A 57671-nucleotide genomic window follows, 5' to 3' on the forward strand; every position below is an offset into this window, starting at 1 on the left:
GAACTTGTAAAAGAAATGCGATAATGCCAGGGCTGGTTAAGGGCTTCATCACTGCTTACCTCTAATACCGATATTGCTGAGCCTAGTGCTTCAATTGTTAATGTGTAACGATTATGGCTAACATCTGATAACATGTTGTTAATGCCAGCTTTTTCACCTAATGTGCTAATTAGGTTGCTGAGCGCCTTAGGCATAGTTATTTCCTTCTTATTCCTAACAATCTTTTTTTTAATAATTTATTTTTTTATTAATTGTAAACGCTTTAAAACAAGGACAGTACATATTTAATCATAACAGATTATCTAAGTAGCATATATTAAATTGGCAAAATAGTCTTTAGTTACTACATAGTCAAAATTATTTGGAAGGCAGATCGCTAAATTCGCTCAAAATCAATTACAGAACTTAGTAACTTGATTAATGTAATTATAATTTTAATAGACTACTTTAATTATTATGAAAAAAACTACACTGTCTGTGATTGCCAAACAGGCAAATTTATCGATTGCGTCGGTATCTAGGGTGCTTAAAAAACCTCATTTAACCTCTGTTACAACGCAATCTAAAGTTTACCGAGCGATTGAAGAGTTAAAGATTGATATAAGTTGTAATTTAAAGCCTCATAGCCATTTTAATAAATCTAATCGCATTTTAGTTTTGGATAATCAATTTACACCATATACATTAATTAACTATGGACTGGAGCAGGCGTTAAGACAAGCAGGTTTTACAGTATTTTATTTTCGCTTTCCATGCCAATCGAAAACTGATATTCATCATTTAATTCAATTTATTAACCAAAACACCTTTGCCGGAATTTTAGTGATTAATGATGCACCTTACTTAAGTGAGCTTGAACAATTTAAAAAAGCATTGCCACCAATTGTTTTAATAAATCATTTTTCGCGTAATTTTAGCTGTGTTTATTTTGATCATTTGATGATCGGTTACCAAATAACGCAATATTTATTAGAAAACGCACATCAAAAAATCGCAATTTTGATGAATGATAATAATAAAATTTGTTCCACACTTTTTTTGCAAGGGTATCAACAAGCGTTACTCAGAGCAAATATAGAATTTAATCCTCACTATCTTGTTGAGCATTGCATTAGTTATGAACATGGCAGAGCTGCCGTAAAAAAACTAATCAATAGCAATAATCCACCTTCAGCGGTTATTTGTGGTGATAATAGTAGTTTGAGCTATCCAGAAAAGAATTATCATAATTTGCAATGTCATCTTTCCGATTATCATGTTGTTTTAGGTGCATTACATCAAGCCCATGAAAGTCAAGCTCAGCTAGTTCGTCCGCTTACTATAACCTATGTGGGCCATGCAAGTGCAAGGCAATATAACGAATTAGATAAATTAAGTCGAATAAATAAACCATTGTATAAAATGGGCCAAGATTCCGCTAATTTACTTTGTCAACATATTGATAATGCTATAAAAAACGTTAAAAGCTATCACATTATAGAAGCAGAACCTCGTTTTTATTAATGATTAACATCCACTTTAACTTTACCCGATATTACGAGCAATAAATAGCATAAATTATCTAGGTAACGATGTTCTATAATCAAACTGATATCAGGCGTTTTGGTGATAGTTGATTAAATTTTTGTATACCAATACCGATAAACTGTTGTTCTTGATAAATTCGAACTAATGTTTCGCTCGATACTGATGTATCAAGTACAATATTTCGGCCTAACAATATGTCTTTTCCTTGAATATCAGTTAAAGTAATTTTTGGATAATCTTGCACAGGACTATCCACTGGCATAAGTAAAGCTTGTTTATCGGTAATGTGTTGTAATTCATCCAAGCTGATCATTTTATCAATCGGATAATTTGATACTTGCAAACGTCTTAAATAAATAACATGCGCGCCACAGCCAAGTAGTTCGCCCAAATCATCAATAATGGTTCGAATATAAGTGCCCTTCGAGCAATGTATTTCTAATGTTAATTGGTTATCATCTGGATTAAATTGAATAAATTGATTTTGGTAGACAGTAATAGGCCTTGCTTCACGTTCAATCACAATACCTTGACGGGCATACTCATATAGGGGTTTACCTTGATATTTTAATGCTGAAAACATGGTCGGTACTTGTAAAATATCGCCACGAAAATGCGTTAATGCTTCATCAATTTGTGATTGAGAAATATTAACAACTTTAGAACAAATAATTTGACCATCTGCATCTGAAGTATCAGTTCGTTCGCCTAACTGGGCAACCACGCGATAGCGTTTGTCTGAATCTAACAGGTATTGCGAAAATTTGGTCGCCTCACCAAAACAAATTGGTAACATGCCTGTTGCTAAAGGATCAAGTGCACCTGTGTGCCCTGCTTTTTTTGCATTGAACAGCCTTTTTACTTTTTGAAGTGCATCATTAGAAGTCATACCTTGCGGTTTATCTAACAATAAAACGCCGTGAATGTCACGGCGAATTTTTTTTGTATTCATCATTGGTGCTTTATATTCAAGGTTTAAGTTTTTTTAATAATTATTTGCTAAGTATAATTTTAACTTTTTAGTTAATCTTTATGCCGTTCATTGTCTTGTCTAATCACATCAGACACTAAATTAGACATTTGCATTCCTTTAACCAGTGACTCATCATAAAAGAATTTGATTTCAGGAATAATGCGTAAACGCATCGCTTTACCAATTAAGGTTCGGATATATCCTTTTGCATCATTAAGCACAGTTAGTCCCTGCTCAATAACTTGTGGATCATCATCATTAAGAAAAGTTACAAATACTTTGGCATAGGAAAGATCGCGCGAAATATCTACGCCAGAAACAGTGACCATTCCTAATCGTGGATCTTTGATTTCTCGTTGTAAGATGATCGCAATCTCTTTTTGTAATTCATGCCCAACTCGTGATGAGCGGCTAAATGTTTTTGCCATATCTATTTTCCTTAAAATATGAATAAGCAAGGCTTAAACCTTGCTTATAACATGTTTGGTAATGATTAAATGGTACGCTTGATTTCGATAGTTTCGAACACTTCGATACTGTCACCAACACGAACATCATTGTAGTTACGTACACCAATACCACATTCCATACCATTACGTACTTCATTAACATCATCTTTGAAGCGTCGTAGGGATTCAAGTTCACCTTCATAGATAACAACGTTATCACGAAGTACCCGAATTGGATTATGGCGTTTGACCACACCTTCTGTCACCATACAACCAGCAATCGCACCAAATTTTGGTGATTTAAATACATCACGCACTTCAGCAAGACCAATAATTTCTTGTTTGTATTCTGGTGCAAGCATACCGCTCATGGCTTGTTTAACTTCGTCAATTAAGTCATAAATAACAGAATAGTAACGAAGATCTAAGTTTTCAGACTCAATAACCTTACGTGCCGATGCATCAGCACGAACATTAAAGCCTAAAATTATCGCATTTGAAGCCGCTGCTAATGAAGCATCAGTTTCGGTAATTCCACCAACACCTGAACCAATAATTTTCACTTTCACTTCATCAGTTGAAAGTTTAAGCAATGAATCACAGATCGCCTCAACCGAACCTTGAACGTCAGCTTTTAACACGATGTTAAGTTCAGATACATCACCCTCAGTCATGTTGGTAAACATGTTTTCAAGTTTCGCTTTTTGTTGACGCGCAAGTTTCACATCACGGAATTTACCTTGTCGATAGAGCGCAACTTCACGCGCTTTCTTTTCATCACGAACAACAGTGGCTTCATCACCTGCTGACGGTACGCCAGAAAGACCTAAAATTTCAACCGGAATTGAAGGGCCCGCTTCGGTAACTTCTTTACCTAATTCGTTGCGCATTGCACGAATACGACCATATTCAAAACCACACAGAACGATATCGCCTTTTCGTAAAGTACCTGATTGAACTAGCACTGTTGCAACTGAACCACGACCTTTATCTAAGAATGATTCAATTACCACTCCGCTCGCCATACCAGATTCATACGCAGTAAGCTCAAGGACTTCGGCTTGTAATAAGATTGCTTCAAGTAATTGGTCGATGCCGGTACCTGCTTTAGCCGAAACATGAACAAACTGAGTATCACCACCCCAATCTTCTGACATAACGCCATATTGGGCCAGTTCACCTTTTACGCGCTCAGGATCGGCTTCTGGTTTGTCGATTTTATTCACTGCAACAACGATTGGTACATTTGCCGCTTTCGCATGTTGAATAGCTTCAATAGTTTGTGGCATCACACCATCATCAGCCGCTACAACTAATACCACGATATCGGTTGCTTTAGCACCACGCGCACGCATTGACGTAAATGCAGCATGGCCTGGTGTATCTAAAAAGGTAATTTCGCCATTTGGTGTTTTTACATGGTAGGCACCGATGTGCTGAGTAATACCACCGGCTTCACCCGATGCCACTTTCGCTTTACGGATGTAGTCAAGTAATGAAGTTTTACCATGATCAACATGTCCCATGATAGTGACGACAGGCGCTCGAGCAACTTTTTCAGCGCCGGTATCACGGTCGCTCATGAGCGATTCTTCTAGTTCGTTTTCACGACGAAGTACCACTTTGTGTCCCATTTCTTCGGCAACAAGTTGTGCCGTTTCCTGATCGATAACCTGATTAATGGTTGCCATCGCCCCCATCTTCATCATAGTTTTGATAACTTCAGAACCTTTAACAGCCATTTTATTAGCAAGTTCAGCAACAGTTATCGTTTCACCAATGACTACATCACGGTTAACGGCTTGAACAGGTTTAGTAAAGCTTTGTTGCAATGCACTTTTACCTTTCTTTTTGTGACCACTACGCGTAACTGCACGGGCTTCTTCTCGTTCAGCTTTACCTTCAGATAATTTACTAGCTTTTTTCTGTTTAGTTTGTTTACCGCCACGACCTCGGCCTCGACCACCTTCGACTTCTCGGTCGGTATCATCTTCAGCAGCGCGTGCATATTTAGATGTGGTGACATGATAATCATCATCTTCACTATTGTCGTTATCATCAGTATCACTATATTGCTCGGCTAGTTTGCGAGCTTCTTCGGCCATACGTTTAGCATCTTCTTCTAATTTTCGACGATTTTCTTCTTCAGCTTTACGTTTTATTTCGTTGGCCTCTGCTTCTAAACGCGCTTTTTCTTCTTGTGCTTTTTTTACTTTAGGATCCGTTGTCGGCTCTTGCACAGGTTTAGCGGCTTGCTGTTTAGCTTTCTCTTCTTGAGCACGTTTTTTAGCCTCTTCTTCGCGTTTTTTAGCTTCTTGCTCTGCAGCTAACTTCGCTTTCTCTTCAGCTTCTTTACGCGCTTGTAATTCTGCTAATTCTGCTTCTTGTTTAGCTTTTTCAGCTTCTAGACGTGCTTTTTCTTGCTCGGCAGCAATTTCAGCCGGATCGCGTTTTACAAAAGTACGTTTTTTACGGACTTCGACTTTAATTTCTTTGCTTTTGCCACCCGCACTTGACACATTCAACGTTGAATGAGTTTTACGTTGTAGTGTTAATTTTGTTGGACCTTGCTGAGGATTTAAATGCGCAAGCAAAGCTTCTTTTTCCTTTTGTGTAACAGTGTCAGACGCGGTTTTTTTCATCCCAGCATCGGCAAACTGTTGCAAAAGTGTTTGCACTGGAGTATTTATCTCTTGAGCCAGTGTTTCGATTGATACTTTGGTCATGTATTACTTTCCCTCAATTATTCATTTGCAAACCAACAAATATTACGTGCAGCCATAATAAAATCGCCAGCTTGTTTACTTGTTAAACCTTCAATATCCACGAGATCATCGGTACCTTGTTCTGCTAAATCTTCCAAGGTAATAACGTCATGTTGGGCTAATTGGTAGGCTAATTCTTGTGTCATACCCGGTAAATCTAATAAATCTTGCGCCGGTCTTTTATCGCCACTATGAGCAAGCGCTAAGGTTGTTAAAGCATCTTTTGCGCGATTTCTTAATGCTTCAACCAGTTCTTCATCAAGTTCTTCAATTTCAAGTAATTCATCAACCGGTACATAAGCAAGTTCTTCTAGCGAAGTAAAACCTTCTTCAACTAATAGTTGTGCCAGATCTTCTTCAATGTCTAAATGCTTCATTAAGTTACTGATTGCAGCAAATGATTCGGCATGATGTTTTTCTTGTAAATCTTCGGTACTCATTACATTTAACGTCCAACCCGTAAGTTGTGATGCTAAACGGATATTTTGCCCATTTCGACCAATAGCCTGTGGTAAAGTATCAGCATTAACAGCCACATCCATTGTATGTTTATCTTCATCAACAACAATTGACACAACATCAGCAGGTGCCATAGCATTAATCACGTACTGTGCAGGGTTATCATCCCACAATACGATATCAATACGTTCACCACCAAATTCATTCGAAACTGCTTGGACTCGAGCGCCTCGCATACCAACACATGCACCAACTGGATCGATACGACGGTCGTTACTGCTAACAGCAATTTTAGCGCGAGAACCCGGATCACGAGCAACACCTTTAATGTCGATCATCTCTTCACCAATTTCAGGGACTTCAATACGGAATAGCTCTTCCATCATCTCTGGGTTAGACCGGCTAATGCATAACTGCGCAGGTTTATTGTCTTGTTCAACCAAATATAAAATACCGCGTACACGATCGCCAATACGGAAGTTTTCGCGTGGCAGCATATCATGACGTGACATCATTGCATCGGCATTATTACCTAAATCTAAAATCACGCTATCGCGATTGGTTTTTTTGACGATACCCGTTACGATTTCACCAATTCGGTTTCTAAACATATCAATCACCATTGCACGCTCAGCTTCGCGTACTTTTTGTACAATAACTTGTTTCGCCGTTTGTGTTGTAATTCGGTCAAAAGCAACAGATTCAATTTGTTCTTGAACATAGTCACCAATTTTTAATGTTGGATCTTCATATTGCGCTGCTTCTAGGGTTATTTCTTTAGTTGGTTGTGTAACTTCATTGACCACCAACCAACGGCGAAATGTATCATAATCGCCAGTTTTATGATCAATTTTTACCACAACATCAATATCAACATTATGTTTCTTTTTAGTGGCTGTTGCTAATGCGGTTTCTAACGCTTCAAAAATTTTGTCACGCGTTAGTGCTTTTTCATTTGATACTGCTTCAACAACAGCTAAAATTTCTTTATTCATCCTTTACACCCGTACTCTATTTAAGGTTAAAATTAGGTACTATATTTGCTTTTTGAATATTGCTAAAAGCAAACACTTCATCGTTATTATCCACCGTTAGTGTAATCATCTCATTATCAATGGATTTTATCTGTCCTTTCCATTTGCGACGATTAGCAACAGGAATACGCAGACTAATTGTGACTTCTTCACCAACAAAACGTTGATAGTGTTCTAACGTAAACAGTGGCCTGTCCATACCTGGTGATGAAACTTCAAGGTTATAAGCATCTTTGATAGGATCTTCCACATCAAGCACAGCGCTAATTTGTCGGCTAACATCAGCACAATCATCAACAGTTATACCGTTTTCACTATCTATATAAACTCGTAACACTGGGTAACGGCCACGAATGTATTCAACGCCAACTAACTCAAAACCAAGGGCATTCACAGGTTCTTGTATGATATCCGTCAATTGCTGTTCTATATTAGCCAAACAAACCTCCACTGCAAAAAATAAAAAAAGGGCATATAGCCCAACATTCCTTTTAAACTTACGCTTAAATCAAAACACGAAAAAAAACCTCGACATGCGAGGCTACATTTAAAACTAACTATAATGAAGCCACTTGATTCGAACTTTCACGCAATAAAAAGGGTAAATTGATTTATGAATGAAAATCTAAGTGGTTGCGGGGGCTGGATTTGAACCAACGACCTTCGGGTTATGAGCCCGACGAGCTACCAAGCTGCTCCACCCCGCGATAGATGGTTGAAGATTATACCTTATTTTAAATAAAGTGCAACGTGTAATAATGTTAATTTTAGCAAATATAGCTGAAGTAATTGATTAATCTAACAGAATAAATTTCAGTCTTTTTTACAAAACAAATGTAAAATAAGTAAGCAAAATGGCATAACCAAATCTATAAAAAAATAAAATATTCCGCTGAATTCTCAGCGGAAAAAAATTATTTAGACGTCGCTAATTTCATCTTTTTAACAAACTCGGTCATTTCATTGAGCATTTTTTCAGGTTCATCTAAATTTTTCTCGATAATTTTGACTGTCGCAGATCCGGCGATCGCACCAGCTGCTCCTGATTTAATTGCTTCACTCACTTGTGAGGGTTCTGAGATACCAAATCCTTGAATCGCTGGCGGCGCGCCGTACTGAGTCAATTTTTGGATTAAATGCGTTAAAGGTTTATTGGCGCGATTTTCAGTACCGGTTACACCAGCACGTGACACAAGATAGGTGTAACCTTTACCCAATTCAGCTATTTTTTTAATAACTTCGTCATCAGCATTTGGTGGGCAAATAAAGATTGGCGCAATCTTATATTTTTCTGCATGTTTGGTAAATTCTTGTGCATACTCAACCGGTAAATCAGCAATTAATACTGAATCTACGCCTGCTTTTGCACATTTCGCATAGAAGTTATCAATACCATTTTTAAAAACTAAATTAGCATAGATGAGTAAGCCAATAGGAATATCAGTATGATAGCTTCTGATTTGAGTTAATATTTCAAAACATTTTTCAACACTAATACCACCTTTAAAAGCGCGAATATTCGCATTTTGAATGGTTGGTCCATCGGCCATAGGGTCAGAAAACGGAATACCCAGCTCTAATGCATCCGCACCAGCATCAATTAAAGTTTGTATTATTTGTAAAGAGAGTTCTGGATTAGGATCCCCAACAGGAACAAAAGGAACAAATGCGCCCCGCTTTTCTTGATTTAATTTATCAAATAATTTTTGATAACGGTTCATTCAATTTCTCCTTTTGCTTTTAAAATATCATAAACAGTAAAGATATCTTTATCTCCGCGGCCCGATAGATTGACAATCAACAGCTGCTCTTTATTAGGATTTTCTTTGATCATCTTTAGTGCATAAGCTAAAGCATGCGATGATTCTAACGCAGGAATAATACCCTCATGACGCGACAACGCTTTAAAGGCATCTAACGCTTCATCATCGGTAATCGAAACATATTGCGCACGGCCGATACTATCTAAATAAGCATGTTGAGGTCCAACCGATGGAAAATCAAGGCCCGCTGATATCGAATACGACTCTTCAATTTGTCCTTCATCAGTTTGCATCATTGGCGATTTCATACCAAAGTAGATACCCAATTTACCATGTTTTAATGATGCACCATGTTCACCGCTTTCAATGCCGTGTCCACCCGGTTCAACACCAATTAAGCGTACTGATTTTTCTTCAATAAAATTTGCAAACATACCAATTGCATTAGATCCACCGCCAACACAAGCAATCACGGCATCAGGCAAACGTCCTTCTTTTTCCATAATTTGTTGTTTGGCTTCGCGGCTAATCATCTGCTGAAATTCACGTACAATAGTCGGGAAAGGATGCGGACCTGCTGCGGTACCTAGCATATAGTGAGCTTTTTCATAACTTCCTGACCAGTCACGCAACGCTTCGTTACAGGCATCTTTCAAGGTAGCTGAACCTGTTTCAACTGGAATCACAGTCGCCCCCATTAAACGCATTCTAAACACATTAGGCGCTTGCCGTTTAACATCTTTTGCGCCCATATAAATACGGCATTTTAAGCCAAGTAACGCACAGGCCAGTGCTGATGCAACGCCATGCTGCCCTGCACCGGTTTCGGCAATAATTTCGGTTTTGCCCATACGTTTGGCAAGTAACGCTTGCCCTAATACTTGATTGGTCTTGTGCGCACCGCCATGTACAAGATCTTCACGTTTTAAATAGAGTTTAGTTTTAGTGCCTGCTGTTAAGTTTTTACATAAAGTAAGCGCAGTAGGTCGACCGGCATAATTGACTAATAAATCATTAAACTCTTTTTGAAAACTTGGATCATGAATCGCTGATAAAAAAGCATCCTCAAGTTGCTCAAGCACAGGCATCAATATTTGAGGGACATACTGCCCACCAAACTCACCAAAATAAGGATTTAATTTTGACATAACTATTCCTTTTAACATTAATTAAATTTGTTCAAATACAGCTTGAATTTTGTGTTTATCTTTAATACCCGGCGAAATTTCGACACCAGAATTTAAATCCACCCCAATCACATTTGTAGCTAAAGCATTTTTTATATTTTGCGGATTAATGCCGCCGGCTAAAATCACATTAGTTAAATCTTGCCCAGCTAGTAGTGACCAATCAAAGCTTTTACCCGTTCCCCCGGCGCCATGATCAAATATATAACGACTGACTAACGGATTATTGTGTTCGGGGATGGTATTGCTGATACTTAATGCTTTCCAAATCTGACAATTTTTAGGTAATTTTTCACGTAATAATTGGATATATTGGTTATCTTCATCACCATGCAATTGAACAGCATAAAGTGAGAGTTGTTCGGCTATTTGACAAACTTGATCTATCGTTTCATTTTTAAACACACCTACCCAATTTAGCGGCGCAGCTGAAATGACTATTCGGGCATTTATTGGCGAGATATAACGAGGTGATTTTGGTGCAAATATCAATCCACCATATACCGCACCGGCTTGGTAAGCTGCTATCGCATCTTCAGCGCGAGTTAAACCACAAACTTTATTTTCACCCAGCATGACTTTACGAATCGCTAAGGTTAAATTAGGTTCTGACATCAGCGCGCTACCAATTAAAAAACCACTAGCAAACTGACTTAATTCTTTAACCTGATTATGTGTGTAAATCCCCGATTCGCTGATAATAATGCGATCATCAGGAATCGTTTTCGATAGATTTTTAACGCGATTTAAATCGACACTCAAATCACGCAAATTACGATTATTAATGCCTATCACTTTAGCACCAAGTGCAATTGCTCGTTCCACTTCGGCTTGCGTGCTTGCTTCGGTTAATATGCCCATATTGAGTTGATGAGCGATACGGCTTAAGTGACGATACTCATCGTCATTGACGACTGATAGCATTAATAAAATGGCATCGGCCTGATAATAACGCGCTAAGTAAATTTGATATTCATCAATAATAAAGTCTTTGCAAAGAACAGGCTGAGTTACCTCATTACGTACGATAGGCAAAAACTCAAAACGTCCTTGAAAGTATTTTTCGTCGGTCAACACCGAAATAGCCGAAGCATAATCTTTATACACTTTGGCAATAGTTGCAGGATCAAAATCATCCCGAATTAACCCTTTTGACGGTGAGGCTTTTTTGCATTCTAAAATAAATGCTGTTTTAGTTTGATTTAATGATTGATAAAAATCACGATCACTAGGCTTCACATCCATTTTAAATGTTTCAAGCGGTTTTGATGCTTGCTGTGAGACTAACCAACTTTGTTTATCTTCGATGATTTTTTTCAATACGGTTGCCATTTCAACATTTTCCGTTAATGCTGCAATTGCCATATTTTTCTCCACTGTTATCTTGCCGCTAATTGCTGTAATAGTTGATAAGCTTTACCACTACGCATCATTTCAATCGCTTGTTTAGCATTTTGTTTTAAATCGGACTGACCAAACAAACTCATTAACATCGCAACGTTAGCGGCGATCGCTGCTTCATGAGCCTGTTTGCCATGTCCTTGTAAAATCGCAATTAACATATCACGATTCATCTCTGGCGTGCCACCTTCAATATCTTTTAATGTATATTGCTGTAAGCCAAAATCTTGCGGTGTTAACGTAAAGTAACGAATTTTGCCATTATGCACTTCAGCCACTTGCGTTTCACCATGAATCGCAACTTCATCCATTCCTGAACCATGTACCACATAGGCATGGGTATAACCTAACATAGTTAACGTTTCAGCAATCGGTTTGATTAAATCTGGGTGATATACCCCTAATAAAATTCGTTTAGGACGAGACGGATTAATGAGCGGCCCTAGTACATTAAAAATCGTTCGAGTCTTCAATTGCTGACGAACCGGCGCGGCATGACGAAAACCTGAATGATATTGCTGAGCAAATAAAAAACATACACCAAGCTCATCTAACGCCTTACGCGAATCTTCGGCCGGCATATTTAATTTAATGCCTAAAGCAGACAACACGTCTGATGAACCTGATTTACTCGACACCCCACGGTTACCATGTTTAGCCACCTTGTAACCTAACGCAGCAGCCACAAAGGCACTGGCGGTTGAAATATTAATACTGTTGGTGCCATCACCACCTGTTCCGACAATGTCGGTAAACGCATAATCTGGAATAGCAAAACTATCGGCATTTTCAAGCAACGCTTGCGCAGCTCCTGCGATTTCATCTGGCTTTTCACCGCGAACTTTCATACTAATTATTGCTGTTGCCAATACCGTCGGTTCGATTTTACCTTGAATAATTAAGTTGAACAGTATTTTACTTTCTTGTTGGCTTAATACCTGTCCTAAATATAACTTATTGAGAATAGGTTGAATATTATACTCTTGCTTATCAATAATGGCTTCTTGTTTTGGTTGCGCTGTTTTTTGTGATGGATTAAGCGCCCACTCAATGGTTTGCTCAAGCAGTTTTACGCCTTGAATAGTTAAAATTGATTCGGGATGAAACTGAAAACCACACACCCGATCCTCATCATTACGCACCGCCATCACAATATTGTTACACAAGGCATTAATGGTTAGGGTTTTAGGAATATTTTCGCCTTTTAATGAATGATACCGCGCGACCGGTAATGGATTAGGTAAGCCTTTAAACATGGCTTGTTCATCGTGTTCAATAAGTGAAGCTTTGCCATGTAAAATATCACCCGCTGGTACAATGCTTCCACCATAAGACTCAACAATCGCCTGATGACCAAGGCAGATACCTATAATCGGTAATTTACCTTTTAGGCGTTTAAGTAATTCTGGCATACAACCTGCTTCACTTGGTGCGCCGGGTCCTGGCGATAACATCAAAATCGGATTTTGCATTTGTGAGAGTTTTTCAACTATCACATCAGCCGGGATCGTATTACGATAAATCGTCACATTATGTTGGCTATTACGTAGTTGATCGACGAGGTTATAAGTAAAAGAATCAATATTATCAATAAATAAAATATTAGCCATTAGAATATACCTTCTACATTATGTGCTGCCATAATTGCTCTAACCACAGCGCGCGCTTTATTACGTGATTCGTCGGATTCAAATTGTGGTTCAGAATCTAAAACCACGCCGCCACCAGCTTGAACAGTCGCTATGCCGTTTTCAACATAAGCACTACGAATCACAATACACGTATCAAGGTCACCATTGGCAGTAAAATACCCTACTGCCCCACCATAGCTACCCCGTTTAACTTTTTCTGATTCGGCAATCAATTGCATTGCACGAATTTTGGGCGCACCGGTTAATGTCCCCATATTCATGGTCGCTTGATAAGCATGAAGTGCATCTAAATCTTCACGTAATTGACCAATGACTTTTGACACCAAATGCATCACAAACGAATAGCGATCAACTTTGAGTAAATCTTTAGTATATCGTGTACCCGGCTGACAAATACGTGCTAAATCATTACGAGCTAAATCGACTAACATTAAATGTTCTGCTAGTTCTTTCTTGTCGGTACGCATATCTAACTCTAAACGACTATCTAAATCATAATCAATGTCGCCATTGGCGGTTAAGCCTCGAGGACGCGTTCCGGCAATAGGATAGATTTCAACTTGATTGGTAGCTTTACTATATTTAAGCGCGCTTTCAGGTGAAGCACCAAATAACACAAAATCCTTATCTTGCATATAAAACATATAAGGGCTTGGATTATTAGTTTTAAGAAGTTGATAGGCAGACAAAGGCTTAGGACAAGGCAATGTAAAACGACGAGATGGCACTGCTTGAAATATTTCGCCTTGTTGAATCGCATCTTGCATCTTTTTAACTGTGGTATTAAAGTCATCATCACTTTTATTACAATCAACCGTAATATTGGCAAGGGATTGAGTAGGAATTGGCTTTATCGGTTGGTTTAACAAAGTTTGCAGCTCATCAATACGTTTAGTTAAACGTTCCACTTCGTTTGGATCAGCCGTGAAAGCGGTCGCTTTTAATATTGAAACGTGATTTTGATGATTAATTTCTAATAACGTTTCGGCTAAATAAAAACAAAAATCTTGGCAGCGCATATCAGTAGGGAGTTTAGGTAAATTTTCAAAACCAGCCACCAAATCATAACTAAATAGCCCGCCAACAAAAATCGCATCATGGCTTGCTTGTTTCGAATAATTCACAAGACTAAGTAGCGTTCTTAGCGCATCAAAAACGGATAGCGATTTTAATCGAGAATCCTCATCTTGCATGGCATCAACTTGAGGAAACACCAATGTCAACTTTGACGTTTCAGCTTCAACTTTCACAGTACTTGCTGAAAATGCATCGGCAAGTAAAGGTAACAACGTTTGCCCATTTGAAGTTAAAGCTTCAAATATCACCTGCTGATCGATTGCCGAAATGCGTAATGCACTATCCACAATCATCACACTTTTTATGCCTTGCTTGTTATCGATTTCGGCTGATTCAAGCAGCAATGTAGCTGGCCTGTCATGACATAATTGATAAAATACCTGAGTCGGATCTTGATAATAACCAATGGTTTTGGTTATCTGCGTTAATGTTGGCTTATTCATTGTTGACTCTCTATTTTTAAATTTTTATTTAAACTATGCATTTGATTATTAGAAACTAAAAACCCGCGCTAAGCGGGTTTTATAAACAAAGACAATGCTTTATCAAATCACCCGCCCAAAGTGATACGCCACCAACCAAAATTAGCGAATTTGCAAGCAATCAAATAAAAGTATTGTGATTTCATGATTATTATTAATGTAAAATGAATGTTGTACTATTAAACTAGTTCATTGATGCAATGTCAAGTGAATATTTTGTGTGCAAAAATAAAATTTATTTTAGTATATCAATAGCAAGTTTAACCAAAGGATGCTATTTGTTATAAAGCATCCTTTGTAAAAATTAGCGCAACGGCATTTCGGATTGAATCACTTTAACCAACTTAGATCTTGGTTTTGACGAAATACGAAAGTGGTTAGTAATCCATAATTTATGATGTGCTTCACATTGCGGACCTAAATAAATCTTCTCAATATAATCTTCCACCGTTTTGTAATTAATAAATAAACTGCTGGCTTGAACATAATCTGTCGGCGCTTGAATTTTTTCATCGGCAATATTTGTGATATAAATCATTCGACATTCATCTTCATCTTCAAATGCAGCATGCTTGATTAAGCACGAGATAGGCATGACGGCTAAGGTAATTAATTGATCGAGAATAGAAAGATTTTTTACCTGTCCGTTTGCCTTTAATTTTTTTATTTTTTGTTTTATTTGATTTAATATCTTTCTAATTGTTTTAATTTTATGCTTTTCATCTAATTGTTTTAGGTAGTCATTCCATTTTTTTTCAATCTCAGCTGCAGAACTTTCTCGGTGCTCCAGATAAAAAGAAAATTTATTACGTTTGGCAAGACTAATATATTCATTACTTGGATCAAAATACAAACAACGGAACAAAGGTAGATCATGAAAGGAGGATTGTGTTAACGGTTCGTTCTTCTCATTAGCATCAGTTTTATTATCAATAAAATCTTGTTTTGCCATTTTAACTGATGTGAATTTATTTAAATGATTAATACCATCAGGATTGATGCTTTGCTGAACATCGTCGCCAAAAAAATTTTGATTAAATACGACACTGACACTCGAGCCGACAATATTGTTTTCATTGCCATATAAACGAAATTGATTTAACGAATTGTGATTAAATGAAAAACTGGCTAAAAAGCTTTTAATTTCACTATCCCTATCGGTTTTAATATCGAGCCAATTAGTCAGGATCTGATTTTCAGTGGGATCGTTCATAAAATCAACCACATTTAAACGGAAATCGCTAGGCTCATTTTTTAAAAGACTAAATAACACGCCCGGTCTAGTATAATGCGCAACCTGCCGTTCATATTGTTTCTCTTCACTTTTTAAGTTTTCATTTAATTTAAATGTAACCAGTAACTGCTTCTGAATATTTTCTGCTAATGTTCTGATATCACAAATGTACTGAGTAACTGATTGCTCGCGTTTATTGGCATCGGCAAATAGTGAAGAAGCTTCATTATTATTATCAATGACTGATAACATGATTTGAGCAATAATATAATGTTTAAATAAATCATTGGAATAAGACACTTTCAGATAATATTCTTCTGCTTTTTTTAAACTCCCTTCTGTTTTTTTAAAATAGATATTATCCCCTAAATAAAAATTCGCTATATTGGAAACAACAGGATTAATGCTATCACAACATTGTAAGAAACACTGACTGGCTTCGTTATAAAGCTGTTTTTCAGTTTGATAGATAAGACCTAAATGATATTGTGCGCTAACATAAGCATCGGCATTATCCTCCCTATGTACCTGTAAATAATGGCGTTCTGCCTGCTTGATATCCTGTTTTTTAAATTGGTAAATAAACGCTAAACAATATTGAGCCCTAGCATAAGCATCGGCATTATCCTCCCTATGTACCTGTAAATAATGGTATTCTGCCTGCTCGATATCCTGTTTTTTTAATTGGTAAATAAGTGCTAAATTACATTGTGCCCTCGCATAAGCATCGGCATTATCCTCCCTTTGTACCTGTAAATAATGGTATTCTGCCTGCGCTATGTTATTTTCTTCATCTTGATATATCAGGGCTAAATTGAACTGAGCTTCGGCATATAAATTAGGATCAACACTCTTTTCAATCTGTAAATAATGGTATTTTACTTGTTCAATGTTATTTTCATGTTGATATATCTGAGCTAAATTAAACTGAGCTGTAGCATATAATGTCGAATTACCTAGCTTTTCAACCTTTAATAAATGTTTAATTGCGGCTTCACTATTTTTTTTAGCCAAAAAATAAATTTTGGCTAACTCAAATTGAGCCTCTGAATATGCTTGATCACCATCGTTTTTGGTGATTTTTTTTAAATCTGCAATTTTCTGCTCGATCGTTTGTTGTTTAATATTTTGTTCAACTGTTTGCTCTGCCATTATTATTCCTATTCTGTTTTTCTTATCATATTTAATCGTAGTAAACAATTAAACGACAGCCAGTATGTGCTCGGCTGGAATGATTCTTGTTGGTTAATATTAGCGCGTCGTTTAAATTAATAGACACAGTTTAGCGTTAAGTTAAAAAATCACCAAAAATTTAACAAGAAATAGAGCAAAAATATGACTAAAAATAAATTAGCTTCATAAAATCAATAATAAATAACATAAAGATTATTTATTAATAACTGGTCAAAAAATCTCATAGCCATTAGAATGCTTATACCGTCGAAATTCATATTACTAAGAGAAATTAATCTATGCCTATATTTTATATTTTTATCGGTATCATCGTGTTACTCGCACTAATCACCGTTTTAAAATGTATTACCATTGTTCCGCAAGGTTATCAATACACCATTGAGCGTTTTGGTAAATACACCCACACACTTGAACCGGGATTGAATATCATTATTCCTTTTATGGATGGGATTGGTCGTAAAATTAATATGATGGAACAAGTGCTTGATATTCCATCACAAGAAGTTATATCAAAAGATAATGCCAACGTACAAATTGATGCCGTTTGCTTTATTCAAGTGCAAGACGCAGCTAGAGCCGCTTATCAAGTCAATCAACTTGAACGTGCTGTAATTAATTTAATGATGACCAATATTCGTACGGTACTCGGCAGCATGGAACTTGATGAAATGCTATCACAACGTGATCATATCAACTCAAAATTACTTAGCATTGTTGATGATGCAACAAACCCTTGGGGCATTAAAATCACCCGTATTGAAATTCGAGATGTTCGCCCGCCGGCAGAACTTATTGCCGCGATGAATGCACAAATGAAAGCAGAACGTAATAAACGTGCGGAAATTCTGGAAGCTGAAGGTGTTCGTCAGGCAGCAATACTACGTTCAGAGGGTGAAAAACAGTCCGAAATATTAAAGGCCGAAGGTGAGCGACAAGCTGCATTTTTACAAGCCGAAGCCCGTGAACGTGCGGCCGAAGCCGAAGCAAAAGCCACACAAATGGTGTCTGATGCAATTGCAGCAGGTAATATCAATGCAGTTAATTACTTTGTTGCACAAAAATATACTGAAGCGCTACAACAAATCGGATCGGCAGATAACAGTAAAGTCATTATGATGCCTTTAGATGCATCAAGTTTAATGGGCAGTATTGGTGGCATTGCGGAGCTCATTAAAAACTCTAAATGATGTCACAAGGTAGTTTCCGAACTGGTTGTATATATTTTCCAAGGTACTTTAAGTACAAGTTATTTTGGAATTAAATAAATACTTTTGCAATTTCAATTATGTAATTAGGTAAATTAAACGATGACTGATATTTTAACCGTTATTTATAATTCCCCTCATTGGGTATTTTTTATTTTAGGGGGAACATTATTAATTGCAGAATTGCTTGGTACTGGTGGCTACTCACTTTGGAGCGGCATCGCTGCAATTGTTGTGGGTCTTATTGCTTGGATTTTGCCTCTGTCTTGGCCTGTTTTATGGATTTTATTTGCTATATTTACCTTGGTTTCAGCATATTTATGGTGGCTATGGCTTAAAAAGTCTGGGCAAAGCAAACCGAATAGCAACGAAATTAATCAACCCCAACAAGATTTAATTGGTATTAAAACCCTTGTTACCGACGCCATTATCAATGGCTCAGGCCGAGTCAAAATCAAAGACGGCACTTGGCCAGCACAATGTAATATTAATTTACCGGTTGGTCATGCTGTTGAAGTTATCGCGGTTAATGGTCTAGTTTTAACGGTACAACCAATAAAAAACTAGTTACATTTTGCTTTTTACCAATAAAAGAACGCGCCTAAGGCGCGTTTTTTTTAGATTGATAATAGTTGAAAAGCAATAATAAAAAACTGTTGTTCGTTAGGGTAAATATCACTAATGATTTTTTTCAGTTCAGTTAAGCTCATATTTTCTTGCTTAGCCTGTTCTTCAGTCAATTGATTGAGTGTTACAGGCGTCACATTAGTAATTTTTATACTACAAAAATATGCATCCGTTTCAAAAACGCCCACTCGCAACGTATCACCAACCTTAAAATGTGATTCACTTTTATCACGAATAGTAATAGTTTTTAAACCTGCCAAAATATCCGATTTAAAACGTTGGTAAAACGTTATATCATTTTTCACAACGATCATCCTTTTTATTAAACGAGCGGTTAAGGTTTGATACCGTTCACTTGCCAGTTATGGTTAGATTCATCAGTAATTTTACCTTTTTTGACGTCTGTAATATATTTTATCGTCATATTACGGATAGTGCCTTGTTCATCACCGAAAGCGGTTCGCGAGTCCCAAGTTGGTTCAACACGTCTTCCTTCTAATGGCCCACCTTTTTTGACTAACATTTCGTAACGATAAGCGTTCATACCTAATTTCAGCTTCATATCCGCAGTGATAGCCTGACCATTAAGCAATGTTAAATTTTTAATTCGCTCACCAACCGGTTGAGTTAAATCAATAGTATATTTGACCCCACCAAACATATCGTAAGTCATATATTTTGACGCGCCACGAATGGGATCATATTGATAATTTTTATCACCCGGTTGTACTTGGGCAAAATAAGCAGCAGACCATTCCATATAGTCTTTAAGGTCTTGACCGGTAACTTCGAATATACTGGTTTCACCAGCGGTATATTGATAATTATTGGCGATATCTTTACGCGTAATTGGACCTTTATTCAGGATTGCTTTTTTATTATCAACCAACACAGAAGTCACATCCGCACCGCTATAATATAATTGAACAGCGTTGAGTAAATGGGTTAGCCCTGTTTCTTCAAGGTAAATCGCAGGAATACCATGAATCATTTGCTGGGGAACCAAATCACGATCGGTTTCACCAATAACCTGATTGGCTATTTCTCTTAATTGTTGATGATAAGGCGCATAAATTTTTTCAATTGCCGGATCGGCAGCATACGATTTAACTGGCTGTGTTTCGGCTTTTTTATTAACTAAAGAGGTTTTGTTTTTTTCAAGATCAAAGGTTAAATCAACCACCGAAACCACGGTACCATAACGATGCGGTTCAGTAATCAAAACATTATTGATCACTTTTTCACTTATATTTTGATGATTATGCCCGGCTATAATCACATCGATATCGGGCACTTGGTTAGCCACATCAGCAACGCCGGTTCCTGGTTTATTGTTTTCATTATCCACCCCCATATGGGTAACTAAAACAATAGCATCAACATGTTGTTGTTTTAACTTTTCAACTTGTTTTTGTATTTCTGGAATTGGCATAGTGAATTCCATTTGTTTTACATAACCTGTTTTATCTTCATATTCAGGTACAAATGGTGTCGTTGCCCCAATAAAACCAATTTTTACGCCATCTTTTTCAATAATGGATGTAGCGGGTAAATAGGCTTTACCTGAGTCTTTATAAAAGATGTTCGCTGCTAATGTTTTACCTTTAAATTCAGCAACGATTTTATCAACAACTGGCATGCCAAAATTAAATTCATGGTTACCTAATACCATAATGTCATATTTCATAGTATTAAGAGCCTCAATAGCTGGATGATTTTTCACATCGTGAAAACGTTCAATTTGGTTATCTTGAATAATATCACCCGCATCAACCAAAATGACATTAGGGTGATGCTCACGAAACTGATTAACAAAGGTAGATATTTGTGCGTAAGAACCGGATAAATCAGCCTTATCTGTACCATAATCCCAAGGTAACATTCGTCCATGAACATCGGAAGTTGCTAAAATAGCGACATTTACCTGTTTAGCCAACAGTGGCAAGGGACTGGATAAAGCCACAATCGTGAATAATGATAACAATCTTTTATTGAGTAACATTTTAAGCTCCTTTAAAACTCGACAAACAAATAATCTTCCCTATACGAAAATAAAATAACTAATACGTTAAAAGCATCGTTCATTTATAATCACAACTCGCAATAAGATAATATTAAATGATATAAAAATACCCAACAATATAACAATATTATTGGGTATGAGATAGATAACCATCAATATTTTTTGACAACTTGATAATGTAACGTCATCAATAATACAGACTTAATGTGACATTGAAGTTTTTACACCGCCTTCAGGAATTGGCACATAAGCTGTCTCTTTATCTGTTCTTTGTTTATTATTACGTACTTTTAATGCAGTTTTAATACCAAAGAAAATAATACTGTAAACAACCACTAAAAATAGAATACTTAAACCCGCATTAGTATAATTGTTAATAACGATATGATGCATATTATCAATTTGTTGTGCGGTTAATTCACTACCTTCAGCAATGCGACGTTTATACTCATTGGCTAAATAGAAGAAACCTTCTAATTGCGGATCATTACTGAATAATTTCAATGCTAATGCCCATGTTGTACAAATGAGTAACCATATTGCTGGAATAATTGTCACCCAAATATATTGAGCACGTTTCATTTTAATTAATACAACTGTCGCTAACACTAACGCAACCGCCGCTAACATTTGATTTGAGATACCAAATAATGGCCATAAGCTCTTAACACCACCTAATGGATCAACAACGCCTTGATAGAGTAAATAGCCCCACAAACCAACACAACCCACTGTACCAATAAAACCGGCAATGAGTGAATCGGTTTTTTTCAAGAATGGGACAAAGTTACCTAAAAGGTCTTGTAGCATAAAACGACCAGAACGGGTACCAGCATCAAGTGCAGTTAAGATAAATAACGCTTCAAATAAAATACCAAAGTGATACCAAAAGCCCATATTGGCACCAGGAATAATTTGATGGAACACGTGTGCAATACCTACCGCTAGCGTTGGCGCACCACCGGCACGATTAAGCACTGACGGTTCACCAATATCTTTGGCTGTTTGTAAAATTTCGTCAGGTGAAATGACAAATCCCCACGAACTAACCGTTGCAGCAGCATGGGCTGTCACATCTTTAAGTTGCTCCATTATCATTGGCGCTTGATCAGTACCTAATTTATGCAAATCAGGCATAGTAATCCCTAAAGCTGCCGGTGGAGTATTCATAGCGAAATAAAGACCTGGCTCAATAATTGAAGCAGCGACTAATGCCATCATGGCAACGAATGACTCCATTAACATTGCACCATAACCGATGAAGCGAGCATCCGTTTCGTTAGCAAGTAATTTTGGCGTTGTACCTGATGAAATTAATGCATGGAAGCCAGAAACAGCACCACAAGCAATCGTGATAAATAAGAATGGGAAAAGTGAGCCTTTCCAAACTGGACCGGTACCATCAACATATTGGGTCACATCTGGCATTTTTAAATCAGGATTTAAGATAACAATACCAATAGCTAAACCAACAATTACACCGATTTTTAAAAATGTTGCTAAATAATCACGAGGTGCTAGGATTAACCAAACAGGTAACATTGCTGAAACTAAAGCATAGCCCACTAATACATAAGTAATAGTCGTTGCTTTGAAAGTTAAAGCCGGTCCCCAATATGCATCATGCGCAATTACACCACCAAACCATATTGATAACACTAATAACACAATACCAATAACAGATACTTCTAACACCCGTCCTGGTCTTAAAAATCGCATATAAATACCCATAAATAAGGCAATAGGTACTGTTGAACAAACAGTAAATACCCCCCAAGGGCTTTCAGCTAGCGCTTTAACCACAATCAATGCTAAAACCGCAAGTATTATAAGCATGATAAGGAAGCAACCAAATAGAGCTATGGTGCCAGGAATCGCCCCCATCTCTTCTTTAATCATTTCGCCCAAAGATGAGCCATTACGTCTAGAAGATAAAAATAGAACCATAAAGTCTTGTACCGCACCGGCAAACACGACACCTGCAAGTAACCAAAGTGTACCTGGTAAGTACCCTACTTGAGCGGCAAGTACCGGCCCAACCAAAGGCCCTGCGCCGGCAATGGCAGCAAAATGGTGACCAAATAATACATATTTATTAGTCGGTACAAAGTTTAAACCATCATTATTAATGACAGCAGGGGTTGCACGCGTCGGGTCTAATTGCATGACCTTTTTGGCGATATACAAACTGTAATATCGGTACGCGACAAGATAAATTGAAACAGCAGCAGCAACAATCCATAGTGCGCTGACATGCTCACCTCGCCGTAATGCAATTACGGCTAAACAACATGCACCAATAAAGGCTAAGATCAGCCATGGAATATGCTTAAAGACTTTATTATTCATAATAACTCTCTTCATGGGTTTTAAATTTAATTAGTTCGAAATTTAACACCATTTAAAACAGATATAGACTTACTATGTTTTGATATTAAAAAAACCATTATTTTTAATTTCATTAAAATAGCTTGTCTGTATTGTTATAGCCTAAAATAACGACTAAAAGTTCCTTTACATCCAAGCCTATAGTAATTTTTTAATGGTTATAGAGGTATCGATATTTAAGTTATAGGTTAAATAGAAAAGATGAGTGGTTAAATTTAGCGGATGAGTGGTTTTTGCGGATAACAACAAAAAACTATAATCCCAACATCTCTTTGAGCTGTTTTAAATAACGACGGCTAACTGGAACTGATATATCATTATTTAAAATAATATCAACGCCATTTGTATCATTGAAACGAATTTCTTTAAGCTTTTTTAAATTAACCAAATATTGACGATGACAGCGGATCAATGGTGTTTTATCTTCTAGAGTCTTTAAGGTTAATTCGGTAAAGTATTCTTGATTGGCTTGATTAAAAACATAAATGCCGCTAATTTTAGACGACACATAATAGACGTCCTCAATATTCAACAGATAAATACGATTATGCCCAACACAGGGAATATACTCAAAATCCTGCTTGATTCCTTTTAATTGGCAAATATCACAAGGAATACAGTGATGATGCAATCGATTTAGCGTTTTATGTAAGCGCTCTGATTCAACAGGTTTCAATAAGTAATCAAAAGCTTGCTCTTCAAAGGCTTTGACTGCAAACTCACTATAAGCAGTTAAAAACACAATATGTGGCATGGTTTTAGGATCTAACATAGATAACATTTCAATACCATTGATTTTCGGCATTTGAATATCTAAAAAAACCACATCAGGTTGCAAACGATGAATTTCACGAATCGCCTCCATTGCATTATTACATTCAGCAACAATATTTATTTCAAGATCACTTTCAAGCAAGCAACGTAAATTTTCACGGGCAAGCAGTTCATCATCTACAATAATTACATCTAACATTGAATACAGCTTTCCTTTTGTAAAGGCAATGTTAATACTACTTTAGTATAAGTATCAGGTTCACATTCTATTTTTATTCCGTATTGCTCACCATAACGAATATTAATTCGTTTATCAACCAAATTTAGACCTAATCCTTTTGTGTCTTTTTTATTTTCGCAGTAGTTACCAGCGTTATCCATAACCTCTAAAACTAATGTTTGATTTTGTTCATAGGCATAAATCGCCACTTTTCCTTTACCAATTAATTGCGAAGTACCATGTTTAATCGCATTTTCCACTATCGGTTGTAGTGAGAAAGCAGGTAACTGAGCCGATTCTAAATGTGGGGGAATAGCTATTTCGACGGTCAATTGTTCCATAAAGCGCATTTTTTCAATTTGTAAATAAGCATTAACATGCTCAATTTCGTCTTTCAGCGTAACAATTTCATCTGTTCGCTTAAGATTTTTGCGAAAAAAAGTCGAAAGATTCTGCACTAATTGTGATGCTTGTTGTTTATCGCGACGAATAACGGCCAATAGCGTATTGAGCGCATTAAATAAAAAATGAGGATTAACTTGAGCGTGCAATAATTTAATCTCAGTTTTAGATAATAATTGTTTGTAGTGCTCATTTTGCCCAGCTAAAATTTGTGCGGACAGTAAACTGGCGATGCCTTCACCAAGCGTACGATTGATCGAACTAAATAATGTATTTTTAGCTTCATACAATTTAATTGTACCAACAACAGTATTGTTTTCACCTCTCAGCGGAATAACTAACGTTGAACCTAAGCGGCAATATTTATTAATTGAACATTGATAAGGTTGATGAACGCCATCAAGATATTTAACATCATTTTGTTCAATTGCTTCTAAAGTAATATTAGAGGTAATTGGTGTGCCGGGTAGATGATGATCATCACCAACACCAATAAATGCTAAGATCTTTTCTCTATCAGTAATCGAAACTGCACCAATATCTAACTCTTGATAAATAATTTGTGCAACTTTAGTACTATTACTTTGATTAAAACCATCACGAAGTAAACCTTCGGTACTTGCGGCAATCTTAAGTGCCTTTGCGGAAAAGGCTGACGTATATCGTTCAAAAATAGCGCGCCTATCGAGTAAAATTCGCATAAACATAGCAGCGCCAATGCTATTAGCCACGATCATTGGCGCAGCAATACTTTTAACTGCATGTAAAACCACGTCAAAAGGGCGTGAAATTAGTAACACCATTATCATTTCAAGCGATTCAACTAATAAGCCTAAAACCCCGACTAACAACGGATTATAGATAAGATCAACTCGACCTTTTTTCATTAAGCCATAATGCAATAGACCACTAATCAATCCTGTTAAAATAGTCGAAAGCATACAACTTTCAGCGGTAATTCCACCTAACGTATAACGATGAATTCCTCCAGTTATCCCTACTAATAGCCCGACCATAGGACCGCCAAGCAAACCGCCTAAAATAGCACCAATGGCTCGAGTGTTGGCTATTGTGTCTTCAATGTGTAAACCAAAATAACTGCCCATGATACAAAATAGAGAAAAGATACAATAGCAGACTAACTTATGAGGTAGATGCACAGTCACTTGCATTAATGGAATAACAATAGGTGTTTTACTTAGTAGATAAGCGATAACTAAATAAATACACATTTGTTGAAGAAGTTGTAAAACAAGATCAAATTCAAACATAATTTTGACCACATAATAAAACCGTCGACAGATGTCGACGGTTAATATAATTAATTTATTTATCTAATAAGGTAAAGGTCTGTTTATCTTGCGTTGTCGAATCAGAGCCAACGTAGATATTGAATTTACCTGGTTCTGCAACATATTGCATTTTGTCATTCCAAAATTTTAGCATATCTGGTTTGATCACTAATTTCACTTCACCTTTTTCATGAGGTTTTAAAGTAATATTTTCAAAACCTATCAACTGTTTAACGGGTCGACTGACCGAAGCTGTGATATCTTGAAGGTAAAACTGTACCGTTTGGCTACCTTCTTTCTCGCCAATATTCTCAACATTTGCAGTCACCACAATTTCACCATTTTGCGGCATCTCAGTACTTGATAAGGCAAAATCTATCGTAAAATGGGTATAACTTAAACCAAATCCAAACGGGAATAGCGGTTCATTAGGACTATCAAAGTACGATGTTGTATATTTCCCCATATTTTCAGTACCATGAGGCCGACCAGTGTTTAAATGACTGTAATAGACGGGAATTTGCCCAACATTATCAGGAAATGACATTGGTAATTTAGCCGATGGGTTATAATCACCAAATAAAACATCAGCGATAGCATTGCCCCCTTCTGTGCCTAAAAACCAAGTTTCGAGCATAGCATCAGCTTGTTCATACTCTTCTTTTACAGTTAATGGACGACCATTCATTAATGCTATAACTAAAGGTTTGCCTGTTGCCTTTAAAGCTTTGATTAACCGTTTTTGGCTTGCTTGCAATGAAAGATCGGTGCGACTAGATGACTCATGCGCCATTCCCTCAGCTTCCCCTACAAACAACACAACAACATCGGCTTTTTTAGCTTTAGCAACTGCTTCGGCAATCATTTTATCAGCAGGACGAGGATCAAATTTGGTGGTTTCTTCATATAAATTTAAAAATTTATATAAATTAGAATCATCGGAAAGATTAGCACCAAATGCGTAACTAATTGTTTTAGGATCTTTTACTGCATTTTTGATTCCTTCTAAAGGTGTGACAGCTAGATTAGCGCGTCCGGCACCTGACCAACTACCTAAAATATCGCGCTTAGAATCGGCAAGTGGTCCAATCACGGCTATTTTCTTGTTTTTGGCTAAAGGTAAAATGCTATTTTTATTTTTCAACAACACAATACTTCGACGCGCTACATCTCTGGCTTCTTCTCGATGTAGACGGTTGTCGGCAAACATCGTATCGATATCTAATTTAGGATCTAAATTACGATGAGGGTCATTAAACAGCCCCATGTCATATTTGAGTTCTAATACATGTCGACAAGCTTTGTTAATATCCTCTTCTGTGAGGACACCTTCATTAACAAGTTCAGGTAAAAATTGAAGAAAATATTCATCATTCATACTGATATCAATACCTGCTTTTATCGCCACGCGAACAGCATCTTTAGCATCGCTTGCCACACCATGATTAATCAATTCACGAATCGCACCATGATCACTCACAACCACACCATTAAAATGCCATTGGTCACGTAATACTTCAGTCAGTAGCCAATGATTAGCTGTCGCTGGAATACCGTTAACACTGACTAAAGACACCATTACAGCACGACTACCGGCATCAATGGCTGCTTTATAAGGTACAAGATACTCTTGGAACATTTTACGTTCACTCATATCGGTGCTGTTATATTCGCGACCCGCTTCGACCGCACCATATAGCGCAAAATGCTTAACGGTTGTCACTAACGATTTTTTATCATCAAGAGACTGTTTTTGCATTTTTTCGACAAAAATACGTCCTGCTTCAGATGTTAAATAGGGATCTTCACCAAAGCCTTCAGAAACGCGTCCCCATCTAGGATCTCGGGTAATATCAACCATTGGAGCCCAAGTAATATTTAATCCATCTGAGGTCGCTTCGTCGGCAGAAACTTCAGCAACTTTACCTATAACATTACGATCCCAACTCGATGCAACACCTAAATTAATTGGGAATACCGTACGATGGCCATGAATAATATCAAATCCAAAAAATAGAGGAATTTTATTCGGGGACTTTAAAGCGCGGTCTTGCATATTTGTCAAATCTGGCTCAACAACAGTATTAAAAATACCACCAATTTCTCCAGCCTCGATTTGGTCTAATACTTTTGGTAAAGTGAGATCGCCACCTACACTAATTAATCTTAACTGACCCACTTTTTCTTTTATGGTCATTTTTGATAATAAATTATCAATAAAAGCTTTTTTTTCTTCGTTATTAGAATCTTGTGCGAACAAAGAGCCTGAAAACAGAAAAAAAACCAAAACAACTATTAATTTTTTCATCATGATAAATATTGTTATAATTTAAAGGATAGACATGAAGATAGCATAACTTATTCGCGCATAAAAATCTCGTTATTTACATTGTTTTCATTTATGTTTAAAACAAGATCGCATTTATTATATAAAAAAATTGACGTGAATATTATTTAACCTCAAACTTTTTTACATAATAAATGCGGGCTAATCGTTTAGCGTGAGTGATTGCCAGACGACGTTCATGAAGATTACACTAATTAGTCTCTAAAATTAGTAAATTGAAACGGTTGCCCTAATTCTCCGTTTTTAACTAATGCCATCGTTGCTTGTAAATCATCACGTGATTTACCCGTAACGCGAACTTGTTCCCCTTGTACTTGGGCTTGCACTTTAAGTTTACTGTCTTTAATCAACTTAACTATTTTTTTAGCTAACTCTTTATCAATACCTTGTTTTAGTTTTACTGTAATACTGTATAGTTTTCCACTATGTTCCATCTCTTCCGGAATTTCGAGTGCCCCACCATCAATACCACGCTTGGCTAACTTATCACGTAAAATATCCAATAGCTGTTGTACTTGGAAGTCAGATTGGCTGGTCGCTTTGATCGTTTCATTTTTTTCATTAAGCTCAAATGAGGCTTCCACATTTTTAAAATCCCAACGCGTAGTTAGTTCACGGGTCGCGTTTTCAACACCATTTTTCACTTCTGGCATTTGAATTTCAGAAACAATATCAAAAGAAGGCATAAATTCTCCTTTGCGAATAATTAAAAATAAAATTAACTTGATGAATGTTATGAGAATATATTGACTGTCCCTATATCAAAAGCAAAGACAGTCAATTAATTTATGGTAATTGATTGCGATTAATCGATGGTACGAAGTAATTCGTTAATTCCTACTTTACCTAACGTTTTAGCATCGACTTTTTTTACAATTACTGCACAATAAAGGCTATATTTGCCATCTTTAGTTGGTAAGTTACCTGATACCACAACTGAACCAGCTGGCACGCGACCGTAATGGATTTCACCTGTTGCGCGATCATAAATTTTAGTACTTTGACCGATGAAAACACCCATTGAGATCACACTGCCTTCTTCAACAATCACACCTTCAACGATTTCACTACGTGCACCAATAAAGCAGTTATCTTCAATAATCGTTGGATTTGCTTGCAACGGTTCTAATACGCCACCGATACCAACACCACCTGATAAATGAACATTTTTACCAATTTGCGCACAAGAACCAACAGTTACCCAAGTGTCAACCATTGTACCTTCATCAACATAAGCACCAATATTTACATAAGATGGCATTAATACGGTATTACGAGCCACATACGCACCTTTACGTGCAATTGCTGATGGAACGACACGGAAGCCTTCTTGTTGGAAGCGTGCTTCATCATAATCAGCAAATTTTAATGGCACTTTATCATAATAATTTGTTGCGCCACCATCAATAAGTTGGTTCTCATTAATACGGAAAGAGAGCAACACTGCTTTTTTTAACCATTGATGAGTCACCCAATCGCCATTAATCTTTTCCGCGACACGCATTTTACCGCTGTCTAATAGAGCGATACATTGATTAATTGCATCACGCGTTACTGTATCAACATTTGAAGGCGTGATTTCAGCACGACGTTCAAATGCTGCCTCAATAATAGTTTGTAATTGTTGCATTTCTCGTTTCCTTTAACTTTAAGTCCGTTAGCAAATTTAAATAGATGCACAGTATAATATAATATGTCACGCTTTTTAAGCGGTTTGTCGTATCAAACTAGCTTTCTTAGTAATAAACAACATTTATTTGGAATTAAGTTCACAAATACCCCACACACATAAAATACCAAAACCAAACTTTTTTATACTTATCCATATTGAAAGTTTACTAGATAAAAGATAAATGCAAAATTTTGGATTTTCATTGTTAGAATTATTGATTGTTATTTGCATAAGTGCAATTTGCGCCGCTATTGGCATGCAACAATGGAAAGAGATACAGCTCCGTAACGAATTAGTCTCAACAACACACCAATTAGCCTATTTTTTAAATGAAGTCCAAGTTAAAGCTAATACTGAAAATGAAAATTATAATCTTCATCTATTTTTATCCCCTTGGTGTTTAACTATTACATCCGGTGAGCCGCCAACAAGTTGTCAAACTGGCCTATTACAGTTTATCAAACCTAACAATTCGGTTGACATTAAATTATTAAACGAACAAAAAATCATTACATTTTGGGGAAGACGGAATATGGCTCAAACAGGCTCATTTGAACTCAGCAACACAATTGGTACAACCAGAGTGTTAATATCATTTCGTGGGCGAATTCGATTTTGTCGCATCAACAGTTATTTGCCAAGTTTACCCGCATGTTAAAACAATCAGGATTTTCACTACTTGAAATGTTGTTATCAATAACACTTTCAAGTTTAATTTTTATTGCAGTGACAGAATATTACTTTCAGATACAAGCACATACTTTACAATATTATCGAGCCATTCATCTGCAACAAACTGTTCAACAAGCACTATTTGGCATAGCCAAAGATATAAAGCGCGCAGGGTTTATTGCTAACGATCCGAGTAAACCAAATAAAACTGCATTAGCCATTATTAACGAAAAAAATTGCATTATTATTCGTTACGATAGTCAAATCCGACATGATTGGATCGATGATGCTTCAGCCATGAATAACGCAGATAGTTTTGTCTATCGCTTTATCAACAATAATATTGAATATAAAACGGGTGCGACTGCTTGCAATGAACCCAAGTGGGAAAAATTATTCGATCCAGCTGAGATTAAAGTGACAACCTTCCATCTGAAGCAACAGGCTAATAGTATCGAAATAGTATTAGCAGCTGAACTCAAACAACATCAACAAGTAAAATATCAAATAAGCAAAATAGTGAGAAATGAAAATTTTTATCCATCAAAACAACCATGAACAAGGTTTTAGTACGATTATCATGGTTATTATTTTAACCATTATTGGTGCTATATTATTAACAAGTGCTCACTTATTAATGATCTCATGGCATAAAACACTCGCCAGAGAAAGTCAGTATTATCACCGTTTTAATCAAGCAAATTCCGCATTAAATTGGGCACTAACCCAAAGTTGGCAAATACCAACAGATAATTGGCAATGCTTATTTGAAACGAAATATCAATGGAAAGTGTGCATCAAAAATTCATTATTACAAATCGACAACTACGTACTGATACGCGGTGAATCAGAAGGTTTATTTGTTTATAGTTTGGCGCATCATCAAAGTGGTAAACTCATCGTACAAAAAGGTCATTGGCTTGATTATTGCCCAGAAAAAAGGAGAGCTTATTGTGAATAACAATGCTATGACAGGATTTAGTATAATTGAAGTGATGATAGCCTGTTTGATATTTGCCATTGTTATTATCAGTTTTAGCAATTATCAACACACATTAACCAATTTTTATCATTATCTTTCAAATCAACAAAAGGCACAGCAAATTGCGTTTTCATTACTTGATAGTTACCCTAATATAGCGAGGCACATTGTACCTAACAATTGGCAATATAATATTCGCAGTGAGTCTTACACAAGCCAGTGCCAACTCGTATCGGTCACAATAACAACCAAGCCTAACAAGCAAATTAATCAGCAACGATTATTTTGTCATGTAATAAATGAGTAGCGTATTGGCCAATGGATAAGTTATCTTAAAGCCACTGTTTTAAAAGTTGCAAAACTTGCTGAGTTTTTTCTGCATGAACATTGTGCCCAGCTCCTTCAATTGTTTCTATCACAGCATTGGGAAATTGACGCAATATTGCTTCATAATATTGTTGCATTACATAATTGGAATTGCTCCCGCGCACGAAAAACGTTGGCTTATGCCAAGGAGAAATAGGTTGCCAATCACGTAAATGACTATATTGACTTACAATCACATTCGCATTAAATAACCAATGTCCATTTTTAAAAGATTTAAGCAAAAATTGGATTGTTCCCTCTGATAGTCCTTGACTTTGCATAAGGTCAATAATTTGTTTTTTATCGGTCAGGTTTTCAGCAAGGCAAGTACTTAACGACTCTAAAACCTGCGCATTATCCGTAGTCGGGTATTTAACCGGCGCAATATCAAGGGCGACAATTTTTTTGATTTTTTCAGAAATAATTTGGGTTAGTCGCAACGCAACCTTGCCCCCCATTGAATGACCAATTAAGATGATTTGATCTAATTGCAAATGATGACAAAGCGCTGCAATATCTTCTGCCATAACATTTAAATTCATCTCATTTGACCATGGCGATTGGCCGTGATTACGCAAATCAACTTGAATGGTCTGATAATCAGATACAAAGTGCTTAGCTAACATATTTGAATTATCCAAACTGCCAAACACACCGTGTAAAAAAATTATTGGTTGTCCTTCACCTTGTAATTTATAGTGTAAATTCATTTTTACGTAATCCTTCATATCAAAACTTAACTATTATAAGCCTAATTTCATTAAGATGATTAATTAATTCAATAACAAAAATTGCAATAACTATGATAAAATCCCAGACTAATTTTTTCAAATAATGTTAAGGCATATGTTTCAAAATAACCCACTATTAGCCCAATTAAAACAAGAACTTCATCAACAAACACCGCGCGTTGAAGGTGTTGTAAGAGCCCACGAAAAAGGATTTGGGTTTTTAGATGTTGATAATAAAACAAGTTATTTTATTCCTGTTGCTAAAATGAAAACGGTGTGTCATGGCGATAAAGTATCAGGAACCATCATCGCCAATAATGATAAAGAGTCTTTTGATCCAGAAATATTAATAGAAAGTGCGTTACAAAAATTCATCGGAAAAATTGGTTTTCAAGATAACGCAATGATTATCCATGCTGAAAATATGCCAGAAAATCTTGTTATTCGCTGTAAAGTCAATAAACACGTTACCGAAAAAATCAAAGAAGGTGATTGGGTAACTGCAACACTGATTGCCCATCCACTACAAGAAGATAAAAACAGCTTTTTTGCCGAAGTTACCCATTTTATTGCTGAAGATAACTCTAAATACCTTCCTTGGTTAAAAACATTAGCCCGCTATAATTTAGATGATAAAGCGCCAACAGCTAACACATTGGCAATAACAGAAAATGAGCTAACCGATCGTCAAGATTTAACCTATATCGATTTTTTTACGATCGATAGTGAAGATACTGAAGATATGGATGATGCCATATCGATTGAAAAAGATGCACACGGTAATTATTTACTCAAAGTAGCTATTGCCGACCCTACCGCTTATGTAAGCGAAAATAGTGAACTTGATGATATCGCTAAACAAAGAAGCTTTACAACGTACTTGCCTGATTTCAATATCCCAATGCTGCCAAAAGAGCTTGCTGATGAGCTTTGCTCACTAAAAGCCAATCAAAAAAGGCCAGCTATGGTATGTGAAGTAAAAATCGATGCTAATGGTAATATTGATGACAATGCAATTGCATTTATTCCTGCATTTATCGAATCGAAAGCAAAACTTTGTTACCATAATGTTTCTGATTTTTTAGAAAACGGCAGTTTACTATCATCTGATAATTTAACGATACCGGAGCAACTTAATTGGTTAGCTAGTCTAGCAACACTAAGGACAGCGTGGCGACAAAGTCATGCTTTGGTATTTAAAGATATGACTGACTATCGTTTTATGCTCGATGAGAACCGACAAGTAAAATCAATTATTAAAGAAACACGCGGTATTGCTAACCAAATCGTTGAAGAAGTGATGATAATAGCCAATCAAGCTTTAACCATGCACTTAACTGACAAAATTGGTTTTGGTATTTTTAATGTCCATGCGGGTTTTGACCCTAAATTTATGGATCAAATTTTAAAGATCTTAAATGAACATGGCTTAACGCAATTTGATAAAGACGCTTTATTATCGTTTGAGGGGTATATCCAGCTGCGCCGTATCATCGATAACGATGCCTTTTTAGCCTCGCGCCTGCGAAAATTTCAAAGCCCTGCCGATTTTTCCCTTGAGCCAAGACCACATTATGGACTCGGATTTAACGCTTATGCAACATGGACTTCGCCAATTCGAAAATATGGTGATATGATAAATCATCGATTAATTAAGGCTTACCTACGCCAGCTTCCATTAACTTCACCTAGCATAGAGCTACTTAAAATAATGGGTGAAAAGCGTAAAACATTACGCCTCGCCGAGCGTGATATGGCTGAAAATCTTTATGCACAATATTTATCGGATAAAATTAATCATCGTTTTACCGCTGAAATTATTGATATTAATCGCGGTGGTGCTCGGGTACGCTTAACGGATATTGGCGCTTTTGCATTCTTACCGCTGTCAATGATCCATCCTGTACGTGAGCAAATTTGCTCCCTTCCGGAAGAAGGCGTTATCAAAATTAAAGACGAAATTTGCTATAAACTAACCGATACCATTTCGGTCGTTATCCATCAAGTTAAAAAAGAAAATCAATCAATTATAGTGAAATTAGCGGATAATCACTAATGCACATTTTTTTTATCATGATAAGTGGTATTAATTTCTCATTTTTCCCCTGAAATCAATCGGGGGAATACTGACTAATAATTAATGATATTTTAACGCTTAACCTCTTTTTTTTCTTGATAATATCTGATATCTTTCTTCACTCATTAAAATAATTATTATAATTAAATAGGCAAGATGCAGAGGGTACTATGTTATCAATTCATGGGCATGAAGTCTTACATATGATGGCTGGAAATAGCTATACAGAATCATCTCTAAAGGAAGCTATCGAAAAACAGTTTGGAAAACATGCTAAATTTCACACTTGCTCTCAAACTGATATGGATTCAACACAACTTATCTGCTTTTTAAAATTAAAAGGTAAATTTAAACCCGTTACTGATGTTGAATTTACGGTCAATGAAACAAAGATTTGTCATCATTAAGTTTCAAAATATGTTTACGTGTTTTGAGACTGTAATAAATTTAAATTAATCGTATAGTGTATTTAATAGAATATGAGTATATAATTTCGGGCAAAGACTAATAGCCAGCCCTCAAATTACAACTCTAAAATATATTCATGGAATTTAATATGAAAATTAGTAACATTTTAATCTGCGCAATTGTTCCTATTCTTGTTGCCAGTTGTGTACATAGATCGGCTGCACCGGTGAAAAAAATAGAACAGCCGATTGAAACAGATGAGTTAACATTAATCAAACAACAAACCGAATTAAATAATCCATATGTTGTTAATGCAAAAACACAATTACAACAACTTATTGGTACAAAAAACTTCGATAATTACATTAAAAAAACCGGCATATTAAGTTGCCAAAATGATGAAAACCAATCATCTTGCGTGCTGAATTTTTACCTGACTGAATATTACAAATTAAAATATAATCAACAGATTAAGAAAGTTCTTGAAGAAAACCTGACCGAACATAAAGTTGAATTGAGCAAAATAAAAGCAACACCTGCTAATATAAAAAATTATTGTGACCTCTCAGCAGATTTTCTTGCTGCTGTTTATACCAATGACAATCAGAAAGTTTCTAACTACTTCCAACCTTTATTCAAAATGTCAGAAGAAGATATGTCATCATTACATGCTAAAATCATCAAAGATAATTATTCACACTTCTTAATTGATGAAAATCCAAGTATTTTGCAAGAAATGAAAAGTGAGTTTCTTGAAAAATGTTTAGACGATCCAAAAGACAACATTATTAATTATATAAATATTTTTAGATAATCCTAACGCGAGTTTTTTATGCACAATTTATTACCAATTAGTCAGTTTAGTAAAACATTCACTGGCAAGATGCTTTGCGTAGTGTCGGCTTCTTGTATCAGTTTTTCTTCATGGGCTTTTTCGTTTAATGATGTGGTGACGCAAGCTGAAAATTTATCAAAACAAGCTTATGTACAACCAACTAAAAATATTCCAAACGAACTATCATCGTTACAATTCGCTGATTATCAGAAAATTCAATTTAATCACCAAAAAGCTTACTGGAGTGATCGAAAAAGCCGTTTTAAACTTGAGTTTTATCATGAAGGTATGTATTTTGATACGCCTGTAAAAATCAATGAAATTGTTAATAACCAAGTTAACGAGATTAAATTCGATCCAAGTTACTTCGATTTAAGCAAAATTAATCTCGATAAGTTAGACACAAAACATCTTGGTTTTGCTGGATTTAAAGTCCATTATCCAATTAATAATCCGACTAAAACAGATGACGAAATTTTCACTGCACTGGGTGGTAGTTATTTTAGAGCGGTAGGTAAAGATCAACGTTATGGACTTTCAGCAAGAGGGTTAGCCATCGATACGGGTGAAATGTCTGGTGAAGAGTTTCCTCGATTCAAAGAGTTTTGGATTGAAAGGCCGCTGCCTAATCAAAAACATTTAGTGATTTATGCACTTCTTGACTCTCCACGTGTAGCTGGTGCATATAAACTTACTTTGGTACCGAGCGTCGATACAACAATTACCGTTGAAGCTAAAGTATTCTTCCGAGATGGCGTGAAAAAACTCGGTGTCGCACCATTAACCAGCATGTATTTATATGGACCAAATCAACCTTCCCCATTACTTAATTATCGTCCTGCAATGCATGATTCAAATGGGTTATCAATTTTATCAAATAATAACGAATGGATTTGGCGACCACTCAATAATCCAAAACGTTTATCTTTCTCATCATATAGTTTAGATAATCCTAAAGGATTTGGGTTAATTCAGCGAGATAAAGGTTTTGATGATTATCAAGATCTTGATGATCACTATGAACAACGTCCGAGTGTTTGGACAGAAATTTTGGACGACTGGCACAAAGGACGAGTTGAATTAGTTGAAATCCCGACCGCAGACGAAACCAACGATAATATTGTCTCTTATTGGGTGCCAGAAAAACAATACAAAGCTGGTGACACTCTTAGTTTTAAATATCGCCTACATTATACATTGGATGAACAACAACGTTATCCAGATAATATAGCAAGAGCAATTAGCACGCGATTATCACTCGGTGATATTAAACAGGCTAACTTAATTCGTAAGCTTGATGGGTCTAATGCATATGTTATTGATTTTGCAGGACCTCAACTATCAGAACAAGTTCCGGTGAAAGTCATATCAAGCATCAATAATGGTTCTATTGTCAGTAGTGATGTCCAGTACAATCCGGTTATTAAAGGTTGGCGAGTGCTGGTTCGATTTAATGTTGAAGATAATAAAAAACCAACGGATATCCGCATCCAATTAGCATCAGAAAAAACGAATGAAGTTTTATCTGAAACATGGAGCGGTCAATATCCTGGACAATAAAATTATAATAATAAGCCAATAATATGAAAAACAATTACTTTTCAACTCTTTCTGGTGCAGCTAACTGGCACCAGAATTTAAAAAACAATGATATTCCTTCAGATGATAGTGAGTTTTTAAAATATCGCCTAAACCAAATTGGTGATACCTCAACTTATATCGATGAAAGAAAGCAGCAACCAAGTTACCCGGAAGTTGAACGGGTCTCGATTCAACCACAAATATGGAATAAGCGTTATCACGCCAAAATGAAGTCCGGCTTGAATATCTTAGCTCTTATACGACGATTAATCATGCTTGCGCTTATTGTGGTTCAAACCTATTTTGGTACCAGCTATCTATCAACACTATTACCCTATCAAAGCTGGCAAAAAATTAATTTTATGGCCAACTGGGCAATCAATCCTGAATTGGCAATATATAGTATTATTCCTTATATTATACAATGGTTTATTATCGCTCTGTTTGCAATTTTATTTGCCTGGATCTCAATTGGATTTTGGACCAGTATTATGGGGCTTATTTTAGCTATTATGGGGAAAGATCGTTATACCATTGAAATCCCAAAAGATGCTGCAGCACATATTGATGCCAAACATCGTACAGCCCTTGTTATGCCAATTTGTAATGAAGATGTCGCACGTGTGTTTGCTGGGTTACAAGCAACTTATCAATCATTGGTGGAGACCGGAAACGCAGCTTGCTGTGATTTTTATATTTTGAGTGATACCAATGATCCCGATCTTTATGTCAATGAACTAAAAGCTTGGGCTGATTTTAATGCCCAAAAACAGAATAATGGTTGTAATGTTTTTTACCGCCATCGTAAGCGTCGTGTTAAGCGCAAAAGTGGCAACATTGATGACTTTTGCCGACGTTGGGGACACCTATATGAATATATGCTAATTCTTGATGCTGATAGCATTATGACAGGTGATTGCATACTGAATATGATTGCAATGATGGAGATGACGCCTAAAGCAGGTATTTTACAATCTCCGCCTAAATCAGTCAGAATGAAAACCCTTTACGGACGAATTCAGCAATTTGCTAATCAAATTTATAGTGATATTTTCTGTTCTGGAACCCACTTTTGGCAACTCAGTGAAGCCCAATACTGGGGACATAACGCGATGATTCGCTTAAAGCCATTTATTGAGCACTGCATTTTATCGCCACTACAAAAACGCAAAGGACCAATACATATTTTATCGCATGATCTTGTTGAAGCAACCTTAATGCGCCGTGCCGGTTATGGTGTTTGGATTGCTTATAATATGAATGGTAGCTATGAAGAGTTACCTGGAAATATGATTGAAGATCTTAAACGAGATAATCGTTGGTGTATGGGGAATTTAATCAATTTACGCTTAATTTTTAAAAGTGGTATTACACTAACCCACCGTGTTATGTTTTTAACCAGTGGTATGGCATATATCTCATCTTTGTTATGGTTAATATTTTTGATCTTCTCAACATTACTGCTATTAGTTTTTAATTTGTCAGATCAGCAATATTTTTTCCAGCCAAATCAATTTTATCCTACCTGGCCCAAATGGGATGAAAATTTAGCAATTCAACTATTATCTACCACTATGGTGTTATTATTTGCGCCAAAATTTTTCAGTTACGGCATTATTATTGCTAGAACAGGCGCTAAAGAGGTAGGCGGTGTCTTTAAATTGACACTATCTATATTTATTGAAATGATATGGTCAATGATTTTAGCACCAATACGGATGATCTTTCACAGTAAATTTGTGATAAAAGCCTGGTTAGGGAGTAAAATTCAATGGAAATCACCCTCCAGAAACGATGATGCTTTAACTTGGGGAGAATCATTCTATTTTTGTTGGCCTCTTTCATTATTAGGCATAGTTTGGTTATGTATTATTATCTGGTTAAATCCGCAATTTACATTATGGTATATCGCCATACTTATCCCGTTAACCATTTCACCACTGGTCATTAGGGTATCGGGCTTATCAAGTATTGGTATCAAAGCGCAAAAAGCAGGTTTGTTTTTAACCCCTGAAGAAACGCACCCAGCAAGAGCGGTAACACTTACAGGTGAGTATTTGGTTAAAACTGAAGCAAATATTGTTGAACATGGTTTTATAATGGCATTAGTTGATCCTTTGTATAATGCATTAGCTTGTGCATTATCCACATCGCGCCATTTATCTAATGTAAAAAATCAGCAAAAACGTAGTGAACTGATTGAACAATTTGAACAGGTTGATTTAGCAAAAATCAATAAAGAACAACAACTAGCAATTTTAGAAGACCCAATTATTCTTTCTGCACTTCATCGTCATATTTGGCAACAGCAAGAAAAATACGACAATTTATTCACTTTGTGGCAAAATGAACGCCAGTAATAAAAAATAGGGCATTAGCCCTATTTTCTTTTTTTAGTAACTAATCAAAATCCATGGATATTTTTTTATGACTTGGCAACCTTCCTCATCTATCAATAATTTACTTAAGCGCGCGAAAATTATTTCACAAGTACGACAATTTTTTGCTGATCGCTGTATATTAGAAGTCGAAACGCCGACATTGAGCCAATATGCTGTTACAGATGTACATTTAAGTTCATTTTCTACAACATTTTTTAAACCAGGTGAATTTGACGAACAACTTGGACGAAAGATGTCTTTAATCACCAGCCCTGAATATCATATGAAACGTCTACTTGCCGCTGGTAGTGGTCCAATTTTTCAAATATGCAAATGCTTTCGTAATCATGAAGAAGTTGGTCGTTTTCATAATCCAGAGTTTACCATGCTCGAATGGTATCGTATACAGTATGATATGATGCAAATGATTAATGAAGTCGACGACCTATTACAAACTATTTTAGACTGTGAACCGGCTGAACGAGTCTCGTACCAAAAGGCGTTTCAACGTCATTTAAATATTGATCCACTAGAAGCCGATCACGCGACATTAGTAAAAGCCATTAACCAACTTGATATTGGTATTAATGTTGATGATTATGACAAAGATGGGCTATTACAATGCTTATTCACTTTTGGTGTAGAACCCCATATTGGACTTGAAAAACCGATTGCGGTGTATCACTTTCCCGCATCCCAAGCCGCATTAGCTGCAATTAGTAGTGAAGATCATCGTGTAGCTGGCCGTTTCGAGTTTTATTATAAAGGGGTTGAGCTTGCCAATGGTTTTAAAGAGTTAACTAATTCACAAGAGCAAAGACAACGTTTTGAGCAGAATAATTTAGATCGCTCTAAACAAAATCTACCTCAACAAAATATCGATATTGAATTACTTGCCGCCATGGAGTCAGGTTTACCGGATTGTGCAGGTGTTGCTATAGGCTTAGATCGTTTAATTATGCTAGCCCTCAATTCAACGACCTTAGATGACGTTATATCGTTCACTTTTGATAGGGCTTAAACCATGCTCGGAACTTTAGGTTTAACTCAATGGGTTGCTATCATCATGACTGTGATAGCATTGATATTATTAATTGTTGTGATCAAATCTAAACTCACTATAAATAATATAAATCAATTATTTGAATTGCAACTGTCGCAAAAAAATCATGAAAGTCAATCTTTGACTGAAAAGTTACAACAATTAGAAAATGAACTCAATCAATATCGTCTACAATATGTGACACAAAATGCAACTATTACTGAGCTAAAAACCCGTTTGGAAGAAACGAAAAGCTCAGCTTATGAAAAGCAATCAATACTTGAGCAAAGTGAGCAGCGGCTAACAACTCAGTTTGAGAATTTAGCTAATCGAATTTTTGAGCAAAGTGGTAAAAGAATAGAACAACAAAATAAGCAAAGCCTTGATTATTTACTTTCTCCGCTAAAAGAGCAATTAGAAGGATTTAAAAAGCAGGTACAAGATAGCTTTGGTCAAGAGGCAAAAGAACGCCATACCTTGACGCATGAAATCCGTAATTTGCAACAACTTAATGAGCAGATGACAAAAGAGGCCAACAACCTAACTAACGCTTTGAAAGGTAATAATAAAACCCAAGGTAATTGGGGCGAATTTATTTTAAGTCAAATACTTGATAATTCAGGGCTAAGAGAAGGTTATGAATATGATACACAAGTTAATTTGACCAATGAAAACAATCTGCGATTGCAACCAGATGTTATCGTTCACTTACCACAAGGTGGAGATGTGGTCATTGACTCGAAAGTAACACTCGTTGCTTATGAACGTTATTTCAATAGCGATGATGATACGATTAAAAGTAAATCAATGGCTGAACATTTAGCCGCTGTACGTAATCACCTAAAACAACTAAGCCAAAAAGATTACCATAAACTTAATGGAATTAATTCGTTAGATTATATTTTAATGTTTATTCCTGTTGAGCCAGCGTTTTTATCGGCCATTGATCATGATCCTGCGTTGATTAACGATGCTTTAAAAAATAATATTATGATAGTCAGTCCAACCACATTATTAGTTGCTTTACGTACGATTCATAACTTATGGCGCTATGAATACCAAAACCGCAATGCTGAATTAATTGCCGACAAAGCAAGTAAATTATATGATAAAGTTCGTGGTTTTATTGAAGATATGGAAAACTTAGGAAATTGCCTTGATAAAGCTCAGCAAACTTATCAAAATTCGTTAAATAAACTATCCAAAGGACGTGGTAATATAATTGGACAAATTGAACGTTTTCGTGAAATGGGCATCGAAGTTAAAAAACCGATCAATCCTGATCTAGCTTTAATATCGAAAGATGAAGTAGATAGTGAAAACGAAGATTAACTGTTATTGTCAAATAATCTTAAATTGTGAATACCATGAGTTATTATGTTATTAAATTTTCAGAGGAAACACATATTTCAGCATAAAAATAACCTTATTTATCCTTATTGAAATTATGTGTACACTCATTTACGCAAAAAAGGAAGCGCATATGGCAAAAAAACCAGTGACAGAACCAAGTTTTGAACAAACACTTAAGCAACTTGAAGCGATTGTTTCACAACTGGAAAATGGTGATTTACCATTAGATGAAGCATTAAATGAGTTTGAAAAAGGGGTTAAATTAGCCCGAACGGGGCAAAAACAATTACAACAAGCAGAGCAACGTATTCAGATATTATTAGCTGAAAATAGTGATGCGCAGTTGTCTGAATTCTCAATTAATCATGATGAATAATCTTAATGTATTACAAGAACGGATTAATTCGTTTTTAGCAGCCTACATTTCGCAGTTTCCTTGTTCCGAATTACAACAAGCAATGCGTTATAGCTTGTTAGCAGGGGGTAAGCGAATTAGGCCTATTCTAGTTTATTTAACAGGACAGATGTTTAGTTGTTCACTCGCTAAGCTTGATGATGCGGCGGCAGCCATTGAAGCAATACATACCTATTCGTTAATCCATGACGATTTACCCGCTATGGATAATGATGATTTACGTCGAGGCAAACCAACTTGTCACATAAAATTTGGGCAAGCGCAGGCAATATTAGCCGGCGATGCCTTACAAACGTTAGCATTCACTATACTCTCTGAAAGCCAACACATTAATGACCAAACTAAAATTTCAATGATTGCTGAATTAGCCAAAGCTAGCGGATTAAATGGCATGTGCATTGGACAGTCACTGGATTTACAAGCTGAACATCAAACGGTAACACTTGAGCATTTACAACAAATACACAATTATAAAACTGGTGCACTAATCAAAGCAGCCGTCCGACTTGGTGCGTTGGCATGTGGAGAAGACAGTAAACCTTACTATGCCATGTTAGACAGTTATGCTCAAGCAATTGGGTTAGCGTTTCAAATTCAGGATGATATTTTAGATATAATCGGTGAACAAGCAATTATGGGCAAACCTCAAGGTTCAGATATCGCGCAAGAAAAGAGCACGTATCCCGCTTTAATTGGACTACAATCAGCAATAAAAATGACCCAAACGTTGTATGACCAAGCTATCGATAGTCTTAACCAAATACCTTATGATAGCCAACCATTACAAAAACTGGCTGATTTTATTATTAATCGTAAAAGTTAAACAATAGCTCAATGATGACAATGAATTTGGATAATTATCCGTTACTAAAAACCATCAACTCGCCAGAAGATTTAAGACGATATCCTTTGTCTCAATTACCCGAAATTTGTCGCGAGTTAAGACAATTTTTACTTGATAGCGTTAGCAAATCGAGCGGTCATCTTGCATCCGGATTAGGTGTTATTGAGTTAACTGTTGCATTACATTATGTATATTATACGCCCTTTGATAAGGTTATATGGGATGTTGGGCATCAAGCTTATCCACATAAAATTTTAACTGGTCGCCGTGATAAGATGCTCACGATTCGACAAAAAGATGGATTACATCCATTTCCTCATCGTGAGGAGAGTCTATATGACGTATTAACAACCGGTCACTCATCTACATCGATTAGTGTTGCGCTTGGAATAGCTATTAGCGAGCAAAAAAAACAATCAGGGCAAAAAGTTGCCGCAGTTATTGGTGATGGAGCATTAACTGCAGGCATGGCGTTTGAAGCCATGAACCATGCCGGGCATATTAAGCCAGATATGTTAGTGATTGTTAATGATAATGACATGTCAATTTCTGAAAATACAGGTGCGCTTAATCAACATCTAACCCAAATTTTATCAAGTAAAGCTTATGCCTCTTTTCGTGAAAGTGGTAAGCGAGTACTTGCCAATATTCCACCACTTAAAGAGTTATTTAAAAAAACGGAAGAACATTTAAAAGGATTAGTCACGCCAGCTATTTTATTTGAAGAACTTGGCTTTAATTATATAGGCCCCGTTGATGGGCATGATGTTGAAAATTTAGTTCTCACATTGCAAAAAGTGCGTCAACTAAAAGGACCACAACTACTTCATATTATTACCAAAAAAGGCAAAGGATATGCGCCAGCTGAACAAGATCCAACATTATGGCATGGCGTCCCTAAATTTAACCCAGTTGACGGCACTTTGCCTAAAACCAACAACGTTGCCCCAACTTATTCACAAGTCTTTGGTGATTGGTTATGTGAAATGGCAAAGCATGATAAACAGCTAGTTGCAATAACGCCAGCTATGGGTGAAGGATCAGGCATGACAAAATTTGCTGATCAATACCCTGATCAGTTTTTTGATGTTGCCATTGCAGAACAACATGCTGTCACGCTGGCAACAGGATTTGCAATTAGCGGTTTTAAACCTGTAGTTGCCATATACTCAACATTCTTACAACGCGCTTATGATCAAGTTATTCATGATGTTGCCATTCAAAATTTACCCGTACTATTTGCTATTGATCGAGCTGGGATTGTTGGCGCTGATGGTGAAACACATCAAGGTGCATTTGATCTAAGCTTTTTACGCTGTATACCCAATTTTGTTATTATGACACCAAGCGATGAAAACGAATGTCGGCAAATGCTCTATACCGGTTATTTACATCATGGCCCTGTTGCTGTGCGTTATCCTCGTGGTGAAGGTATTGGTGCTTTATTAAAACCGTTACAAACAATACCGTTAGGTCAGTCAAAATTGTGCCGTGAAGGGCAAAACATAGCTTTACTCAATTTTGGCACATTACTGCCTGAAGTTTTACAGGCAGCCAACCAAATTAATGCTACAGTCATAGATATGCGCTTTGTAAAGCCATTGGATGAAAAAGTCCTTTTGCACATTAGCCAAACACATAATATACTGGTCACCGTTGAAGAAAACAGTATCAAAGGCGGAGCTGGTAGTGGCGTCTGTGAATTTTTATTATCGAAAAAAATAAAATGTGATATTTTAAATATTGGGTTACCTGATAAGTTTATTGCGCAAGGATCACAAACTGAGGTTCGCAATGAACTGGGTTTAAACTGTGAACATATTATCAAAAAAATTAATAATTTTATAAAACAATAGGTTAAATATGGAAACTAAAGCTGTCACTATTCAAATTTTTGGACGTACTTTAAAATTTAATTGTCCGGTTGATGAAGTTGACGCACTCGCTAATGCCGCAAAAGACTTAGATGCGCGCTTAAATAATTTACGTGAAAAGTCATCACAAATAAGTAGTGAACAACTCATTATGACCGCAGCACTGAATATTTCTTACGAACTAACAAAAGAAAAAGAAAAAAGTAATGAATTCAGTGATAGATTAAAAATGTTACAACAATTACTTGATTCAGCTTTAAATGGCAACAATTAATGGTTTTAATTGTAAATTTAATCAAAACGATCTTGTATCATTTGTTAATTTTAGTAATATTATACCCATCTCTGAGATGTTCGCGATATGGGTTAGTCCCCTGAGCCGATATTCTTTACTTTAGAACGGTGTGATTTTCAATTGGTGTGTATGCCTTATTGATAAGGAAACCTAAAAATTGGAACATGCTGTTCACCTTGAACCTTGGGTTCAAGGGTTACGACCCTAACGACATCTTGGAGTGCCTTTCATTGTTTTGACTTTGTAGTGGTAATTGATGAACATTAGACAGATTATCCGTCAAAAAAGACGGCAATTATCCCACCATGAACGCCAAGTTGCCCAGCAAAATATTTATCATAAAATTACCCATCATGCCGATGTTAATTCAGCTCAAAATATAGCGATATTTCTACCATTTGATGGAGAAATCGATACGCTACCAATAATCGAATACCTCTGGCAACAAAATAAATCTGTTTATCTACCCATTATTCATCCATTTGTGAAAACACATTTATTGTTTTTACACTACACCCCAAATACGCCTTTATTAAAAAATCGGTTTGGTATTTTACAACCGGCTTTAAACGTTTCAACTGTCATACCGTATCAAAAACTTGATATTATCTTTACGCCATTGGTTGCATTTGATGAACGAGGATACCGAATGGGAATGGGCGGTGGCTATTATGATAGGCTACTTGAAAACTATCCAAGTTACAATATTAAACCTATTGGACTCGCTTTTGCTTGTCAAAAAGTCGAAAAAATCAATAATCAACCTTGGGATGTTCGATTGCCTGAAATTATTTATGCTTAACTGATAACTAAGCCCATAGAATAAATACGAATCATTCGCATTATTACCCAAAAAAACATCAATTTATTTTATTTATCTATGATAAAAACCAAATTTAGCGATATAATAATTTAGCGTTAACTTTTTATCATGCACTACCGCCCTATTCTTTTGTCTTTTGAGCCAATATTTAATTCCAAATGGAGATAAATATTCTTGAAAGCACGTTATAAATATTTAAAAAGGAGTATTGCAATGTCAGAAAATAAAGTATTAACCACCAACAACGGCGCACCAATTGCCGATAATCAAAATTCTCGCACTGCTGGTCCTCGAGGCCCTGTATTACTCGATGATTACCAACTTATCGAAAAACTAGCCCAATTCAATCGCGAAAATATTCCTGAGCGTCGAGTCCACGCCAAAGGATCGGGAGCACACGGTACTTTTACAGTAACAAATGATATAACAAAATATTCATTTGCCAGTATATTTGCTAATGTTGGAAAACAAACACCTGTTTTTGTGCGATTTTCAACCGTAGGCGGTGAACGTGGTTCTTCTGATACAGCCCGCGATCCACGTGGTTTTTCAGTAAAATTTTACACAGATCAGGGTAACTGGGATATTGTTGGCAACAATACACCAGTATTTTTTATTCGTGATGCAATTAAATTCCCGGATTTTATTCATACCCAAAAACGTGATCCCAAAACAAACCTAAAAGATCCGCAAATGATGTGGGATTTTTGGTCCTTATCACCAGAATCACTTCATCAAGTGACCATTTTATTTTCTGATAGAGGAATTCCTGATGGTTACCGCCATATGCATGGGTATGGTAGTCATACTTATAGCCTTATCAATAAAGATGGGGTAAGAACTTGGGTGAAGTGGCATTTCAGAACTGAACAAGGAATTAAAAATATTGATCCTAAAAAAGCCTCAGAAATGGACGGAACTAATCCTGATTCAGCTCAAGAAGATCTATTCAAGGCGATTGAAAATGGCGACTATCCAAAATGGCGGCTTTATATGCAAGTGATGACTGAAGAACAAGCCGATCAACATCCAGAAAACCCTTTTGATGTGACTAAAGTTTGGTCACAAAAACAGTATCCATTAATCGAAGTCGGTGTAATGGAACTGAATCGAAACCCTGAAAATTATTTTGCTGAAGTCGAACAAGCCGCTTTTGAACCAAGTAATATAGTACCAGGAATAGGTTTATCTCCGGATAAAATGTTACAAGGTCGAGTTTTTGCTTATGCCGATGCTCACCGTTATCGAATTGGTACGAATTATCAACAATTACCTATAAATGCACCAAAATGTCCGGTACATAATTATCAGCGTGATGGCGCAATGCGTTTTCACAGCCCAGATAATGCGCCGAACTATGAACCGAATAGCGTTGATAGTGCACCTAAAGAGCAACCACAATATGCCTACCCGCCTATGCATGTCCCGGCAGGCACAATGGATAAGCATGATCATCGTGTTGATGGTGATTATTATTCACAACCAAGAGCATTATTCAATTTAATGAAACCAGATCAAAAACAGTTATTAATTGATAATATTGTTGGGTCGATGAAAAATGTTGATCGCAATATACAAATTCGTCAATTAAAACATTTTTACAAAGTTCATCCCGATTATGGGCAAGGTGTCGCTAAAGGTCTCGGTATTGATGTTAATTTAATCAAAGATTAACTTCATAAACAAGAAAAGCCGACGTAATAACGTCGGCTTTTTTATTTTTCAGATAACATGAACATTATTGAATAATAAACGTTGTTACAAATATCTATAAAAAAATGAATTAACTTGATTAAAATTATTTAGCTTTATTTTTTTTAGTTAATTTTTTTAAGATAATCGACATTAATGGTCGATGGCATTTATATATCATATCAGGTGAAACCATAATCAATTCGGCAAGTGGTACTGTCCAATCGGGTTTGTCGGTATTGTCTAAATGTTTATCATCGATTGGAATCTCAATAGTATAACGCTGCGTATTGGCAAATAGCTGTTGTTTTTTAGCAATATCATTATCATCTTCATCACTCAGCATTTTACAATTATCAAGGACTTGCTGGGCGAAGATATCTGGCCAATTTTCTACGACATTTTTCATTTGCACATAATCAGAAATGTGTCTTAGCATGTCACGAAACAGTAGCAAATAGACCATTTGGACATTACGCCCCGATAAACTTGCTATCTGCTCGTCAGTTAGCGCTTTATTGATAACACTTGGACCCCATTTAAAAAACAGCGTATCTTTGTACATGTTTACAATCGGTTTTATTCGACGGTACTGTGTTTTAACTAGCTTATCAATTTCATGTGAAATTTGCAGAGTTGGGTAACCAACTCTGTTACGTCCATTAAGATCCCGCTCAGACAGCGATTTTTGCTGTTTTTTGGGCAAGAGTTTTTTTAACAATCCTAACATATTGTCATCCTTGTGATTGTTCTTTTTGCCGAACAATTTCGAACAGACAAACGCCAGTAGCGACCGATACATTTAGCGATGAGACAATTCCTGCCATCGGTATACTCACAAGTTCGTCACAATGTTCTTTCGTCAATCGACGCATGCCTTCTCCTTCTGCGCCCATGACTAAAGCAAGAGAGGTGGGTTTAGTAAAAAAATTGGTTTGATAAAGTGTTTTATCTGCTTCACCAGCAGTACCCACAATCCAAACTTGATATTCATCTTGCAACATACGCATTGTACGCGCTAAATTGGTCACCCTAACCACCGGCACACTTTCAGCCGCACCACAAGCAACTTTTTGTGCTGTAGAGTTTAGCGAAGCGGAGCGATCTTTAGGCACAATAATAAAATTAACGCCAGCAGCATCAGCCGTTCGTATACAGGCGCCTAAATTATGCGGATCAGTGACACCATCTAAAATCAATATAACAGGATTCAATTCTTGTTCCATCAACAATGGAATATCGTTTTCTTGATAACTTCGACAAGGTTTTACCATAGCTAAAATACCTTGATGGACACCGTTCTTAGATTTTTCATCAAGCCATTGACGGTTAGTTATTTTCACCGGTAAAGCTAACTGTTCAAGCTGATGAACCAGTGAAATAAGGCGTTTATCTTCTCGACCTTTGATAATAAATACTTCAATAATTCTTTCCGGCGCACGGGTAAGCAGTGCTTCAATGGCATGAATGCCATAAACTGTTTCACTCATCTATTTGCTACTCTTTTTTCGTTTATTACTGGTTTTTGACTTTGCTCGTTTACTGTTTTTATTTTTAGGTTTACTTTCAATTTTACTTTGAGATTTTTCACTATTTTTACTGGTGGATTTTGTACTTTTGCGCTTAACAGGTCGATCAATTTTTGGCTTTTTCTGTTCTTGTTTCGATTTAGTCTTCGCTGTTTTACCTTGACGCATTGGTTTATTATTGCTGCCTACCAATGAAAAATCAATTTTACGCTCTTCTGGATTGACATTATCGACTTTAACTTGAACTTTATCGCCCAGACGATAACTGTAACGAGTATTTTCACCAATTAAACGATTACGTGATGGATCAAAAATATAATAATCGTTTTCTAGCGAGGATACATGAACCAAACCATCAATAAACAGATCATCTAAACGGACAAAAAAGCCAAAATTAACCACACTTGAAATCGTGCCATTAAATACTTCACCAACATGATCTTGCATATAATCGCATTTAAGCCAATCAACAACATCGCGTACTGCTTCATCAGCTCGCCGTTCAGTCATGGAGCAATGTTCGCCAAAATAGAGCATTTCATTCATAGTATATCGGTGCCCACCAGTTTTACTGGTTTTATCATGCTCATTGGCTAAAATCCATTTAATCGTGCGGTGCAATAATAAATCAGGATAGCGACGAATTGGCGAAGTAAAATGCGCATATTCATCTAATGCTAAGCCAAAATGACCTCGATTTTCGGGATCATAGATAGCCTGCTTCATGGAACGAAGTATCACCGTTTGTAGCATTTCATGATCAGGACGTTCTTCAATTGCTAACATCAATTGGGCAATATCTTTAGATTTAGGATTGGTTCCGCCACCCAGTGATACGCCTAATTCGCTTAAAATACTTCGCAAATTATTCATGCGATCTTCATCGGGTTTATCATGGACACGAAACAGTGAAGGCACGTTTGCCTTAATAACCAATTTGGCCGCTGCTACATTAGCTAAAATCATGCACTCTTCAATAATTTTATGGGCAACATTGCGCTGCACGAGCTCAATACTTTCAATACGTTTATCGGCATTAAAAATAAATTTTGGCTCTTCTGACTCAAAACCTATCGCACCACGTAAGACTCTTGAATTATCGAGCACATTATATAACCCGTAAAGATTTTCCAGATGAGGGACTAAATCATGATAATGTTCTTGTAACTCGCGATCACCTTCTAAAATTTTAGCTACTTTAGTATAGGTTAGCCGAGCATGCGAATTCATCACCGCTTCATAAAATTGATAACTTGTTAATCGACCTTTGTTCGATACCGTCATTTCACAAACTAAACATAACCGATCAACTTGTGGATTAAGTGAGCAAAGTCCGTTAGATAACGCTTCAGGTAACATTGGCACAACACGTGACGGAAAATAAACCGAGGTACCACGTAAACACGCTTCTTTATCAAGTGGTTTACCGGGACGAACATAGTAACTAACATCTGCAATGGCGACCCATAATCGATAGCCTCCACCTCGATTTTTTTGACAATACACCGCATCGTCAAAATCACGAGCATCTTCACCATCGATAGTCACTAAAGGAAGCTCTCGTAAGTCTTTTCGACCTTTTTTCGCACTTTCAGGAACGTGATCGCTAAATTTGCTCACTTCTTTTTCGACAGGTTTTGGTAATTCATAAGGAATTTCATGATTACGTAGTGCGATGTCGATAGCCAGATTGGTCCCCATGATTTCACCAAGAACCTCTTTAATAATACCGACTGCTTTTTGGCGGCGTTCAGGGCGTTTTTGCAACTCAACCACCACCACTGCGCCCATACGCACAGTGAGATTAGGTTTGCCTGCAATTAAAATATCGAAGTTTAAACGGCTATCATCCGGTACCACAAACCCAACACCTTGTTCAATAAAATAACGTCCGACAATTTGGTTACTACGAGGTTCTAAAATACGAACAACACGCGCTTCTGTTTTTCCACGATATTGATTACCCATAGGTTGAGCTAAAATAACATCACCTTGCAGTACCTTTTTCATCTGATCCGGCGATAAAAAATAATCCTCAGGCTGACCTTCTACACGCAAAAAACCAAACCCATCACGATGCGCAATGACACTGCCTTTAACCATCGCAAATTTTTCTGGCAAGGCGTAGCATTTACGGCGAGTAAATACGACTTGTCCATCACGCTCCATTGCGCGCAAACGACGATGTAACGCGACTTTTTGCTCTTCGTTTTTAATTGCAACAGCCTGCGCAATTTTCTCTAAACTTGCGGGTTTGGCTTCTTTAGTTAAATAATCTAAAATAAGTTCGCGGCTCGCTATGGGAGATTCATATTTTTCTGCTTCTCGATCAAAGAAGGGATCTTTTATCATAAGGGATATCCGGTGATCTAATATTGCTGTTAGCATAACATAGAGTGGTATAACTTAAAATGAACATTATTGATCAGGCAAGAATAATCTTTACCTACCTCACTGAATAAAAATAGAAGTGTTTCTATTGATTTTATTTGATTTTTTTAAAGTTATTACTATGATTTTTTTAGTATGTTTTTTTATTTTGCCTACATTAAAAATATGGCACTGTTATTAGCGCCATCATTGTATAGTGTCATTTATTGGTTAAGCTTTTCTCGTTCAATTGCCCGATAACCAATATCTTTACGATAAAAACAACCATGCCAATAAATATCTTTAATTTGTTCATAAGCGCGCTTCTGCGCTTCAAGCACAGTATTACCTAAAGCTGTTACGCAAAGCACTCGACCACCATTGGTATAAACTCGTCCTTTTTCTAAACTGGTACCAGCGTGAAATATTTTACAATCTTGAGTTGATTCTGTCGGTAAACCAAGAATGACATCTTGAGTATTATATTCACCAGGATAACCACCGGCGGCTAATACTACCCCCAATGCTGGTCTTGGATCCCATTTCGATTTGACGGTATCTAATTTACCCTCGACAGCTGCAAGACAAAGTTTCACTAAATCAGATTGCAGTCGCATCATAATAGGTTGCGTTTCAGGATCACCAAATCGACAATTAAATTCAATGACTTTAGGGTTGCCTTCTTTGTCAATCATTAACCCAGCATATAAAAAGCCAACATAAACATTACCTTCCTCAGCCATACCATTGATTGTCGGGTAAATAATTTGATCCATCACTCGGCTGAAAACTTCATCAGTAACAACAGGGGCGGGCGAATAAGCGCCCATACCACCAGTATTTAAACCAACATCACCATCCCCAACACGTTTATGATCTTGGCTCGTTGCCATAGGTTCAACATTTTTACCATCAACCATGACAATAAAGCTGGCCTCTTCACCTTCTAAAAACTCTTCAATGACAACTCGGTGCCCAGCATCACCAAAGGCATTTCCCGCTAGCATATCGCGCACCGCATCTTCAGCTTCTTTTATTGTCATTGCAACAATCACCCCTTTACCTGCCGCAAGGCCATCGGCTTTAATAACAATTGGCGCGCCTTTTTGACGAATATATTCAATGGCCGGAGTAACTTCGGTAAAATTTTGATACTCTGCAGTAGGTATATGATGTCTGGCTAGAAAATCTTTAGTAAATGCTTTAGATCCTTCTAATTGTGCGGCAGATTTTGTTGGACCAAAAATTTTTAATCCTGCTTTTTGAAAGCTATCTACCACACCTATCACTAATGGGGCTTCAGGTCCGACAATGGTTAAATCGATGTGTTCTTGCTGTGCAAAATTTAACAATCCCCCAACGTCCGTTGCTTTAATGTTAATATTTTCTAAATTCGGTTCAAGCGCAGTGCCTGCATTGCCGGGTGCAACAAAGACTTTTGAAACTAATGGTGATTGTGCTACTTTCCAAGCTAGAGCATGTTCACGCCCACCATTACCAATGACTAAAACTTTCATAAAAGATCCTTTAAAAACTTTAAGCTAAAAAGCGAGGTGAAATTTGAGTTTTTGCAAACTGAGTTTAGCACGCTCTTTTCTCGTGACATTGTATTGTCTTGTTATTCAATTATTAGTGTCTAAAATGACGCATATGGGTAAAAATCATTGCAATATTATGTTCATCTGCTGCCTGTATGACTTCGTCGTCACGAATCGATCCACCCGGCTGAATCACACAGGTGACGCCCACCGCTGCGGCTGCATCAACGCCATCTCGAAATGGGAAAAAAGCATCAGAGGCAACAACGGAACCTGCAACTTGTAAGTTTTCATCTTGCGCTTTAATTCCTGCAATTTTTGCTGAGTATACTCGACTCATTTGCCCCGCACCAATACCAATTGTCATATTATCCTTGGCATAAACAATTGCATTTGATTTAACAAATTTAGCCACTTTCCAACAAAATAGTGCATCTGAAAGTTCTTTAGCTGTTGGTTTTCGTTTAGTTACTACAGTCAATTGAGTTTCATCAACTGTGCCTAAATCACGCTCTTGCACCAAAAGTCCACCGTTTACTCGTTTAAAATCTAAGCTGGCTTTCGATGATGTTGATAATTTTCCGGATTCTAATACACGCACATTTTTCTTAGTTTGTGTAATCGCTAACGCCTCTTGCGTCACTGATGGCGCAATAATGACTTCAACAAATTGTTTATCAACAATAGTTTGTGCTGTTTTAGCATCTAACGTTCGATTAAAAGCGATAATGCCACCAAATGCCGACGTCGGATCAGTTTTAAATGCATTTAAATACGCGGTTAAAATATTATCACTCACCGCAACACCGCAAGGATTAGCGTGTTTTACAATCACACAAGCTGGTTCAGCAAATGATTTTACACATTCAAGTGCTGCATCTGTATCTGCAATATTGTTATACGAAAGTGCTTTACCTTGTAGTTGTTTAGCGGTTGCAATTGAAGACTCTTGGATATCTTCTTCAATGTAAAAAGCCGCTTTTTGATGAGCATTTTCGCCATAACGCATGTCTTGTTTCTTAATAAATTGCAGATTGAGTGTTCGAGAAAATTCACCAGAAGGTTTATCGGTTTCACCATAATAAGGTGGCACCAGTCTTCCAAAATAATTAGCAATCATGCCATCATATTTAGCGGTATGTTCAAAAGCTTTAATCGCCAAATTAAACCGGTATTCGAAAGTCAGTGAATTTTGCTGTTTATCGAGCATATTAATAATTGTCGCATAATCACCACAATCAACAACAATAGCCACATCTTTGTGATTTTTAGCAGCAGATCGCACCATAGTTGGTCCACCAATATCAATATTTTCAACCGCATCTTGCAAGGTACAATCGGCTTTAGCCACGGTTTGAGCAAAAGGATATAAGTTAACCACAACCATATCGATAGGTTCGATGTGATGATTTTGCATTATTTGATCATCTATGCCACGTCGACCTAAAATTCCGCCATGAATTTTTGGGTGTAACGTTTTAACTCGTCCATCCATCATTTCAGGAAAACCCGTATAGTCAGATACTTCCGTTACCGGTATTTGATTTTCGATTAGCAATTTAGCGGTACCACCAGTGGAAAGGAGTTCTATTTTTCTAGCTGATAATGATTTGGCAAATTCAATGATTCCGGTTTTGTCAGAAACACTTAATAAAGCGCGACGGATAGGACGATACTGCTGCATGAAAGGCTCCGAAGTTGATATTCTACATCCAAGTCAGTGAAGTGGTTATTATATATAAAACAAGGGTAGATGTTTAGTACTAAGTTTCTAAAAAGCCATCAAAAATTTTTAACCATAATATTTGAACTTGATCACATAACTGAGATTTTCCTGTCAATTGCGGCTTTGCTCACTTTATTTTTTTTATTTTTAGTAATAATGTTATGCGTAACTGTTATGCATAACATTATTATGGAAAGGGAGAAAAATATGCAATCTTTATTCGATTTAAAAGGCAAACGCGCTTTAATTACTGGTTCCGCTCAAGGTATTGGCAATTTATTAGCTAAAGGGTTGGGACAATATGGTGCCAGTATCATCATCAATGATATTACCGATGAAAGAGCAAAAAATGCTGCAACACAATTAGTCCAACAAGGTATTGATGCAGTCGGTATTGGTTTTGATGTGACGAACTCAAGTTCAGTTAAACAAGCAATTGATGATATTGAACAAAACATCGGACCAATCGATATCTTAATCAATAATGCGGGTATTCAACGGCGTCATCCATTTACAGAATTTCCTGAAGCGGATTGGGACGCCATTATTAATGTTAATCAAAAAGCGGTGTTTTTAGTATCACAGCAAGTTGCCAAACACATGATTGCTCGCAAGCAAGGCAAAATTATTCATATTTGTTCAATGCAAAGCGAATTAGGGCGCGACACAATTACGCCTTATGCGGCATCGAAAGGTGCGGTAAAAATGCTGGTTAAAGGTATGTGTGTTGAGCTTGCTCGTTACAACATTCAAGTTAATGGTATTGGTCCGGGCTACTTTGATACCGAAATGTGTAAAGCATTAGTTGAAAATGCAGAATTCACCAAATGGCTATGTCAACGAACACCTGCTGCCCGTTGGGGAAAACCAGAAGAACTTATTGGTTCAGCGGTATTTTTATCGTCAGCAGCATCGAACTTTGTCAATGGACATATTCTTTATGTGGATGGCGGAATGTTATCTGCGGTGTGATGTTTTTTACGGTGAGATCGTTATCAAATCACTTTTTTATCAATTTAATGCGTGTATTTGGTTTCGATATCTCCTTACCGACTGAACAATTTTCTTTATTATTAAATCACGAGAACTAATATGAATATCACTAATAAACTAGCCCCCTCTCGTTGGTGGCGATTGATGCCTATTATTTTTATTACCTATAGTTTAGCTTACTTAGATCGAGCCAATTATGGTTTTGCCGCAGCCGCCGGTATTAATAATGATCTTGGTATTACTAAAAGTACCTCATCACTAATTGGTGCCCTCTTTTTTTTAGGTTATTTTTTCTTTCAAGTCCCTGGATCAATTTACGCAGTTAAACGTAGTGTACGAAAATTGATTTTTATTTGCCTAATTTTATGGGGAGGTTGTGCTGCATTAACCGGTATGGTTACTAATATTACATCTTTAATGATCATCCGATTTGTTTTAGGTATTGTTGAAGCTGCCGTTATGCCTTCTATGTTAATCTACATTAGTACTTGGTTTACTAAAGCTGAGCGTTCAAAAGCCAATACGTTTTTAATATTAGGTAATCCGGTTACTGTGCTTTGGATGTCAATTGTATCAGCTCACTTAATCGATCTTTATGGTTGGCGTGAAATGTTTATTATTGAAGGACTTCCTGCCGTCCTTTGGGCGCTAATTTGGTGGATAGTCGTCCGAGATAAACCTTCACAAGTAAACTGGTTAACCGATCAAGAAAAAGCAGATTTTAAAGCGGTGATGGACAAAGAACAACAAAATATTAAACCTATGCGCAATTATGGCGAGGCTTTACGTTCTGGAAATGTCATTAAGCTTTGTGCTGTACACGCGCTATGGAGCATTGGTGTTTACGGTTTTATGATGTGGATGCCATCAATTATTAAATCTGCCGGTAATGTCGATATTGTCTCTGTTGGTTGGCTTTCAGCCATTCCATATCTTGTTGCAATTACAATGATGTTAATTGTCTCTTATTATTCAGATAAATTGCAAAACCGAAAAC

48 protein-coding genes, 1 tRNA gene and 1 other RNA gene (1 of these 50 running past the window's edge) are annotated in these 57671 nt (G+C 36.6%); 23 read left to right on the forward strand and 27 right to left on the reverse strand.

The genetic code is table 11. The features are described from left to right. Window positions 1–194, reverse strand: a 194-nt coding sequence (locus tag J3U63_RS01840; RefSeq protein ID WP_267370318.1) for a hypothetical protein, incomplete at its 3' end; no start/stop codon positions are given. 262 nt (window positions 195–456) lie between these two features. On the opposite strand from J3U63_RS01840, the gene J3U63_RS01845 reads away from it, so the two are divergent. Next, on the forward strand, window positions 457–1503 hold the full coding sequence (locus tag J3U63_RS01845) for a LacI family DNA-binding transcriptional regulator (RefSeq protein ID WP_267370319.1): 1047 nt from the start codon (window positions 457–459) through the stop codon (window positions 1501–1503). 79 nt (window positions 1504–1582) lie between these two features. On the opposite strand, the gene truB is transcribed toward J3U63_RS01845, so the two are convergent. From truB to J3U63_RS01905, 12 genes are all read right to left on the reverse strand, one after another. Continuing rightward, a complete protein-coding gene (truB, locus tag J3U63_RS01850; protein WP_416381277.1) occupies window positions 1583–2482 on the reverse strand; it encodes a tRNA pseudouridine(55) synthase TruB in 900 nt (299 codons plus the stop codon). A 68-nt stretch (window positions 2483–2550) separates the two neighbouring features. After that, a complete protein-coding gene (rbfA, locus tag J3U63_RS01855; RefSeq protein WP_065798776.1) occupies window positions 2551–2928 on the reverse strand; it encodes a 30S ribosome-binding factor RbfA in 378 nt (125 codons plus the stop codon). A 65-nt stretch (window positions 2929–2993) separates the two neighbouring features. Beyond that, complete coding sequence (gene infB, locus J3U63_RS01860) at window positions 2994–5675, reverse strand: translation initiation factor IF-2 (RefSeq protein ID WP_267333383.1); 2682 nt, start codon at window positions 5673–5675, stop codon at window positions 2994–2996. A gap of 17 nt (window positions 5676–5692) precedes the next feature. Further along, window positions 5693–7168 carry a transcription termination factor NusA gene (gene nusA / locus J3U63_RS01865; RefSeq protein WP_065798778.1) on the reverse strand — a complete coding sequence of 492 codons (1476 nt, stop codon included), beginning with the start codon at window positions 7166–7168 and terminating at the stop codon, window positions 5693–5695. 16 nt (window positions 7169–7184) lie between these two features. Then, complete coding sequence (gene rimP, locus J3U63_RS01870) at window positions 7185–7646, reverse strand: ribosome maturation factor RimP (RefSeq protein WP_065633366.1); 462 nt, start codon at window positions 7644–7646, stop codon at window positions 7185–7187. A gap of 191 nt (window positions 7647–7837) precedes the next feature. Then, a tRNA-Met gene (locus tag J3U63_RS01875) sits at window positions 7838–7914 on the reverse strand. 207 nt (window positions 7915–8121) lie between these two features. Continuing rightward, complete coding sequence (gene trpA / locus J3U63_RS01880; RefSeq protein WP_267348702.1) at window positions 8122–8928, reverse strand: tryptophan synthase subunit alpha; 807 nt, start codon at window positions 8926–8928, stop codon at window positions 8122–8124. After that, complete coding sequence (trpB, locus tag J3U63_RS01885) at window positions 8925–10118, reverse strand: tryptophan synthase subunit beta (RefSeq protein WP_267343521.1); 1194 nt, start codon at window positions 10116–10118, stop codon at window positions 8925–8927. Before trpB ends, trpA begins: the two co-directional genes overlap by 4 nt. A 21-nt stretch (window positions 10119–10139) precedes the next feature. Beyond that, entirely contained in the window at window positions 10140–11522 is a 1383-nt protein-coding gene (trpCF, locus tag J3U63_RS01890; protein ID WP_323849518.1) for a bifunctional indole-3-glycerol-phosphate synthase TrpC/phosphoribosylanthranilate isomerase TrpF, read from the reverse strand. A 14-nt stretch (window positions 11523–11536) separates the two neighbouring features. Next, the gene (gene trpD, locus J3U63_RS01895; RefSeq protein ID WP_267370321.1) at window positions 11537–13168 is read right to left on the reverse strand and encodes a bifunctional anthranilate synthase glutamate amidotransferase component TrpG/anthranilate phosphoribosyltransferase TrpD; all 1632 of its coding nucleotides are present in this window, start codon (window positions 13166–13168) and stop codon (window positions 11537–11539) included. Continuing rightward, complete coding sequence (locus tag J3U63_RS01900) at window positions 13168–14730, reverse strand: anthranilate synthase component 1 (protein WP_267370322.1); 1563 nt, start codon at window positions 14728–14730, stop codon at window positions 13168–13170. The genes trpD and J3U63_RS01900 overlap by 1 nt, the downstream gene beginning before the upstream one ends. Before the next feature lie 343 nt (window positions 14731–15073). Further along, a complete protein-coding gene (locus J3U63_RS01905) occupies window positions 15074–17155 on the reverse strand; it encodes a tetratricopeptide repeat protein (RefSeq protein WP_267370323.1) in 2082 nt (693 codons plus the stop codon). A gap of 320 nt (window positions 17156–17475) precedes the next feature. On the opposite strand from J3U63_RS01905, the gene J3U63_RS01910 reads away from it, so the two are divergent. Further along, window positions 17476–18384 (forward strand): SPFH domain-containing protein, encoded by a 909-nt coding sequence (locus J3U63_RS01910; protein ID WP_267333377.1) that lies wholly within the window; start codon window positions 17476–17478, stop codon window positions 18382–18384. Window positions 18385–18504: 120 nt separating this feature from the next. Beyond that, window positions 18505–18969: an NfeD family protein gene (locus J3U63_RS01915; protein ID WP_267333376.1), complete on the forward strand. Its 465-nt coding sequence runs from the start codon at window positions 18505–18507 to the stop codon at window positions 18967–18969. Window positions 18970–19019: 50 nt separating this feature from the next. On the opposite strand, the gene yqfB is transcribed toward J3U63_RS01915, so the two are convergent. From yqfB to dapD, 8 genes are all read right to left on the reverse strand, one after another. Beyond that, complete coding sequence (gene yqfB, locus J3U63_RS01920; RefSeq protein ID WP_323849488.1) at window positions 19020–19334, reverse strand: N(4)-acetylcytidine aminohydrolase; 315 nt, start codon at window positions 19332–19334, stop codon at window positions 19020–19022. A 29-nt stretch (window positions 19335–19363) separates the two neighbouring features. Next, window positions 19364–21031 (reverse strand): bifunctional metallophosphatase/5'-nucleotidase, encoded by a 1668-nt coding sequence (locus tag J3U63_RS01925; RefSeq protein ID WP_267370324.1) that lies wholly within the window; start codon window positions 21029–21031, stop codon window positions 19364–19366. Window positions 21032–21253: 222 nt separating this feature from the next. Next, complete coding sequence (locus tag J3U63_RS01930; protein ID WP_065633355.1) at window positions 21254–23401, reverse strand: carbon starvation CstA family protein; 2148 nt, start codon at window positions 23399–23401, stop codon at window positions 21254–21256. A 292-nt stretch (window positions 23402–23693) separates the two neighbouring features. Next, on the reverse strand, window positions 23694–24413 hold the full coding sequence (btsR, locus tag J3U63_RS01935; RefSeq protein ID WP_267333373.1) for a two-component system response regulator BtsR: 720 nt from the start codon (window positions 24411–24413) through the stop codon (window positions 23694–23696). Then, a complete protein-coding gene (locus tag J3U63_RS01940) occupies window positions 24407–26107 on the reverse strand; it encodes a sensor histidine kinase (protein WP_267333372.1) in 1701 nt (566 codons plus the stop codon). The genes btsR and J3U63_RS01940 overlap by 7 nt, the downstream gene beginning before the upstream one ends. A gap of 55 nt (window positions 26108–26162) precedes the next feature. Next, window positions 26163–28436: a beta-glucosidase BglX gene (gene bglX, locus J3U63_RS01945; RefSeq protein WP_416381283.1), complete on the reverse strand. Its 2274-nt coding sequence runs from the start codon at window positions 28434–28436 to the stop codon at window positions 26163–26165. 233 nt (window positions 28437–28669) lie between these two features. Further along, window positions 28670–29161 carry a YajQ family cyclic di-GMP-binding protein gene (locus tag J3U63_RS01950; protein WP_267333370.1) on the reverse strand — a complete coding sequence of 164 codons (492 nt, stop codon included), beginning with the start codon at window positions 29159–29161 and terminating at the stop codon, window positions 28670–28672. Window positions 29162–29280: 119 nt separating this feature from the next. Continuing rightward, window positions 29281–30105 carry a 2,3,4,5-tetrahydropyridine-2,6-dicarboxylate N-succinyltransferase gene (dapD, locus tag J3U63_RS01955; protein ID WP_267370327.1) on the reverse strand — a complete coding sequence of 275 codons (825 nt, stop codon included), beginning with the start codon at window positions 30103–30105 and terminating at the stop codon, window positions 29281–29283. A 223-nt stretch (window positions 30106–30328) separates the two neighbouring features. Between dapD and J3U63_RS01960 the strand changes: the two genes are divergently transcribed. From J3U63_RS01960 to J3U63_RS01975, 4 genes are read left to right on the forward strand one after another with little or no spacing between them, the layout of a single operon-like run. After that, complete coding sequence (locus J3U63_RS01960; protein WP_267343530.1) at window positions 30329–30805, forward strand: prepilin-type N-terminal cleavage/methylation domain-containing protein; 477 nt, start codon at window positions 30329–30331, stop codon at window positions 30803–30805. Beyond that, window positions 30799–31377, forward strand: coding sequence for a prepilin peptidase-dependent protein (locus J3U63_RS01965; protein ID WP_267333368.1), 579 nt, complete (start codon window positions 30799–30801; stop codon window positions 31375–31377). The genes J3U63_RS01960 and J3U63_RS01965 overlap by 7 nt, the downstream gene beginning before the upstream one ends. Further along, window positions 31346–31780, forward strand: coding sequence for a DUF2509 family protein (locus J3U63_RS01970; protein ID WP_267370329.1), 435 nt, complete (start codon window positions 31346–31348; stop codon window positions 31778–31780). Before J3U63_RS01965 ends, J3U63_RS01970 begins: the two co-directional genes overlap by 32 nt. Next, the gene (locus tag J3U63_RS01975; protein ID WP_267343533.1) at window positions 31773–32108 is read left to right on the forward strand and encodes a type IV pilus modification PilV family protein; all 336 of its coding nucleotides are present in this window, start codon (window positions 31773–31775) and stop codon (window positions 32106–32108) included. Before J3U63_RS01970 ends, J3U63_RS01975 begins: the two co-directional genes overlap by 8 nt. Before the next feature lie 25 nt (window positions 32109–32133). On the opposite strand, the gene J3U63_RS01980 is transcribed toward J3U63_RS01975, so the two are convergent. Next, window positions 32134–32877, reverse strand: coding sequence for an alpha/beta fold hydrolase (locus J3U63_RS01980; protein ID WP_267370331.1), 744 nt, complete (start codon window positions 32875–32877; stop codon window positions 32134–32136). 136 nt (window positions 32878–33013) lie between these two features. Between J3U63_RS01980 and J3U63_RS01985 the strand changes: the two genes are divergently transcribed. The 14 genes from J3U63_RS01985 to J3U63_RS02050 all read left to right on the forward strand — a co-directional run bounded on the left by J3U63_RS01985 (window position 33014) and on the right by J3U63_RS02050 (window position 48500). Beyond that, window positions 33014–34954 carry an exoribonuclease II gene (locus tag J3U63_RS01985; RefSeq protein WP_267348722.1) on the forward strand — a complete coding sequence of 647 codons (1941 nt, stop codon included), beginning with the start codon at window positions 33014–33016 and terminating at the stop codon, window positions 34952–34954. 191 nt (window positions 34955–35145) lie between these two features. After that, window positions 35146–35382: a YecH family metal-binding protein gene (locus tag J3U63_RS01990; protein ID WP_267333363.1), complete on the forward strand. Its 237-nt coding sequence runs from the start codon at window positions 35146–35148 to the stop codon at window positions 35380–35382. Window positions 35383–35531: 149 nt separating this feature from the next. Further along, the gene (locus tag J3U63_RS01995) at window positions 35532–36197 is read left to right on the forward strand and encodes a hypothetical protein (protein ID WP_267370333.1); all 666 of its coding nucleotides are present in this window, start codon (window positions 35532–35534) and stop codon (window positions 36195–36197) included. A 69-nt stretch (window positions 36198–36266) separates the two neighbouring features. Next, on the forward strand, window positions 36267–37778 hold the full coding sequence (locus J3U63_RS02000) for a glucan biosynthesis protein G (RefSeq protein ID WP_416379639.1): 1512 nt from the start codon (window positions 36267–36269) through the stop codon (window positions 37776–37778). A gap of 23 nt (window positions 37779–37801) precedes the next feature. After that, window positions 37802–40159, forward strand: coding sequence for a glucans biosynthesis glucosyltransferase MdoH (gene mdoH, locus J3U63_RS02005; protein ID WP_267348724.1), 2358 nt, complete (start codon window positions 37802–37804; stop codon window positions 40157–40159). Between the two features lie 67 nt (window positions 40160–40226). After that, on the forward strand, window positions 40227–41201 hold the full coding sequence (gene epmA / locus J3U63_RS02010; RefSeq protein WP_267333359.1) for an elongation factor P--(R)-beta-lysine ligase: 975 nt from the start codon (window positions 40227–40229) through the stop codon (window positions 41199–41201). A gap of 45 nt (window positions 41202–41246) precedes the next feature. Then, on the forward strand, window positions 41247–42554 hold the full coding sequence (gene rmuC / locus J3U63_RS02015) for a DNA recombination protein RmuC (protein ID WP_416379640.1): 1308 nt from the start codon (window positions 41247–41249) through the stop codon (window positions 42552–42554). A gap of 151 nt (window positions 42555–42705) precedes the next feature. Next, window positions 42706–42951, forward strand: coding sequence for an exodeoxyribonuclease VII small subunit (xseB, locus tag J3U63_RS02020; protein ID WP_267333357.1), 246 nt, complete (start codon window positions 42706–42708; stop codon window positions 42949–42951). Beyond that, window positions 42941–43813, forward strand: coding sequence for a (2E,6E)-farnesyl diphosphate synthase (gene ispA / locus J3U63_RS02025; protein WP_267333356.1), 873 nt, complete (start codon window positions 42941–42943; stop codon window positions 43811–43813). The genes xseB and ispA overlap by 11 nt, the downstream gene beginning before the upstream one ends. Before the next feature lie 14 nt (window positions 43814–43827). After that, on the forward strand, window positions 43828–45690 hold the full coding sequence (gene dxs, locus J3U63_RS02030; RefSeq protein WP_416381284.1) for a 1-deoxy-D-xylulose-5-phosphate synthase: 1863 nt from the start codon (window positions 43828–43830) through the stop codon (window positions 45688–45690). A gap of 7 nt (window positions 45691–45697) precedes the next feature. Then, entirely contained in the window at window positions 45698–45982 is a 285-nt protein-coding gene (zapA, locus tag J3U63_RS02035) for a cell division protein ZapA (RefSeq protein WP_267333354.1), read from the forward strand. A 65-nt stretch (window positions 45983–46047) separates the two neighbouring features. Beyond that, window positions 46048–46228, forward strand: a non-coding RNA gene (gene ssrS / locus J3U63_RS02040) — 6S RNA. A 31-nt stretch (window positions 46229–46259) separates the two neighbouring features. Continuing rightward, on the forward strand, window positions 46260–46805 hold the full coding sequence (locus tag J3U63_RS02045; protein WP_267370337.1) for a 5-formyltetrahydrofolate cyclo-ligase: 546 nt from the start codon (window positions 46260–46262) through the stop codon (window positions 46803–46805). 234 nt (window positions 46806–47039) lie between these two features. Further along, a complete protein-coding gene (locus tag J3U63_RS02050; RefSeq protein WP_267333352.1) occupies window positions 47040–48500 on the forward strand; it encodes a catalase in 1461 nt (486 codons plus the stop codon). Window positions 48501–48624: 124 nt separating this feature from the next. Here J3U63_RS02050 and J3U63_RS02055 read toward each other — a convergent pair whose 3' ends face one another. The 5 genes from J3U63_RS02055 to purH all read right to left on the reverse strand — a co-directional run bounded on the left by J3U63_RS02055 (window position 48625) and on the right by purH (window position 55639). Beyond that, window positions 48625–49248 (reverse strand): hypothetical protein, encoded by a 624-nt coding sequence (locus tag J3U63_RS02055; protein WP_267366444.1) that lies wholly within the window; start codon window positions 49246–49248, stop codon window positions 48625–48627. 4 nt (window positions 49249–49252) lie between these two features. Further along, a complete protein-coding gene (rlmB, locus tag J3U63_RS02060; RefSeq protein WP_267366442.1) occupies window positions 49253–50008 on the reverse strand; it encodes a 23S rRNA (guanosine(2251)-2'-O)-methyltransferase RlmB in 756 nt (251 codons plus the stop codon). Continuing rightward, window positions 50009–52399, reverse strand: coding sequence for a ribonuclease R (gene rnr, locus J3U63_RS02065; RefSeq protein ID WP_267343543.1), 2391 nt, complete (start codon window positions 52397–52399; stop codon window positions 50009–50011). 242 nt (window positions 52400–52641) lie between these two features. Next, complete coding sequence (purD, locus tag J3U63_RS02070; RefSeq protein ID WP_267333348.1) at window positions 52642–53934, reverse strand: phosphoribosylamine--glycine ligase; 1293 nt, start codon at window positions 53932–53934, stop codon at window positions 52642–52644. A gap of 112 nt (window positions 53935–54046) precedes the next feature. Next, on the reverse strand, window positions 54047–55639 hold the full coding sequence (gene purH, locus J3U63_RS02075; RefSeq protein ID WP_267343544.1) for a bifunctional phosphoribosylaminoimidazolecarboxamide formyltransferase/IMP cyclohydrolase: 1593 nt from the start codon (window positions 55637–55639) through the stop codon (window positions 54047–54049). A gap of 249 nt (window positions 55640–55888) precedes the next feature. Between purH and idnO the strand changes: the two genes are divergently transcribed. Both idnO and J3U63_RS02085 read left to right on the forward strand, forming a co-directional pair. After that, window positions 55889–56653 carry a gluconate 5-dehydrogenase gene (idnO, locus tag J3U63_RS02080; RefSeq protein ID WP_267333346.1) on the forward strand — a complete coding sequence of 255 codons (765 nt, stop codon included), beginning with the start codon at window positions 55889–55891 and terminating at the stop codon, window positions 56651–56653. Between the two features lie 120 nt (window positions 56654–56773). Beyond that, on the forward strand, window positions 56774–57671 hold the 5' portion of the coding sequence (locus J3U63_RS02085) for an MFS transporter (protein WP_267370338.1). The gene runs 353 nt beyond the window's last position; 898 of the gene's 1251 nt are visible here — the first part of the coding sequence; its start codon is at window positions 56774–56776; the stop codon falls past the right edge of the window.

This window comes from Gilliamella sp. B2838 (assembly GCF_026536185.1).
Taxonomy (GTDB): domain Bacteria; phylum Pseudomonadota; class Gammaproteobacteria; order Enterobacterales; family Orbaceae; genus Gilliamella.

Bases quoted from the DNA above. Each gene is read 5' to 3' on its own strand.
- bglX (WP_416381283.1), bottom strand. From the start codon at position 28,436: ATGAAAAAATTAATAGTTGTTTTGGTTTTTTTTCTGTTTTCAGGCTCT.
- rbfA (WP_065798776.1), bottom strand. From the start codon at position 2,928: ATGGCAAAAACATTTAGCCGCTCATCACGAGTTGGGCATGAATTACAA.
- J3U63_RS01980 (WP_267370331.1), bottom strand. From the start codon at position 32,877: ATGAATTTACACTATAAATTACAAGGTGAAGGACAACCAATAATTTTT.
- J3U63_RS01970 (WP_267370329.1), top strand. From the start codon at position 31,346: ATGAAAATTTTTATCCATCAAAACAACCATGAACAAGGTTTTAGTACG.
- trpB (WP_267343521.1), bottom strand. From the start codon at position 10,118: ATGTCAAAATTAAATCCTTATTTTGGTGAGTTTGGTGGGCAGTATGTC.
- J3U63_RS01905 (WP_267370323.1), bottom strand. From the start codon at position 17,155: ATGGCAGAGCAAACAGTTGAACAAAATATTAAACAACAAACGATCGAG.
- infB (WP_267333383.1), bottom strand. From the start codon at position 5,675: ATGACCAAAGTATCAATCGAAACACTGGCTCAAGAGATAAATACTCCA.
- J3U63_RS02055 (WP_267366444.1), bottom strand. From the start codon at position 49,248: ATGTTAGGATTGTTAAAAAAACTCTTGCCCAAAAAACAGCAAAAATCG.
- J3U63_RS01915 (WP_267333376.1), top strand. From the start codon at position 18,505: ATGACTGATATTTTAACCGTTATTTATAATTCCCCTCATTGGGTATTT.
- rlmB (WP_267366442.1), bottom strand. From the start codon at position 50,008: ATGAGTGAAACAGTTTATGGCATTCATGCCATTGAAGCACTGCTTACC.
- dxs (WP_416381284.1), top strand. From the start codon at position 43,828: ATGACAATGAATTTGGATAATTATCCGTTACTAAAAACCATCAACTCG.
- purD (WP_267333348.1), bottom strand. From the start codon at position 53,934: ATGAAAGTTTTAGTCATTGGTAATGGTGGGCGTGAACATGCTCTAGCT.
- J3U63_RS01910 (WP_267333377.1), top strand. From the start codon at position 17,476: ATGCCTATATTTTATATTTTTATCGGTATCATCGTGTTACTCGCACTA.
- xseB (WP_267333357.1), top strand. From the start codon at position 42,706: ATGGCAAAAAAACCAGTGACAGAACCAAGTTTTGAACAAACACTTAAG.
- J3U63_RS01995 (WP_267370333.1), top strand. From the start codon at position 35,532: ATGAAAATTAGTAACATTTTAATCTGCGCAATTGTTCCTATTCTTGTT.
- J3U63_RS02000 (WP_416379639.1), top strand. From the start codon at position 36,267: ATGCTTTGCGTAGTGTCGGCTTCTTGTATCAGTTTTTCTTCATGGGCT.
- idnO (WP_267333346.1), top strand. From the start codon at position 55,889: ATGCAATCTTTATTCGATTTAAAAGGCAAACGCGCTTTAATTACTGGT.
- zapA (WP_267333354.1), top strand. From the start codon at position 45,698: ATGGAAACTAAAGCTGTCACTATTCAAATTTTTGGACGTACTTTAAAA.
- trpCF (WP_323849518.1), bottom strand. From the start codon at position 11,522: ATGGCAATTGCAGCATTAACGGAAAATGTTGAAATGGCAACCGTATTG.
- rnr (WP_267343543.1), bottom strand. From the start codon at position 52,399: ATGATAAAAGATCCCTTCTTTGATCGAGAAGCAGAAAAATATGAATCT.
- J3U63_RS01960 (WP_267343530.1), top strand. From the start codon at position 30,329: ATGCAAAATTTTGGATTTTCATTGTTAGAATTATTGATTGTTATTTGC.
- purH (WP_267343544.1), bottom strand. From the start codon at position 55,639: ATGCAGCAGTATCGTCCTATCCGTCGCGCTTTATTAAGTGTTTCTGAC.
- J3U63_RS01950 (WP_267333370.1), bottom strand. From the start codon at position 29,161: ATGCCTTCTTTTGATATTGTTTCTGAAATTCAAATGCCAGAAGTGAAA.
- trpA (WP_267348702.1), bottom strand. From the start codon at position 8,928: ATGAACCGTTATCAAAAATTATTTGATAAATTAAATCAAGAAAAGCGG.
- J3U63_RS01985 (WP_267348722.1), top strand. From the start codon at position 33,014: ATGTTTCAAAATAACCCACTATTAGCCCAATTAAAACAAGAACTTCAT.
- J3U63_RS01845 (WP_267370319.1), top strand. From the start codon at position 457: ATGAAAAAAACTACACTGTCTGTGATTGCCAAACAGGCAAATTTATCG.
- J3U63_RS01900 (WP_267370322.1), bottom strand. From the start codon at position 14,730: ATGAATAAGCCAACATTAACGCAGATAACCAAAACCATTGGTTATTAT.
- trpD (WP_267370321.1), bottom strand. From the start codon at position 13,168: ATGGCTAATATTTTATTTATTGATAATATTGATTCTTTTACTTATAAC.
- nusA (WP_065798778.1), bottom strand. From the start codon at position 7,168: ATGAATAAAGAAATTTTAGCTGTTGTTGAAGCAGTATCAAATGAAAAA.
- J3U63_RS01925 (WP_267370324.1), bottom strand. From the start codon at position 21,031: ATGTTACTCAATAAAAGATTGTTATCATTATTCACGATTGTGGCTTTA.
- epmA (WP_267333359.1), top strand. From the start codon at position 40,227: ATGACTTGGCAACCTTCCTCATCTATCAATAATTTACTTAAGCGCGCG.
- dapD (WP_267370327.1), bottom strand. From the start codon at position 30,105: ATGCAACAATTACAAACTATTATTGAGGCAGCATTTGAACGTCGTGCT.
- rmuC (WP_416379640.1), top strand. From the start codon at position 41,247: ATGACTGTGATAGCATTGATATTATTAATTGTTGTGATCAAATCTAAA.
- J3U63_RS01990 (WP_267333363.1), top strand. From the start codon at position 35,146: ATGTTATCAATTCATGGGCATGAAGTCTTACATATGATGGCTGGAAAT.
- J3U63_RS01940 (WP_267333372.1), bottom strand. From the start codon at position 26,107: ATGTTTGAATTTGATCTTGTTTTACAACTTCTTCAACAAATGTGTATT.
- J3U63_RS02045 (WP_267370337.1), top strand. From the start codon at position 46,260: ATGAACATTAGACAGATTATCCGTCAAAAAAGACGGCAATTATCCCAC.
- truB (WP_416381277.1), bottom strand. From the start codon at position 2,482: ATGATGAATACAAAAAAAATTCGCCGTGACATTCACGGCGTTTTATTG.
- J3U63_RS01965 (WP_267333368.1), top strand. From the start codon at position 30,799: ATGTTAAAACAATCAGGATTTTCACTACTTGAAATGTTGTTATCAATA.
- mdoH (WP_267348724.1), top strand. From the start codon at position 37,802: ATGAAAAACAATTACTTTTCAACTCTTTCTGGTGCAGCTAACTGGCAC.
- J3U63_RS01930 (WP_065633355.1), bottom strand. From the start codon at position 23,401: ATGAATAATAAAGTCTTTAAGCATATTCCATGGCTGATCTTAGCCTTT.
- btsR (WP_267333373.1), bottom strand. From the start codon at position 24,413: ATGTTAGATGTAATTATTGTAGATGATGAACTGCTTGCCCGTGAAAAT.
- ispA (WP_267333356.1), top strand. From the start codon at position 42,941: ATGATGAATAATCTTAATGTATTACAAGAACGGATTAATTCGTTTTTA.
- J3U63_RS02050 (WP_267333352.1), top strand. From the start codon at position 47,040: ATGTCAGAAAATAAAGTATTAACCACCAACAACGGCGCACCAATTGCC.